40 protein-coding genes, 1 tRNA gene and 3 pseudogenes are annotated in these 53,834 nt (G+C 53.1%); 28 read left to right on the top strand and 16 right to left on the bottom strand.

All coding sequences use genetic code 11. From position 1 onward, the window contains the following. The 5 genes from BITS_RS09500 to clpX all read left to right on the top strand — a co-directional run. The coding region (locus BITS_RS09500) for a hypothetical protein (RefSeq protein WP_238556545.1) at window positions 1-260 on the top strand (260 nt) is incomplete at its 5' end. Window positions 261-287: 27 nt separating this feature from the next. Next, complete coding sequence (locus BITS_RS04260) at window positions 288-1,589, top strand: chloride channel protein (protein ID WP_044259483.1); 1,302 nt, start codon at window positions 288-290, stop codon at window positions 1,587-1,589. A 67-nt stretch (window positions 1,590-1,656) separates the two neighbouring features. Then, a complete protein-coding gene (locus BITS_RS04255; protein ID WP_154568185.1) occupies window positions 1,657-2,277 on the top strand; it encodes an ATP-dependent Clp protease proteolytic subunit in 621 nt (206 codons plus the stop codon). Between the two features lie 11 nt (window positions 2,278-2,288). Further along, entirely contained in the window at window positions 2,289-2,960 is a 672-nt protein-coding gene (locus BITS_RS04250; protein WP_026642601.1) for an ATP-dependent Clp protease proteolytic subunit, read from the top strand. 169 nt (window positions 2,961-3,129) lie between these two features. Next, window positions 3,130-4,479, top strand: a complete 1,350-nt coding sequence (clpX, locus tag BITS_RS04245; RefSeq protein ID WP_026642602.1) for an ATP-dependent Clp protease ATP-binding subunit ClpX — start codon at window positions 3,130-3,132, stop codon at window positions 4,477-4,479. A gap of 205 nt (window positions 4,480-4,684) precedes the next feature. On the opposite strand, the gene BITS_RS04240 is transcribed toward clpX, so the two are convergent. Then, the gene (locus BITS_RS04240) at window positions 4,685-5,554 is read right to left on the bottom strand and encodes a LysR family transcriptional regulator (protein WP_034534282.1); all 870 of its coding nucleotides are present in this window, start codon (window positions 5,552-5,554) and stop codon (window positions 4,685-4,687) included. A gap of 143 nt (window positions 5,555-5,697) precedes the next feature. Between BITS_RS04240 and BITS_RS04235 the strand changes: the two genes are divergently transcribed. The 3 genes from BITS_RS04235 (at window position 5,698) to BITS_RS04225 (ending at window position 8,205) form a co-directional block, all read left to right on the top strand. Further along, entirely contained in the window at window positions 5,698-6,552 is an 855-nt protein-coding gene (locus tag BITS_RS04235) for an aldo/keto reductase (RefSeq protein WP_026642605.1), read from the top strand. Between the two features lie 58 nt (window positions 6,553-6,610). Further along, window positions 6,611-7,372: a flavodoxin family protein gene (locus BITS_RS04230; RefSeq protein WP_026642606.1), complete on the top strand. Its 762-nt coding sequence runs from the start codon at window positions 6,611-6,613 to the stop codon at window positions 7,370-7,372. A gap of 182 nt (window positions 7,373-7,554) precedes the next feature. Continuing rightward, complete coding sequence (locus BITS_RS04225; RefSeq protein WP_026642607.1) at window positions 7,555-8,205, top strand: NAD(P)H-binding protein; 651 nt, start codon at window positions 7,555-7,557, stop codon at window positions 8,203-8,205. Window positions 8,206-8,349: 144 nt separating this feature from the next. Here BITS_RS04225 and BITS_RS04220 read toward each other — a convergent pair. Beyond that, a tRNA-Arg gene (locus tag BITS_RS04220) sits at window positions 8,350-8,423 on the bottom strand. A 260-nt stretch (window positions 8,424-8,683) separates the two neighbouring features. Here BITS_RS04220 and nhaA point away from each other — a divergent pair. Then, window positions 8,684-9,940, top strand: a complete 1,257-nt coding sequence (nhaA, locus tag BITS_RS04215; RefSeq protein ID WP_026642608.1) for a Na+/H+ antiporter NhaA — start codon at window positions 8,684-8,686, stop codon at window positions 9,938-9,940. Window positions 9,941-10,196: 256 nt separating this feature from the next. Next, entirely contained in the window at window positions 10,197-10,982 is a 786-nt protein-coding gene (locus tag BITS_RS04210) for an LOG family protein (RefSeq protein ID WP_044259478.1), read from the top strand. A 202-nt stretch (window positions 10,983-11,184) separates the two neighbouring features. Here the strand turns inward: BITS_RS04210 and BITS_RS04205 are convergent, their stop codons facing one another. The 3 genes from BITS_RS04205 to BITS_RS04195 all read right to left on the bottom strand — a co-directional run bounded on the left by BITS_RS04205 (window position 11,185) and on the right by BITS_RS04195 (window position 14,909). After that, window positions 11,185-11,856: an O-methyltransferase gene (locus BITS_RS04205; RefSeq protein ID WP_026642609.1), complete on the bottom strand. Its 672-nt coding sequence runs from the start codon at window positions 11,854-11,856 to the stop codon at window positions 11,185-11,187. 71 nt (window positions 11,857-11,927) lie between these two features. Further along, window positions 11,928-12,926 carry a succinate dehydrogenase/fumarate reductase iron-sulfur subunit gene (locus BITS_RS04200; RefSeq protein WP_026642610.1) on the bottom strand — a complete coding sequence of 333 codons (999 nt, stop codon included), beginning with the start codon at window positions 12,924-12,926 and terminating at the stop codon, window positions 11,928-11,930. Window positions 12,927-12,980: 54 nt separating this feature from the next. After that, on the bottom strand, window positions 12,981-14,909 hold the full coding sequence (locus tag BITS_RS04195) for an FAD-binding protein (protein WP_026642611.1): 1,929 nt from the start codon (window positions 14,907-14,909) through the stop codon (window positions 12,981-12,983). A gap of 173 nt (window positions 14,910-15,082) precedes the next feature. Here BITS_RS04195 and BITS_RS04190 point away from each other — a divergent pair, with 173 nt between their 5' ends. Continuing rightward, window positions 15,083-15,421, top strand: coding sequence for an MGMT family protein (locus BITS_RS04190; protein WP_026642612.1), 339 nt, complete (start codon window positions 15,083-15,085; stop codon window positions 15,419-15,421). A 69-nt stretch (window positions 15,422-15,490) separates the two neighbouring features. On the opposite strand, the gene BITS_RS09085 is transcribed toward BITS_RS04190, so the two are convergent. From BITS_RS09085 to BITS_RS04170, 5 genes are all read right to left on the bottom strand, one after another. Further along, the gene (locus BITS_RS09085) at window positions 15,491-15,643 is read right to left on the bottom strand and encodes a hypothetical protein (protein WP_155804636.1); all 153 of its coding nucleotides are present in this window, start codon (window positions 15,641-15,643) and stop codon (window positions 15,491-15,493) included. A gap of 82 nt (window positions 15,644-15,725) precedes the next feature. Further along, the gene (locus BITS_RS04185; RefSeq protein ID WP_044259469.1) at window positions 15,726-17,321 is read right to left on the bottom strand and encodes a DNA-processing protein DprA; all 1,596 of its coding nucleotides are present in this window, start codon (window positions 17,319-17,321) and stop codon (window positions 15,726-15,728) included. Next, a complete protein-coding gene (locus BITS_RS04180; RefSeq protein ID WP_026642613.1) occupies window positions 17,318-18,847 on the bottom strand; it encodes a YifB family Mg chelatase-like AAA ATPase in 1,530 nt (509 codons plus the stop codon). Before BITS_RS04180 ends, BITS_RS04185 begins: the two co-directional genes overlap by 4 nt. Then, window positions 18,847-19,212 carry a YraN family protein gene (locus BITS_RS04175; protein ID WP_081693587.1) on the bottom strand — a complete coding sequence of 122 codons (366 nt, stop codon included), beginning with the start codon at window positions 19,210-19,212 and terminating at the stop codon, window positions 18,847-18,849. Before BITS_RS04175 ends, BITS_RS04180 begins: the two co-directional genes overlap by 1 nt. A gap of 287 nt (window positions 19,213-19,499) precedes the next feature. Beyond that, window positions 19,500-20,363, bottom strand: coding sequence for a pyridoxamine kinase (locus BITS_RS04170; RefSeq protein ID WP_026642615.1), 864 nt, complete (start codon window positions 20,361-20,363; stop codon window positions 19,500-19,502). Between the two features lie 359 nt (window positions 20,364-20,722). Between BITS_RS04170 and BITS_RS04165 the strand changes: the two genes are divergently transcribed. The 3 genes from BITS_RS04165 to BITS_RS04150 all read left to right on the top strand — a co-directional run bounded on the left by BITS_RS04165 (window position 20,723) and on the right by BITS_RS04150 (window position 26,232). Continuing rightward, complete coding sequence (locus tag BITS_RS04165; protein ID WP_026642616.1) at window positions 20,723-22,039, top strand: O-acetylhomoserine aminocarboxypropyltransferase/cysteine synthase family protein; 1,317 nt, start codon at window positions 20,723-20,725, stop codon at window positions 22,037-22,039. 546 nt (window positions 22,040-22,585) lie between these two features. Beyond that, complete coding sequence (locus tag BITS_RS04155) at window positions 22,586-23,449, top strand: ABC transporter ATP-binding protein (protein ID WP_081693585.1); 864 nt, start codon at window positions 22,586-22,588, stop codon at window positions 23,447-23,449. Window positions 23,450-23,544: 95 nt separating this feature from the next. Continuing rightward, a complete protein-coding gene (locus BITS_RS04150) occupies window positions 23,545-26,232 on the top strand; it encodes an ABC transporter permease (RefSeq protein WP_026642619.1) in 2,688 nt (895 codons plus the stop codon). Window positions 26,233-26,326: 94 nt separating this feature from the next. Here the strand turns inward: BITS_RS04150 and BITS_RS09700 are convergent. From BITS_RS09700 to BITS_RS04140, 3 genes and pseudogenes are all read right to left on the bottom strand, one after another. Then, window positions 26,327-26,509: pseudogene (locus BITS_RS09700) on the bottom strand (response regulator transcription factor); the annotation flags it as partial. 86 nt (window positions 26,510-26,595) lie between these two features. Continuing rightward, a pseudogene (locus BITS_RS09695) lies at window positions 26,596-27,088 on the bottom strand (response regulator); the annotation flags it as partial. Between the two features lie 164 nt (window positions 27,089-27,252). Then, the gene (locus BITS_RS04140) at window positions 27,253-29,769 is read right to left on the bottom strand and encodes a sensor histidine kinase (protein WP_026642621.1); all 2,517 of its coding nucleotides are present in this window, start codon (window positions 29,767-29,769) and stop codon (window positions 27,253-27,255) included. A 138-nt stretch (window positions 29,770-29,907) separates the two neighbouring features. Here BITS_RS04140 and BITS_RS04135 point away from each other — a divergent pair, with 138 nt between their 5' ends. The 3 genes from BITS_RS04135 (at window position 29,908) to ychF (ending at window position 33,498) form a co-directional block, all read left to right on the top strand. After that, window positions 29,908-31,254, top strand: coding sequence for an alpha/beta fold hydrolase (locus BITS_RS04135; RefSeq protein WP_026642622.1), 1,347 nt, complete (start codon window positions 29,908-29,910; stop codon window positions 31,252-31,254). Between the two features lie 187 nt (window positions 31,255-31,441). Next, window positions 31,442-32,239, top strand: coding sequence for a pyrroline-5-carboxylate reductase (gene proC, locus BITS_RS04130; RefSeq protein WP_026642623.1), 798 nt, complete (start codon window positions 31,442-31,444; stop codon window positions 32,237-32,239). A 170-nt stretch (window positions 32,240-32,409) separates the two neighbouring features. Beyond that, window positions 32,410-33,498: a redox-regulated ATPase YchF gene (gene ychF, locus BITS_RS04125; RefSeq protein WP_026642624.1), complete on the top strand. Its 1,089-nt coding sequence runs from the start codon at window positions 32,410-32,412 to the stop codon at window positions 33,496-33,498. Window positions 33,499-33,769: 271 nt separating this feature from the next. Here ychF and BITS_RS04120 read toward each other — a convergent pair whose 3' ends face one another. Both BITS_RS04120 and BITS_RS04115 read right to left on the bottom strand, forming a co-directional pair. Further along, window positions 33,770-36,187: a heavy metal translocating P-type ATPase gene (locus tag BITS_RS04120; RefSeq protein ID WP_238556544.1), complete on the bottom strand. Its 2,418-nt coding sequence runs from the start codon at window positions 36,185-36,187 to the stop codon at window positions 33,770-33,772. 298 nt (window positions 36,188-36,485) lie between these two features. After that, window positions 36,486-37,934, bottom strand: a complete 1,449-nt coding sequence (locus BITS_RS04115; protein ID WP_026642626.1) for a DUF349 domain-containing protein — start codon at window positions 37,932-37,934, stop codon at window positions 36,486-36,488. A gap of 91 nt (window positions 37,935-38,025) precedes the next feature. Between BITS_RS04115 and hisS the strand changes: the two genes are divergently transcribed. From hisS to BITS_RS04060, 11 genes are all read left to right on the top strand, one after another. Beyond that, the gene (gene hisS / locus BITS_RS04110) at window positions 38,026-39,426 is read left to right on the top strand and encodes a histidine--tRNA ligase (protein WP_026642627.1); all 1,401 of its coding nucleotides are present in this window, start codon (window positions 38,026-38,028) and stop codon (window positions 39,424-39,426) included. Window positions 39,427-39,498: 72 nt separating this feature from the next. Then, window positions 39,499-41,298 (top strand): aspartate--tRNA ligase, encoded by a 1,800-nt coding sequence (gene aspS, locus BITS_RS04105; protein WP_026642628.1) that lies wholly within the window; start codon window positions 39,499-39,501, stop codon window positions 41,296-41,298. 414 nt (window positions 41,299-41,712) lie between these two features. Beyond that, window positions 41,713-42,522, top strand: a complete 810-nt coding sequence (locus BITS_RS04100; RefSeq protein ID WP_026642629.1) for an amino acid ABC transporter ATP-binding protein — start codon at window positions 41,713-41,715, stop codon at window positions 42,520-42,522. Between the two features lie 80 nt (window positions 42,523-42,602). Further along, window positions 42,603-43,391: a glutamate ABC transporter substrate-binding protein gene (locus tag BITS_RS04095; protein WP_238556546.1), complete on the top strand. Its 789-nt coding sequence runs from the start codon at window positions 42,603-42,605 to the stop codon at window positions 43,389-43,391. A gap of 1 nt (window position 43,392) precedes the next feature. Then, window positions 43,393-44,070, top strand: a complete 678-nt coding sequence (locus BITS_RS04090; RefSeq protein ID WP_026642631.1) for an amino acid ABC transporter permease — start codon at window positions 43,393-43,395, stop codon at window positions 44,068-44,070. Window positions 44,071-44,076: 6 nt separating this feature from the next. Continuing rightward, on the top strand, window positions 44,077-45,219 hold the full coding sequence (locus BITS_RS04085; protein ID WP_081693586.1) for an amino acid ABC transporter permease: 1,143 nt from the start codon (window positions 44,077-44,079) through the stop codon (window positions 45,217-45,219). Between the two features lie 423 nt (window positions 45,220-45,642). Then, a complete protein-coding gene (locus tag BITS_RS04080) occupies window positions 45,643-48,198 on the top strand; it encodes a DEAD/DEAH box helicase (protein ID WP_026642632.1) in 2,556 nt (851 codons plus the stop codon). A gap of 182 nt (window positions 48,199-48,380) precedes the next feature. Beyond that, window positions 48,381-49,760: a replication-associated recombination protein A gene (locus BITS_RS04075; RefSeq protein ID WP_026642633.1), complete on the top strand. Its 1,380-nt coding sequence runs from the start codon at window positions 48,381-48,383 to the stop codon at window positions 49,758-49,760. A 199-nt stretch (window positions 49,761-49,959) separates the two neighbouring features. Beyond that, window positions 49,960-51,450 (top strand): MFS transporter, encoded by a 1,491-nt coding sequence (locus BITS_RS04070; protein ID WP_044259464.1) that lies wholly within the window; start codon window positions 49,960-49,962, stop codon window positions 51,448-51,450. A gap of 208 nt (window positions 51,451-51,658) precedes the next feature. Beyond that, window positions 51,659-52,642, top strand: coding sequence for a D-2-hydroxyacid dehydrogenase (locus tag BITS_RS04065; protein WP_026642635.1), 984 nt, complete (start codon window positions 51,659-51,661; stop codon window positions 52,640-52,642). 347 nt (window positions 52,643-52,989) lie between these two features. After that, window positions 52,990-53,229, top strand: coding sequence for a hypothetical protein (locus BITS_RS04060; RefSeq protein ID WP_026642637.1), 240 nt, complete (start codon window positions 52,990-52,992; stop codon window positions 53,227-53,229). A gap of 120 nt (window positions 53,230-53,349) precedes the next feature. Here BITS_RS04060 and BITS_RS04055 read toward each other — a convergent pair. Next, window positions 53,350-53,616: pseudogene (locus BITS_RS04055) on the bottom strand (peroxiredoxin); the annotation flags it as partial. Window positions 53,617-53,834: the final 218 nt, after the last annotated feature.

Here is a 53,834-nt window from a genome sequence, read left to right as displayed (position 1 = left end):
GTGGCATTCGGGGCAAAGTGGGTTCTCATACCATTCAGACAACCACATTCAAACGGCTCCCAGGCCTTGCCCCGCAACGCGCCACGTCCCGTTCCGGACACACATTCTGGCCGACCTCGAAAGTCCCCACCGCCACATTCAAACACCTCTCAGACCTTGCAGCACAAGGCATGAGAGGCGATTTCAGACACACATTCTGGCCAATAACCCTGAAGTCTGCCAATTCGATAGCATCGAAATATATGGCGAAATATTCGTGAATCGATACCAGTGGGAGAGCGGTGAAGATGGCAGAAAACGAGATCTCACACGAACGTACGGCTGGCAGCGAGCCAATTGCGCTCGTTATTTCCGTTTTCATCCTCGGGGCACTGGCCGGCCTGGGTGCTGCTGCGTTGATGCTGATTCTCGAAGGTATTGGTGACGGGGCTCAGTGGTTGTCAAACCTCGCAGTCGAAAACGGTTTTGGCACGGTTTCACTCTGGCGATTGGTGTTTGTGGTCGCCGCAGCCTTGATTGCTGGATGCGTGTGGTGGAAATTGCGAACGCGCACGAAACGAGTCCCATCGGTTGCTCAAGCCGTGCAAGGCGCCATTATGCCAGTATGGCAGAGCATAACCCATGTGTTATTGCAGATTCTCATTGTCGGTACCGGTTCGTCCATCGGCAGGGAAGTGGCGCCTCGAGAATTGGGCGCCTTGCTCGCACAACGCTACTGTGCTCTGCTCAAGCTTGATGCCGCAACGACCAAAATGCTGGTTGCGGTTACGGCGGCAGCTGGTTTGGCTGGTGTCTACGATGCGCCTTTGGCAGGAACGATGTTCGCGGTGGAAATCCTCCTTGCCGATATTCGCATTCGCACAGTAGGGGTGGCTCTCGGAGCTTCGGCGACCGCGGCATTCGTTGCTGACAGCATAACCGGACGTCACGCATATTATGATGTCGCGGCTTGGCAGAACGCATTAGGCGGACAATTCCCCGTACCAGCCAATGTCACCGCTTTCGCAGTGATATGTGGCATTGTCTGCGGTTTTTTGGGTGCATGGTTCCGCATCCTGTCATCATGGGCCGGCAAGCATAAGCCACAAGGCGTTGGTATTGTATGGGCAATGCCGCTTGCGGCGCTGTGCACCGGCCTGGTGGCTATCTGGATGCCGCAGGTCATGGGTAATGGCCAGAAAGTGGCGCAGTCCATATTTAACACCTCGCTATTGCCGCAACTGGGCGGAATTTCAGTGCCATTCGTGGTACTGATCCTTATGCTGGCCAAGGCTGTGCTGACGATAGCGACGATCAGATCCGGTGCTTCCGGCGGCGTATTGCAGCCCGGGATTGCCGTGGGTGCGTGTGCAGGAGCTTTGCTCGGCTTGGTTTGGATGCTCGTTTTTCCAGGAACGAGTTTGTCCATATTCGTGTTTATTGGCGCAGCCGCATTGTTATCGGCATCTCAGCAAGCCCCGCTGATGGCATTGTTCTTGGTCATGGAATTGACGGAGTCGCCTATTGCCTTGGCAGTTCCAGCCGGTGTGGCGGTTATGATGTCCGTCATGGTTTCAGGCCTCGTACTCAAAACATATTCTCGCAGTTAGCGCAAAGATGGAATGAGTCGCTTCAAAGCGGTATTGTTCATCGTGTACCGATTGTTTGTAAGGAGATATGGTGGCAGATTTTCTGACATCCTCGCCGAAGATGGCCGATGGCGAAATGCCTTCGATGGGCGATCCCATTTTTAACCGGCTGCTCAAGGACCGTATCATTTGGATGGGCGAAGAGGTTAAGGACGATATGGCCAACCGCATTTGCGCGCAGATGCTGATGCTGGCCGCAGAAGACCCCAAAAAGGATATCTGGCTGTACATTAATTCACCGGGCGGTTCCATCACCGCAGGTATGGCCATTTATGACACGATGCAGTTGATCGAACCTGATGTGGCAACTGTTGCCGTTGGCATGGCGGCTTCGATGGGTCAGTTCTTGCTGAGTTCGGGAACGCCTGGCAAGAGGTTCATTACCTCTCATGCCCGTGTCCTGATGCATCAGCCTTCTGGTGGCGTCGGCGGAACGGCCACGGATGTGCGCATCAATGCAGAGCTCATCATGGATATGAAGAAGACCCTCTCGGAGTTGACCGCTCAGCAGACCGGCCACACTATCGAAGAGATCTATCGTGACAACGAATATGACCACTGGTTCACCGCACAGCAGGCATTGGAATACGGCTTCGTCGACAAGATCGTCACCACGCCAGGAACGATGAACACCAAGGAACAGGCGTAAGGAGGGTAGCAATGGCAAGTGAAGAAGCACGTTTTGTCGCCCGTGCCGAACGTTTGGCGGGACCTCGTGGAATAAGCGGCATGCAGGCACAGAACCGTTATGTGTTGCCGCAATTCAGCGAGCGTACCCCGTATGGCATGAAGACCCAGGACCCGTACACCAAGTTGTTTGAGGACCGTATCATCTTCATGGGTGTGCAGGTGGATGACACCTCCGCCGATGACATTATGGCGCAGCTGTTGGTTTTGGAAAGCCAGGATCCTGACCGTGACGTCATGATGTATATCAATTCGCCAGGTGGTTCCATGACTGCTATGACGGCCATTTACGACACGATGCAATACATCAAGCCTGATGTGCAGACGGTGTGCCTAGGCCAGGCTGCCTCTGCCGCGGCGATTTTGCTGGCAGCAGGTAAGGCAGGCAAGCGTCTGATTCTGCCGAATGCGCGTGTTCTGATTCATCAGCCGGCTATGGGACAGGATTTCGGCAAGGCTACCGAAATCGAGATCCAGGCCAAGGAGATGCTGCGTTTGCGTGAATGGTTGGAGACGACTCTGGCCCAGCATACTGGGCAGGATATTGAGCGAATCCGCAAGGACATCGAGGTTGACACCATTCTGACCGCCGATCAGGCCAAGGAATACGGCATGGTGGACGCCGTCTTGGAGCACCGCCAGTAGTTTCAGATAAGTAGAAACTGTTGAAGATACCCCTGATGTTTCAGACATCGGGGGTATTGTCGTATCGTGGAACCGTTGTAAAGCGCGAGACCAGATGATGGTGCGCTGAGATCGACTGGATAATCCTGCGAAGTTGCAGACAGTGATGAACCGACCGGAAAGGAAGACCATGAGTAATGTGGTCAGCTATGGTGAAGAACCGCCCCGGTGTGCCTTCTGCGGAAAGACCGAACGACAGGTTCGTAAATTAGTCACAGGCCCCACTGCTGCAATATGCGATGAGTGCATCGCGTTATGTGTGGAGATCATTTCCGAAGAGCAGGGACGGGATGCCGAGAACAATGTCTTGTCTCTGCCGAGCCCTGCCGATATCTACGATTATTTGGATCGGTATGTGGTAGGCCAGCAGTCGGCGAAGAGAACGCTGTCCGTTGCCGTGTACAACCATTACAAGCGCGTCAATATGGAACAGTTGGAGGCAGCTCGCTCTCAAGACAGCACACAAGTCCGGGATATGCATGAAGACATGAGCGATCAGCTTGACAGAAGCGATTTGATGCTCAATGAAGACCTCAGTCAGGTCCAGGTAGCCAAATCCAATATTCTGCTCATGGGGCCCACAGGCGTCGGCAAGACCTATCTTGCACAGACTTTGGCCTCAGTCATGAATGTGCCTTTTGTGATCACCGATGCCACCACGCTTACCGAAGCGGGATATGTGGGAGACGATGTGGAAACCGTGCTGCAGAGGTTGCTCAAGGCCGCAGACGGCGATGTGAGCCGAGCGCAGCAGGGGATTGTATACATTGACGAGATTGACAAGATCGCTCGCAAAAGCGGTGAGAACACATCCATAACCAGAGATGTCAGCGGTGAGGGCGTGCAACAGGCCTTGCTGAAAATACTCGAGGGAACCGTGGCATCGGTGCCATTGGATGGCACACGAAAACACAGGGATCAGGAATCGGTGAATATCGATACCCGAGGCATCCTGTTCATATGCGGAGGGGCTTTTGTCGGATTGGCTGATATCGTTGCGCAACGATTAGGCCGCCATGAAAGCGGATTCGGTGCGGCATGGCGCACACAGGATGTCGATCCGAAGGAGTTGCTTGCACAGACCACCCCAGATGATCTGGCTCAGTTTGGATTATTGCCCGAATTCATCGGCAGATTACCTGTTTTCAGCGTTCTCGAGGAGCTCGATGAGCGCGATTTGGCAGAAGTGCTCACCCGGCCAGCGAATTCATTGGTCAGGCAATATATGAAACTGTTTGCAGTCGATGGCGTCAAGCTCTCGTTTACGCAGGAAGCCGTGGATGCCATCGCCCACACGGCAATAGAACAGGGAACCGGCGCTCGTGGTCTTCGTTCGATTATTGAACGAACATTGGAGGAAACCATGTTCCACCTGCCGCAAATGGAAGATGTTGACGAGGTTATTGTCGATGCTTCATCGGTGCGTGGGGAGGGAACGCCAAAGCTGGTCTCCAATGAATGGCCAAGGCGGGTCGCCTAACGCGCATGAGGATGCCGGACGATTCCGACTGTGGCTGAATGTGCGTGGTGGCAAAGATTCCATCAGTATTCAAGACAAATAGCGTATAGATGGCGATTCATGCGGATTGACACGCACCGATAGCATGCACTTCTTGCCATTATGGTTTTCGATAAAACCGCTGAGCGCTTCCCATGAGACGGTTTTCTTGGATTGATGTAGCCGCTCAGTGCATGGTGAGTGCGTCGTCATTGGGCCACGCCGAAATATAGGCATCGATAACAGGCTGCAATCGCTGCTTTTCCGATATCAGATATGTGAGATACAAGGGGAGAATCGCCTCTGCATCTGTGATTCTTAGCCGCCGGCGTGAAGTATTGCGAACAATGCCAGTCGATAGGTTTGTGGAGAAGTGGGCGAGTGTTGAGTTGTCGATTATCTCCAGGAAATCATCCCTGTCGTTTTGACTGATGAATTTTGCGTGAGGAATGTTGCGCTCGATCACGGTCTGCCACTGACCAAGACCGGTGAGCACAAGAAATCGCAGATGGTTGAGCTCTTCGAAGGTTACTGTGCCCTTGTCTGCCGGGAGGAGTTTTGCATCCACATGAGCGCAGAGATATTCCTCTCCGATATAAAAGGATTCGATTGTGTCGGTAAAAATCTCTTCTGTGGTGAATACTGCAGAATACCGATATGTCATCAAGGCTTGTCCCACTTCATTGTGTTCGAGTAAATCGTTGTCGATATGAGGAAGTTCCGGATTGTGTGCAGTGAAGAAGAGCGCCGGTCCGGGAGCGGTCGCCGCCAGCAGGATATGATGCTGGCCGAAATTGTATTGCTGGATCTCCTGTATGCATTGATGCTGGGCATCGAGCAGTTCTCTCGCACGCTGTGCTGCGAGCCTTCCTGTCGTGTTTAGTTCGATTTTATTGGCCGACCGATTGAAGAGTTTGACACCTATATCGTCTTCAAGTTTCTGCAGATTTCGCGTAACGGTCGGTTGAGAAATCATGAGCTCATCTGCAGCGCCTTGCACTGTTTCGTTGTCGGCATAAGCCACGAGTGTTTCGAGCAGACGATTATCGAAATACATCTCTATTCATCCTTGAAAATGGTTGATTTTGCAAGCGCAATCAATAGCATACGCAATATGAATACTACCTTTCGTTGTGGGTAATGTACAGGGCAGCGTTGCGGATCTAATCTCGAAATCACCAAATAACGAAAGGAACAACAATGGAATTCGTAACACTTAATAACGGTGTCAAGATGCCAATGGTCGGATTCGGTGTATTCCAAATTCAGGATGCCGATACCACCGAAAAGGCAGTTGCAGAGGCATTGCGCACAGGATACCGTCTTATCGATACCGCGGAGGCGTATGGCAATGAAGAAGCCGTGGGCAAGGCAATACGAAATTCGGGGATACCTCGTGAAGAGATCTTCGTCACCACCAAGGTCTTCATCAACCATATGAGCTACGAGGGCGCAAAGGAAGCCTTCAACGAATCATTGAGAAAGCTCGGTCTGGATTACATCGATCTGTATCTGCTTCACCAGCCGGTAGGGGATACCTTCGGGGCATGGCGAGCCTTGGAAGAGCTGTACAAGGCAGGGAAGATCCGCGCGATTGGTGTCTCCAATTTCAAAGAAGATCAGATCGCAAACCTTTCGATTTTCAATGATGTCGTCCCTGCGGTGAACCAAATCGAGCTCCACGTGTTCCATCAGAAAGAGGAACAGCAGGCATACCAGACATCCAAGGGAATCGTGACCGAGAGCTGGGGAGCCTTTGCAGAGGGCCACAACAATGTCTTCAGCAATCCAGTTCTGGTTGATATCGCCCAAAAGCACGGCAAGACCGTGGCGCAGGTCATGCTCCGCTGGCAGCTTCAGCGCGGGGTTGTGTCCCTTTCGAAGTCTGCAAATCCGGAGCGAGTACGTCAGAACTTCGACATCTTCGACTTTGAGCTCAGCGAAGACGATATGAACCACATCAAGACATTGGATACCAAGACTTCGGTCTTTGCGGATCATCATGAAGCTTCAACTGTGGAATTGCTCGCTGGATTCGTCTTCAAGAAATTCTAGAAGGCGTTGTAACACATCTTTCTATTCATCGATGGCAGGCAACAATTAAGGACTTCAAATGCGTAATCGTACAAGGCTTTCATATCTTGCCGCATTGCTGGTCTCATCGCTATTTGTTGCCTGCTCTGCACCTCAGACATCACAGACTGCACAATCTCAGGAGGACAATACGAATACACAGTCTCAATCCGAAGAACTCATGAATCCTTCGCGTATCAACGCACCTCAAGTTGGAATACCAGATGCGCAGTGGAATCAGAGCAGAGGGACCGTTTCGGATGGCAATGATACCAATGCTGACAATGATCCGACTCTCATCCTGACAGGTAAAAGCTCAGATATCATAATTTATTTCTCTCGCTCAGGCTCGACAGAATTACTGGCAAGCAAGATTCAAAATCAACTTCGTGCCGATGCGTTGGAAATAGTGGTGAAGGATCCATATAGCTCGAACTATTACGACACTGTGGAGCGAGCCAATGGTGAACGTGAAGAGGAAGACGATCCTGAACTCAATATGGATGTTCCGGATTTATCGGCCTATCAGCACGTATATCTGGGATATCCGATCTGGGGAATGACCTTGGCGGAACCGATGGCCAGCTTTCTGGAAGAATATGGAAGACTGCTGAGTGGCAAAACCATTTCGCCGTTCTCCACCAATGGTAGCTATGGAATCGGGGCAAGTGTTCAACGCATCCAGCGTATCCTTGGCGACCAAGGTGTTCAGGCAGATATCACCGAGGCCTACACCATTCAAGGCAATAGAGTGAATGAAGCTGATAGCAGCCTTAAGCAGTGGCTTGACGCGGTGAAATAGTTGCAGCATACTGTGACTGGCCTGTGCTTCGGTTTGGATTATGTCGATTGTTCAGAACCTGCATTGTGCTTGGTCATGACATTCATTTACGGTGTTCGGCATGCCGGTGGCAGTGCTCGTGAGACATAACAACTTCAAGATTTCGAATTTCAAGGAATCAATAAATATCAGAAAGGTCAATTGTGACGAATCTACTCATACTGGGTGCGAACGGACAGATCGCACGATTGGTTGCACAACGATTGCTGAAGGAGAATGAGGATATTAACCTCACCTTGTATCTGAGAAATAGTTCTCGTGTTTCAGACCTGGCCAAGGACCCGCGTGTACGCGTCGTGGACGGCGATATCCATGACGAGGCGACACTTGAAAAGGCTATGCAAGGTCAGGATATTGTGTTCGTATCTCCTGTGGATCACGATGTGACCAACCGACAGACGCGTGTTGTCATTTCTGCGATGAACAAAGCTGGGTTGAGCCGAGTCGTCAGCGCGAATATCGGTGGAATCTATGACGAGGTTGATGGCGAATTCGGTCGATGGAATAAAGAAACCGTGACGCAGGCTGCAATAGATAATTGCCTTGGATCTGCTCAACTGTATGAGCAATCGGGATTGGATTACACCATTCTTCGCATTCCGTGGCTCAACGACTGCGATGAGGTTGATTATGTCATAACGTATAAAGGCGAGAAATACATCGGAGTCTCGGGATCTCGCAAAAGCATCGCCGATGTGGTTATTCGCATTGTCGATGACCCGAGCTTCCTTGTGAAGGACAGCGTCGGCATCGCCAATGCCGCGACTGAGGGCAGCGATCGACCTGTGTATTAAGGTCGTGCGGTCTGCCGCGTCTTATGGGAGTTGTGCGGCTCCGGCAGAGATCGGTCGAAGTTGCACAAGCCGTGCGGTGGCGTTTGTAGGGCACTCAACTGAGCATTAAAAAACCCTGAAGGCAATGTCTTCAGGGGATCTCTGTGCGCCAGACAGGATTCGAACCTGCAACCTGCTGATCCGTAGTCAGCTGCTCTAATCCATTGGGCTACTGGCGCATGTTTTCCGTCATCTCGCTTCTCAGTGAGGAGCTCGTTTCCGGCAACTCGTATAAACTACCTCAAGCTCCTCCCAAGCGCAAGAATCGGCGTGTCGTATTCGTCGGATGTCGGTCATGAGGTGGTGCATTTGGCAGGATTCTTGTTCGAGGAATACGGCATTTCATATACGAAGTCCCAGTCTCGATGCCGCTTTGTACAATTGCAATTTGTTGCGGTGCGAGAGACGTTCCGCAGGATAAGGATTTGGGAATCAATCGATGGTAATCGCGCGTAAAACCGGCACAGTAATCAAGCACGTGGCTGCATCTGAACGAGCTGCAGGATTGATCATGCTGGGGTGCGCCATTTTGGGTTTGGTGCTGGCCAATATGCCTGCAACTTCCCATGGATTTGAAGTGTTGGAACAGTGGGTTTTGGGAATCCCAGGCACCAATATCCAGCTGCCGGTCGGGCATTGGGCTCAGGATGGCCTGCTTACCGTATTCTTCCTGGCAGTTGGGTTGGATCTGAAACTGGAACTGACCGGTGGTTCCCTGGCCAATCCCAAAGCAGCTGCCGTACCGATGCTATGCGCCGTCGGAGGGATGATGGTGCCCCCGGTGCTTTTCGTCAGTGTGATGACCATATTCGCGTTTGCGCCCGGCTCGCAGGCGGGCATGGTGCATTTGGCGTCAGGAGCTGATGTGCCGCTTTCCGAGGCAATTTCCGGATGGGCCGTGCCCACTGCCACCGATATTGCTTTTTCTTTGGCCGTGCTGGCATTATTTGCCAAAGCGTTGCCTATTTCCATCCGTGCATTCCTTATGACCTTGGCGACTGTGGATGATCTGCTGGCAATTATTGTCATCGCGGTATTCTTCTCGGCATTGAACAGCGTATGGTGGTTCGTGGGTTTGGTGGTATGCGCCGTAATATGGGCATTCGTTATTCGTATGCCGCGCGTTCCCTGGCCTATTGCCGTGCTCGTGGGAGTTCTGGCTTGGGTGTGCATGCTGGAATTCGGCGTGCATCCGACGCTGTCCGGTGTGGTTCTGGGGCTGTTGACGCCTGCGCAATTGATTCACGGCGAAACCAAGCCTCGTGCGCAACGATATCTCAACGGTGTTCAGCCGTGGTCCGCATTGGTGGCTTTGCCGGTATTTGCGTTTTTCGCCACAGGCGTTCGGATCGAGACATTCAGCTTGCAACTATTCGGTTCTCCCATTGTTATCGCCCTCATTGTTGCTTTGGTGATAGGCAAGCCTCTGGGAATTCTGATCACCGCATGGATCAGCACTCATGTAGGCAGACTTGCGATGCCTCGCGGTGTGCGCGTGCGTGATATCATCCCCACAGCATTCGCCTGCGGTATTGGATTTACAGTTTCCTTCCTCATCGCTTCTCTGGCATTCCATAACCCCGAATTATCGGCTGAAAGCCGTATCGGCGTATTGACGGCATCGCTTATCGCAGCGGTGCTTTCTGGGATTTTGCTTTCTGTGCAGAGCAAACGAATCCAAGCGGAAAACGAATGACGCTCAATCGGTGTGGCTTTCAATGCATTCGTACAGGATGAAATCCGGAATATGTGACTGCCTATTGTCGATTTCCCATATTCCGATGCGCTAGGCTGGGGTGGGCAGGTTATCGATCGTCAGGAGGGAGCGCAATATGGCCAAAGAAGAGGCAGACAAGTACAGTATGGAAAATGGCGGTTCAGACGAATCGGCTACGGTTGGCTCTCAGCGTGCAGACGAACAAGATAGCGGTGTTGCATCTGATGCACAATTCATGACGAGCGGCTTTGATGCGAATGGCAGCGATTCTTCTCCTTTGGGCAAGGCATATCAGCAGGGTCCCATCATTATGCGCGGATCCATGATCCCCAAGGATAATTCGACCGCTAATCTGCTCAAATCCGGACAGGAAGCTGATTGGCTGCATATGGATCCGTGGCGTGTTTTGCGCATCCAGTCTGAATTCGTTGATGGATTCGGCGCATTGGCAGAACTTGGTCCTGCCGTAAGTGTGTTCGGCTCGGCGCGTAGCCATGAAAGAACGGCGGAATACCAAGCGGCAACGCGTATGGGTGAGAGCATAGCGCAGCGTGGGATTGCGGTGATTACCGGTGGCGGTCCGGGAATTATGGAAGCGGCAAACAGGGGAGCGGCACTGGCAGGCGGCAAATCAGTTGGTCTGGGAATCGAGCTGCCGCATGAGCAGGGATTGAATCAGTGGGTGAATCTCGGCATCAGTTTCAGATACTTCTTTGTGCGCAAAACGATGTTTGTCAAGTATTCATCCGGAGTGATCATATGTCCTGGCGGCTTCGGGACTTTGGATGAAATGTTCGAATTGTTGACACTCGTGCAGACACACAAGGTTACCGTCATGCCTGTGGTGCTCTTCGGCAGGGATTATTGGCAGGGGTTGCTGGATTGGTTGACTGGCACTGCTCAGGCCAAGGGGATGATTTCCCCGCTCGATCCCGATCTGGTAACCGTTACCGATGATCCGGAGGAGGCGGTGCGGGTTGCATGCAGTGGGATTGATTGGCAACACAACGCGGATGCATAAAAGATAGTCGCAGACTATACGTGGTTTCGATGCGCAACGTTCGCAAGGCGATGCGTCCGCAAGAGTGAGCGCGATCGAGCGCATGAATCAGGTAAGGAATAACCGCATTGCATTATGGTGATTGCTGGTATTGCGGTTCAGATAAACCATGGGCCTTGGTTACGTGATTAATACACATCCAAGGCCCCACGGGATTGTTGAATTATTGTTTTGCTGCGAGCAACAAGCCTGTCCCCACAGGAATCAGCGCTGTGCGGAACCGTTCATCGGATTGCACTTCATCGAGAAGATTGCGCATTGCTTGGGCCTTGTTACTGCGATCAGCGGGATTGAGAATGCCGCCATTCGAGTCGGGAGCGTCCATGGCCAAGACATCGGTAAATACGATTACGCCATGGTCATTGAGCAGTCTTGGGGCCTGTTCAAATGTGCTGGCATAGTTCGCAGCATCGCCGCACACCACAATGAGATCATACATTTCCGCATTCAAACGGGGGAGGAACACTCCTGCCTCTGCATTCACCGCGCGTAACGTGGTTTGGGTGCGATCCGATAGATTGTTGAATGTTTTCCTGATCAATGCAATGCCTTGAGAAGATGAATCAACTGCAGTCACCTGCCCTTTGCCGTCCAAAGCATCAATCAGTTGCAACGTTTCCACAATGGAGCCTGTGCCCACTGCAATAACCGAGGAAGCCCCAAGCATACGCAGCAATAGACCTAGGAATTCGGCTTGAGCTGCCGATCCTTGGGGCATTGCAGCTTCTTCTGCTTCTTGCCTTACTCGAGCCGACTGCATTGTTTGGCGCGAAAAGGCATGATCTTCAATGAATTCCCATGCCTTGGCAACATTCATATACGACGATTTATCCATATTTCCTACTTTAGTGGCAACGCTGGGTAAGTAACGCAATCCAACGATGGCGTGATGGCGCAGTGATGTTGCTATCGCTCTCTTACTTGTGCGATCAGCTGCCAGATCTCTTCGCCCACATCGATACCCTTGGGGCATTGTCGCGAGCACGCACGTACTGACTGGCATGCTGCTATGCCGTCGGCGGTGTCTATGGCGTCCATACGGGCATCTGTGGCCCGATCGCGGGAGTCATTGATGAACCGTGAGGCATTCACCAGCGCGGCGGGGCCAATGAACGCATCTCCTCCTGCGAATACAGGGCAGCTGCCTTCGCAAACGCCGCAGGCAATGCAATTGCTCAGAACCTCATATTTGGCAAGCTGGTCCGGACGTTGCAAATATTCGAACACGTCGACCTTGCCTTCATCGGTGGTTGCCAGCACTCCGTCTGCTTGGAGATAGGGCTTGAGTTTGATGATCTGTTCCAACATGGAATCAATGTCGGCAATCAAATCCCTTTGCACTGGGAAACCAGGCAAAGCGGACAAGGATATAACGCCCCAGTCTCCTTGGTCAGAAGAGGGAGCGGAGGATGCTGAAGAGTCTCCTGATTGCGATACCGGGGTTTTCGAGGGATCCGAGGGAGACGATGCGGATTCGAGAGCCGCTTCGATATCGTCGGTTCTGACTCCTGTGCGCCGGAACGCATTCTCTTGGGGCTTTTGAGGTTGTATGGCCCATTGTTCAACGGTTGCGGTGCATAGCAAAGCAGGTGTGCCGTTGATTGAAACCGCGTCAGATCCGCACATGCCGTGTCCGCAGGAGTAGCGGAATGCCAAAGTGGGATCCATGGTGCGCTTGATATTCAGCAAGCAGTCGAGAATGGTGTCCTGACCGCTGGCCTGCACGACATAATCCTGGGTCCACTGCTTGCCTCGAGGTTTTCTCCTGCTCGATGAGGATGAACCGCCAAACGGAGAACGAGTTTTCGTGAATGGGCTGGATGAGCGACCACGCTCGCGTTCTGGGCGAGGAGTGAATCGTGAAACCCTGATTGTCACTGTTGCAGTCCCAATACCAGATGCCATAAGAGTGCCTTTCCGGGCTGTCGCCTATGCAATGCGGCAAGCCGTTCAAATGAATTAGTATATGCGAGCCTGTGGAGGCATGTCGACGATATGCACTGGCTGCCAACTGATATTGTGTGTCGCGTCGATCATGGAGTGTGCAAGGAATGAGGCATCGTTTCTCTGTGGGAAATCCAGACGTTGCAGCGAGCCTCGGGATTCTTGCCGTGCATCGGTGGCGTGCAGCATAGCCGTTGCCAATGCGGCGAGATTGCGAACCTCCCAGATTGCAGTGATTTCCTGATTGTATTGAGCGGTGTTGCTGTGGGCGTGCAACTGTTGAGCGGCGGTCGAGAAATCCTGCTCAAGAGTGGATAATGCCTGTTCAAGCGATGCATGAGAGCAGCGGACAGCGGCTGCACGTTCCATAATTGATCCGAGTTGAGCCAATAACCCGTATGCATTGATATCGGATGCGGTCGTGTCATCCGATGCGCTGGAATCGGTGCCGTCTTCATTGCCGGCGACGGTGGATTCCGTCGCATTAAGCAGGGTGTTCAGATCAACTTTGCGTTGAGCTGCTGCTTCTGCCACGGCATCGCGGTATTCACTATCGGATGCCTGTGTCTTGTCGCGAGAGGCGTCATTCTCGCCTATGGAATCTTCGTTGAAGGTTTCAGCGATTCTTTCGGCGAGTGTGCGCCCCGCGCGTTCGCCGAACAGACACGCATCAAGCAGAGAATTGCCGCCGAGTCGATTGGCTCCATGCACGCTTACGCAAGAGCATTCGCCGGCTGCAAACAGGCCTTGGACACGCTGACGCTCATCGCCGATCCATCGATATACCTCGCCATTCAATGAGATTGGGATGCCCCCCATGGTGTAATGCGCGGTCGGTTTGACCGGCACCCAATTCTTGCTGGGGTCGATATTGGCATACATGCGTATCGTTTCGCATACCTGGGGCAGTGCTTTTTCCATATGATCCGCAGCGATGCCGGTCATATCAAGCCATACGCAGTCCTTCGGGCCTTCGGGATCCTTGGGGTCCGCCACACCTCGTCCTGCGTCGATCTCAGCCATAATCGATCTGCTGACAATGTCTCGTGCCGCAAGATCGCGGTGTTCCGGTGCGTAGCGCTGCATGAACGCCTCGCCTTCGCTATTGCGCAGAATGCCGCCTTCAGCGCGAGAAGCCTCGGAGAGCAGAATGCCGGTGTGCGCCAAACCAGTGGGATGGAATTGCATGAATTCGATGTCTTCGAGTTGCAACCCAGCAGCCAAAGCCAATGCCATGCCGTCTCCGGTCAGATCCCATGAATTCGAAGTGGTATGGAACAGACGGCCTGCACCTCCTGTGGCGAGGAGCACATTATGAGCATGAATTGCGTGAACGTTGCCGCTGTGGGTGTCGAATGCCACGACACCGCAGACAGCGGATCTGGTATCGTCCAATACAAGATCGGTGACATACCATTCTTCTGCGAATTCCACACCTTGTGATGCGCATTGCTGCCAGAGGGTGTGCAGTATTTGGTGGCCGATCCTGTCGGCTGAATACGCGGCTCGTTTTACTGGATTTTTGCCATATTCAGCGGTGTGTCCGCCGAATCGACGCTGGGCGATATGACCATCCTCGGTACGGGAGAAGGCTACGCCGGAGCGTTCCAGATTGATGACCGTCTGTGGCGCATATTGTGCGAGAATCCGGGCGGCATCCTGATCGACCAGCCAATCGCCACCTTTGATTGTGTCGAAATAATGCCAGTGCCAATCGTCGTGTTCCATATTGCCCAGGCTGGCTGCAATGCCACCTTCTGCGGAACCGGTATGAGATCGCAGTGACTGCAGCTTGGAAATAACCAATAGCTTAGGCTTATTTCCCTGTGCTTGCATTGATGCGAATTCTTCAGATCTCAGCATTCCCAAGGCTGCCGACAATCCGGCTGCTCCAGCGCCGACAATAACCGCGTCGTACATCTCTTCTACACGCTTCGGATTCATACCCTCGATTTTCGCACAGGGTAGGACGAATGTGTGCTCCAGGATTGTCTGTGATGCACTTGGTTGCGGTAGCTTTCGCAAGTGCTGCAGCTTATCGTCGGCACGATGTCGTGATGCGACGTGGTGAGGTGAATCATATTCCGTCCTTTGTTTTGAGGCGGCATAATGGATGCATGACCGGTGCATTCAATGCGAGAGTTTATGAAGTGGTGAAATCCATCCCCAAAGGCCAAGTGGCTACGTATGGCCAAGTCGCGGCGTTGGCAGGAAATCCTCGAAATGCGCGTTTTGTTGGATTTGCCTTGCATGCCAATCCCAAACCAGGGGTCATTCCTTGCCATCGGGTCGTATTCCGTGACGGTTCGCTGGCGCCGGGTTTCGCCTTCGGCGGTCCTGATCGGCAGCGGCAACTACTTGAGGAGGAAGGCGTGCGTTTCCTCCCTCCACAAGCTGGGCAATCCGGCGATGAGGGGTGGAGGGTCGATCTGGACCATTGCCAGTGGCAGCAGTGACCCTTGTATGGGGTTGAGCAAAGTGTGGTTGAGTGAAGTGTGGTTCCTGCGATGCCGTTTGGCGTTCATTCATATGGCTGCATCGTTGAACTGGATTGAATGCGACGCTTCGATTTCGGCATGATATGCGGTATGGTGTCTTCTCACACCGCGCATCGTGCTGTACTGCTCATTGTGCTGTCCTGCTTTCACGCCGTACTGCTTATCCTGAACTTTGCTCATCGGCAATACTGGGCATCACACAATATCCCACATCGCGCTACGCACACAGCTCATCAAGCCGTTACGCATCGCGCAACATTTCTCATCGCGTAACCTCGCGATTTGGTGTATGGACTCTTTGCAATTGTCCATTATTCAGCAAGAGAGTGCCATCCAGTTCCATCAAGGCGATGGTGTGACGCGCGGCGCTCGCGATCGTGTCATGTGGTGGAGTTTCGGCGAGGGACTTCGTATTGGACATCGAGCCCAGCATCATAAGCACTGCATCGATACTGGCTGGGATGTGTTGATTGTTGCATGATCTGATGGCTTGCAGGATAAGCGCTTCCATATCGGGTGCATGGGAATTATCGGGCATATGGTTCTGAGCATTGCCTTCGGGACCGGAATCGCCGCTTTCGGTATCACCCCTGTCAGCAATGGTTCGCTTTGCATGACTCTTGTGATGCTGCTCGATTGAACTTGTTGATGCGCTTTGGTGTGATGCATGTTCTGAAGCGGGAAAGGTGGCATTTTTCGTGATGCATCTGGGAAGTTGCGCCCTTTGATCGAGTGCAGGGGCGTCAATCGGTGAGGTCGAATTGCTTTCAGCATGATCGTCGTCGAGCGCATCATTGATGTTTTCGATGCGATCCAGCAATATGGCTTTGCCATCATGAACGAGTCGATTGCATCCCGCATTGTGGGGCATATCAATATTGCCGGGAATTGCGTAGACCTTGCGATTGAGCTCATTCGCCCAGCCTGCGGTATTGATGGCGCCAGAACGCAAACGTGCTTGTGAGACCACGACAGCGCTCGCCATGGAAGCGATTATGCGATTGCGGAGGAGGAAACGGCGTGCCTGTGGAATAGTGCCAGGACACATTTCGCTGAGCAAAGCACCGCCGTGTTCCACTATTGCATCGAATAATCGCAGATTGCTCTTCGGACCAATATGGTTCAATCCACCGGCAAACACCGCAATCGTCGCTCCTGCCTGGGAGCCATAATCCTCTTGTGCCGCTATCGTTCCCCAATGCGCTGCGGCATCCGAACCAAGGGCCCCTCCGGAAATAATGGTATGACCGTTCTTCGAAGCTTCAAAGGCCAGTGCTCTTGCGGTGGTATGCCCGTAAGTGTTGACTCCGCGGGATCCCACAATTGCCAATGGCGAGGAACATGCGTTGAGTGCTCTGGGATAGCCTCGTCCCCATAGACATAACGGTGGAGCCCAGTCGCCGCGTAAGGATAGATCCTGAAGCGAGGCTGGCCACAGAGCGCTGTGAGGGCCGATGATCCACTGTGCGCCTTCTGCGCTGATCCAATTGAGGAAGGTGTTGTCCTGCAAACGAACCGCTGTGAGGCTTCTTCTATGCCAGTTCCGCAATGAACGCATAAACGCTTGCGAGGCCTGCTTGGTTATGCGTTTGCCCCAAGTGGTCAGCCCTGCATAAAACGCCTGTTCGAGTCGTTTTACCGAATCAGGTGCCGATTGCAAGTCGTTGTCGTTTGAAGACCATGCATGCGGGATGTCGCAGATGTGCTGCAATACTGAAATGGCCGAACCGGCACCAAGCAAGGTGGCATGCATAATGGCATCCGCACCGTCCAGACAATAGGTCAGTGCCGCGCGTGCCAGTGTCTCATCGTCGGGTATCCCCACAGCATCCAATCCATACGCATCAGGGTTACTCATGTCACTCTCGTTCTCATCATGATGCCTTGGGCGACATCGTCTTCTTCAGGAGAGTTTGCTCCACGCAGGTCTGCAAGAGTCCATGCCAATCGCATGGCGCGGTCTGCTCCACGGAGGGAAAGATTGCCTGCAGATAATGCCTGATTGAGCAGTGCCACGGCCTTTCTTGATGTGTTCGTTCTCAGCCACTCACCGCTGGCTTGGGCATTGCATGACCATCCTTGGGCCGCGTATCGATCATGTGCCACTTCACGAGCGGATATTACTGCGCTACGCATCGTTTTGGTTGACAATGAACTTTGGGATTGCTGCGAAGCGATATGTTGCACAGGAAGCACATCGACCTGAATATCGATTCGATCCAGTATTGGTCCGGAAAGCCGTCCAAAATACCGGATCCGTTCTTTTTCCTTACAGGTGCAACGTTCCCCTGTGCCATATGCCATGCCGCAAAGGCAAGGATTGGCAGCCATAACGAGCTGGAACCTCGCGGGATACCATACAGTTCCTTTTGCCCGTGACAAGGCGATGATGCCTGACTCCAACGGCTCTCGCAGTGTCTGCAATGTGCGAGGGGAAAATTCAGGAGCTTCGTCCATGAACAGCACTCCTCGGTGCGCACGGGTTATGGCTCCCGGCATGGCGATGCCGCTGCCTCCGCCAACCATGGCCGCATTGGAGGCGGTGTGATGGGGTGCCTCGAATGGAGGAATGTCGGATATGCCGTATTGGGGAAGCGTGCCGCATAACGATCGAATCGAAGCCACTTCCAATTGCTCCCGCTCGGTGAGAGGACACATTATTCCCGGTATGCGAGATGCCAGCATTGTCTTGCCTGAGCCTGGCGGTCCTACCATCAGGATGTGATGTCCACCGGCCGCAGCGACCTGCAATGCCCATTTGGTATGCTCCTGTCCGACCACCTCCGCCATATCAGCGGGATGAATGGTCTCCATGTCGTCCAAGACGTTGTCTGCTGTTTGAGGAGCGCTTGTGTTGATGCGGTATCGCGCCGTACCTCCCATGAGTTCAATGAGTTCGCCGACATGACGAACCATAATTGGCTCGATATCAGGAACCAATGAGGCTTCATCGCTATTGGCCTGTGGAATGATAACCGATCGGATTCCTCGATCTCTGGCATGGAGCAGTATGGGAAGCAGCCCGTGGATGGGCAGTACGCTGCCGTCAAGATTCAGCTCTCCTAGCACTAAGGTATTGGCCAAACAATCGGGTGCAATCGCATTGGCCGCACTCAACACACTGGCGGCTATGGCGAGATCATGTGAGGAACCTCGTTTGGGCAGTGATGCCGGAGACATATTCACCGTGACACGAGTATCCGGCCACTTGAACCCACTTGCCTGGCATGCGGATTTCACGCGTTCCCGCGCCTCGCTCAGGGAAGCGTCCGGCAGCCCGATTATGGAAAAATAGGGCAGTCCGGGGGAGACGAAGGCTTGTATTTGGATGATATGTGCCCTCAATCCGATTAATCCGATGGAAAGCGTTTCTCCGATCGGCATCAGAACGCCTCCTTGATATGACGAGTGCTGACCTCCTTGCGACCGACGATATTGGTGATCACATCGAAACGAAGTCCATTGTTGGAGATACGATGATCCACCTCATGGAGCCATGCTAGTGCGGCATGCCGAAGATTGGCTTGTTTATTGGATGTCACGGCTTCTTGCGGAAGTCCCTGCCGAGTGCTGCGGCGAGTTTTGACTTCGACAAACACCACGGTGTGTTTGGGATCGAGCATAATGATGTCTAATTCGCCGAAACGTGTTCTCCAGTTGCGTTCCAGCACATACCAGCCTTGCAGTTCAAGCCAAGCGGCTGCGTATCGTTCTCCGTATGCGCCAAGTTGTTTGGGGTTTTCGGCCATGCACAATTGTTGAGCAATCAGTCGGAGTTTTTCTTCGCGAGCACTCTGCGGGAGCGGACGTTCGTTGTCATAGCGTAGCCGTGCTTGATCCAGTTGGCATCTGTGCGCAGAGGGGATCTTGGTGGCTGTGGTTGTGGTGTGCATATTCATGCCACCAGTGCATCATAAGAGTTGTGTCTCTAAGAGGGTTTTCGAGGAATGTGGTCGGAGGTTTTTAAATGGCGGTGTCGGTAGGATTATGCAACCGACACCGCCATATGCAAGCAACTTGCGAAAGATTGTGAATCTTAGCGAACCAGAGTGGTCAATTCACCCAGATTGAGCTCGAAGCTGACGCCTCGCTCCTCGAAATGAGGCTGATTGCGTGTGCTTTCCATGGCGTGACGCACGAATTCGCCTGCGATATGCGCAGCATCGGCAATGCCGCGTCCTGCCATAACGGCTCCGCACAGTGCCGAAGCAAATGCGTCACCGGTGCCGTGGATCATATACGGCAGCTTCTCGTGAACCAGTTCCTGATGGCCTTCAGCATTGGCCACATAATTGCGTAACTTGCCATCATTGCGATCGATGCCCTTGAGCACCACATTCTTGGCTCCCAGCTTCAGCAGAGCATCGAGCCAGTCAGCAACCTGCTCGTCGTCGAGGTTTTGGCCAGGGTATTCACGGCCTGTCAAAATGCTGGCCTCAGTCAGATTCGGCATAAGCACGTCTGCGCCATCAGCCAAAGCTCCCATGGCATCGCAGAGTTCCTGGGTGTAGGTCGGGTACATCTTGCCTGCATCGCCCATTACTGGGTCCACCAGACGCAACGCAGTAGGATATTCGCGATACAGACGCTGAATCAATGCAACCTGTTCTGCGCTGCCCAGGAATCCGGAATAGACGCCGTCGAGTTCCACGCCCTCTTTTTGCCATGCATCCAGATAGTCGTTGAGGATATCGGTGGTGTCATGGAAGGTGAAATCCTTGTACATCGTGTGTGCGGAGAACAGTGCGGTCGGCACTGGGCACACATCGCAACCGGCTGCGGACAGAATCGGAATCGCTGCGGTGAGCGAGCACTTGCCATAACCGCACATATCGTGAACGGCAGCGACTCGTGGGATGTAAAGGGGATCGCGATCGAACAGTGTCACATCATTTGTCATGGTAAACCTTTCATACCGTTAGCTGACGGGTATGATTGCCGTCCACGGATCGCTGAGCAATGCGATGGAGCGGCAGCCACATTGCGAATCCGTCACCTGAAGTATGACTTTAGCGACATGTTAGACAACCAGCCTGTGTATGTCCGCGTAGTGGAGCGTCAACAGCGTGTCGAATTTGACCCAAGCGGAAAATCCGAGACTCGAAACATGCCGCAAACCGCGGCGGACCGCGCCTTGGTAAGGGGCTATAGAAAACCTCGATAGCTGTGAAGTTGCGAAGTCTCACGGCGGCGGCATATCGTCTCAACCAACGCCGCTGAGGCGACGGTTAGTGCAGAACACCTGATAAGGAGCCATTCATGAGCGAGCCCACCCGCAACTATCGTTTTGAAACCCTGCAGCTGCATGTCGGACAGGAGGAAGCGGATCCTGCAACCGATGCGCGTGCAGTCCCGATTTACGCCACGACCAGCTATGTCTTCCATAATTTCGATCATGCCGAAGCACGCTTCGGACTGCAGGACGCCGGCAATATCTACGGACGTCTGACCAACAGCACGCAGGGCGTTTTTGAGAGTCGTATCGCTGCTCTGGAAGGTGGCACTGCCGGTCTGGCAGTTGCATCCGGTGCGGCCGCTGTGGAATATGCGGTCCGTAATATCACGCAGAGCGGCGATCATATCGTCGCTTCAAAGAACATCTATGGTGGAACCTATAACCTGCTTCGCCACACACTGCCACGCGATGGAGTGAATACCACATTCGTGGATCCCCAAGAGCCGAAGAATTTCGAGGACGCCATTCAGGAGAACACCAAGCTGGTGTATTTTGAAACTTTCGGCAACCCCAATGCTGATCTGCCTGATTTCGAAGCGATTGCCGACATCGCCCACAAGCATCATCTGCCGGTTATCGTGGACAATACCTTCGCCACTCCATACCTGTTCCGTCCTTTGGAGCACGGAGCCGATGTGGTGGTGGAATCCGCAACCAAATTCATTGGTGGCCATGGCACCACTCTGGGCGGTGTGGTCGTCGAAGGAGGTTCATTTGATTGGAACGCAGTGCCGGGGAAGTTCCCGACGCTTACCGAGCCAGATCCTTCGTATCACGGCCTGAACTTCTTTGAAGCCCTTGGGTCCGTCGCCTTTGTCACTCGTATCCGTGCCATTCTGCTGCGCGATACCGGCGCAACAATCTCTCCGTTCGCCGCATTCCTGTTGTTGCAGGGCACTGAGACGCTGTCTCTCCGCGTGGAACGTCATGTTGAGAATGCTTTGAAGGTTGTGGAATATCTGCAAACCGTGCCTGAGGTCGAGTCGGTTTCCCATCCGGCCATTGAGGGACGCCACGATCATGAGCTGTACAAGAAGTACTTCCCGAACGGAGCCGGCTCTATTTTCACCTTCGATATCAAGGGCGGCAAGGATGCGGCAAGAGTGTTCATCGACAATCTGCACTTGTTCTCGCTGCTTGCCAATGTTGCTGATGTTAAGTCCTTGGCCATTCATCCGGCATCGACCACACATTCTCAGGAAACACCTGAAGAGTTGGAAGATCAGGGCATCCATCAGGGCACGATCAGGCTTTCTATCGGTACCGAAAATATCGAGGATATTCTCGACGATCTGAAGGGGGCTTTTACGGCGGTTCGTGAATCCGGACTGGCCAAGTAGTTCCCTGCTTTGCAGGGGCCGTCTCGCTCAAAGGTGGCCCCGAACACAGAGTGAATCGAATAATGAGAAGAAGACAGGACAGGATGTGGGGGACGCTATGAGTACAGGGCTGTGATCAGGAAGGGGAGTTGTGATCACAGGCTGCCGCTCTCGTCATTGCAGCAGTAATTGATGCGCCGAGGATGTGAAGTTCTCGGCGCATCGTTGTCTTTCTGGTCAAGGGGTACGTTCCTACTCGTCGAATTCGTGATGTTCAGACGCATGCGCTGCCAACGTTGTTTGCGCAATATGTCATTAGCTCTCATTCTCGCAGAGCCATTTCTGGTGGTTATCCCTCCGGGAGGTTCCCATATCGTCCCGGTTGCGGCGACTGCGGATATGCATTCCCGTGTTTTTTCAGGGAGTTCCTCATACTTCAGGATGATGTGCTGGCGGATTGGCCTCGCGAATTCCGTCCCAAGCATGATGGGAGCAACGGCTGCATTCTCATATGCTCGAAATGTAAGGAGCAAAGACTCGCAACAGAGCGCATCAAGGAGAATGACTATGGGGAATGCAACCCAATTCATCGGCACGCCGGATACCGTCAATACCAATCGATCGCAGGGACTGAATCCAGTGGCCATTGAAGCCATTGATTTAGTCAAGGACTATGGCCGTGGCGAAGGTATCGTGCACGCTTTGCGGCATGTCAATGTGCGGTTTGAGCAAGGGAAGTTCACTGCCATAATGGGACCTTCCGGATCGGGAAAATCAACTCTTATGCATGTGCTGGCAGGACTGGACTCCGCCACAGCAGGCAATATTTATTTCGCGGGCAGTAACATCACGAAGCTCAATGACAAGCAGCTGACCATGCTGCGTCGGCATGAGGTAGGATTCATTTTCCAGAGTTTCAACCTACTACCCATGTTCAGTGCGGAACAGAATATTCTTATGCCTCTGACCCTTGCGGGTGCAAAGCCGGACAGGGCATGGTTCGATATGTTGGTCAACACCTTGGGTTTGCGCGAGCGGTTGGGGCATCGTCCGAACGAACTCTCCGGTGGCCAGCAGCAACGAGTAGCCATTGCCCGTGCTTTGATTTCCAAGCCCTCGGTTGTATTTGCCGATGAGCCAACGGGTAATCTCGATTCCGTTTCCAGCGCCGAGGTGTTGAGCTTCCTCAAGCAATCGGTGCGCGAACTCGGACAGACCATTGTCATGGTCACCCATGATTCCGTTGCCGCTTCGTATGCAGACCGTGCCATCGTTTTCGCGGATGGACGCATCGTGGCTGATGTTGAAGCGCCAAAGGCAGAGCAAATGAACGATCTGCTTATGCAGGAACGAGAGCGTGCGACTCGAATGGCTTCACCTTCGCCGATGCGAGCAGTCGGGATGCATGCGGCTATGCCGGCTCAGCAATGACGGCGCAACCGGTCTCAGTGGAATGACTGTGCTCCCGTGCTTGCATGCCAATGAGCTGCCGGTCGTATCTTAAAGTTTTGAATGAAGGAATTCTTATGTGGGCAATAACACTGAATATTATGAAGAAAAGTGCCAAAATGCTGGTATCCGCTGGCATTGCCGTTCTTATTGGCACTGCATTTATCGCATCGACCTTCCTGTTTTCCAACAGTCTGGATGAGTCTCTGCGAAAAGTGACCACGGCGACACTGGGCCAGGCAAATTATGCCATCGGTGTCAAGGATGCGAGCGGCGGATATCTGATGCAGCCTATATCGGCATTCAAGCTAGATCGTATCCGTGCAATTGATGGAGTACGGTCTGCGAATCCATTGATCACCACTGTGGCGAATGTATCGGCGCATGGCAGCAAGAGCGCTGTCAAGGGCGATGGTTCGAAGACAGGTTCCAGCACGGGTGTGATGGTGGTCAATACATCGTCTGATGCCAAGTTGCTCGCCGTTTTCTTCACAGAAGGAAGGCAGCCGCAGGGGGAAAACGAGGTTGCATTGCCATCGGTTATCGCAGAACGATTAGGAGTTCGAATCGGCGATACGGTCTCCATCGGCATGAACGCCGCAGTGGATGTGCAAGGGGCTGTCGAAGTCGGTGCGGACCCGGCCAAAGTGGTGGGATTGACAACAGATCCCAACGGCGCGTATACCTTCTACAATGGCGCAGCCGTTGTCTCTGATGACATTATGACCCGACTTTACGGATTGACGGATAACGACTTTTCCAAAGTCGAAACAGGCAAGGTTTTGCTCAATATCGATCCCGGCAAAGCAACTGCTGCGCAGAAGGAAATCGATGCATTATTGCCGCAGGGCTTCGCGTTGAAATCCGTAAAGCAGGTCGCCGATGATGCCAGCAAGAATATGAGCGCGAACGGATTGGGCTTCACCACCATGTTCCTTCTGTCCTTCGGTGTGCTTGCCATGTTGGTCGCCTCATTGGTTATCGCCAATACATTCCAGGTATTGGTTGCACAGCGCAGACGCACACTGGCTTTGCTGCGTACGATTGGTGCGAAGCGTGGGCAATTATATCGTTCCGTGCTGCTGGAAGCGGGAGTTCTGGGAGCGATTGCCTCAATATTGGGAATTGCGGTCGGCATCGGCTTGATGGCCGCGCTTATCCATTCCGGTTTGTTCGATGCGGCTGGCGGTTCGATGCTTGTTTCCGGTGGCCTGGTATTGAGCTGGCAGGTATTCGTGGTGCCGCTGGTATTCGGCATCCTCGTCACAGTGCTGGCATCGATCGGTTCTGCCCGAGCTGCAACCAGCGTCACTCCTTTGGAGGCTTTGCGCCCCTTGGAATTGGTGGATTCACGCAGATCAGGAAAAGTGCGTGCTGTACTTGGTTGGTTCGCTGTAATCCTAGGCATCGCTCTTGTCGCTGTAAGCATTTGGCAAACCACGGTTTTGGTCAATGGCGATACGGATTCGTCATCGGAACAGGTATTCGGAATGCTCTTGTTCGGAGCAGTGGCAGGATGCGGCCTGGTCTTCCTTGGATTGGTGTTGACCGCGACATTCTGGATGCCTGCCTTAATGCGTGGCGTGGGAGCATTGGTCGCCAAAATCGGACCGTCATCTGCCATCGCTCATGCGAATGTGCAAAAGAATCCCCGCCGAGTGGCAGCTACCGGAGCAGCCCTCCTTATCGGCGTTACCTTGGTATCCACCATGGCAACCGGTGCGGCTGGAGTAAAGCAGACCCTGAACCATGCATTGGATATGCGATACAGCGTTGACCTGGTCGCCTATGGGCCTGGACTGGATAAGAGCGGCGCAGACTCAATCTCTTCGATCCGTGGTATCGGCAATGCTCTCTATGCACCAACGGCCAATGCGGAATTCAGCGATGCTACGGGCAAGAATCATAGCGTAATGCTTGTGGGAGTCGCCAGTGCACAGGCCTTGCAACAAGTACTGCATGGTGATATTGGCTCCATGAGCGTCGAAGGCAAGAACATCGTGATGCCTGAACGCCTGACTTATAGTGGCAAAGCATTGAATCTGGGCAGTGGCAACACCGCGCTGCGCATCCTCGATGCGCAAAGGGAACAGGCTTCCTCGATTGATATGAGTGTAAAACAAGCACAATACCGAGGAATTGCCGATACGGATCTGACCGCATTTGTGAGTGAATCGCTATTCACTTCCGGTGAGATTCAATCAACCGGCCATATGCTGCTTACCAAGGTGAACGGCAATGAGGATTCACTGGCCAATATCTTCCAAAATGTCCAAACCGCCGCATCCAAATTGGAAGGCGTCGATCTGACCGGACCTGTGGCGCAACGTGTGACATTCGAGCAGATTATCAATACCATGTTGGCTCTGTTGGTGGGGCTGCTGGCAGTTGCTGTGTTCATTGCCCTGATCGGTGTGGCCAACACATTGAGTCTGTCCGTGATCGAGAGGACTCGCGAATCCGCAACCTTGCGGGCCATTGGCATGACACGGGGTCAGCTACGCAGATCCCTTGCCGTGGAAGCATTGCTGATCTCATTGGTGAGCGGTGTGGTTGGCGTTGTCTTGGGAACGGGATTCGGCTGGGCAGGAACCTATATGGTGATGAGCGCGATTGTGGGTTCGGACGGCGTCTCTTTGCCGATGGATTGGGATGCTGCGGCACTGGTACTGATAGTGGCTGCGATTGCAGCCCTCATAGCCAGCGTGGCACCGGCTCGTCGAGCAGTGAGAACCGCTCCTGTGGAGGCCCTGGCTGAGGCATAACCGATTCAATAACAAGAGCTGCAGCTCCACCGTTATCCCTATCGAATCACGGCTCGAGGAGGGGATGGCTGGAGCTGCAGCTCTTTCTGTATCGCTATACGAGCTTGTTCTCATAAGCGAAAACCACGGCTTGGACCCTGTCTCTTGCGTTGATTTTGGCAAGGATGTGCGCCACATGCGTTTTGACGGTGGGCAGGCTGATGAACAGCTTGTCTGCTATTTCCTGATTGGACAATCCATGAGCGATTTCTATCAGTACTTCGCGCTCGCGTTCGGTCAGATCTTCCAATTCGGGATCGGTGTAGGCATTCTGTTGCTCCGGGACTTGCATCGTCTGGGCAGAGACTATGTTTCCGTGCGCCAGCATATTCTCGATCAGACGTTTGGTGGCCGTAGGCGCGATTATCGCGTTGCCCTGAAAAACGGTGCGAATCGAGGAAAGCAGGGTTTCGGGTTCGGTGTCTTTCAACAGAAATCCTGAAGCGCCCGCATTGATTGCGGCCATGACATATTCGTCAAGATCAAAAGTTGTCAGGATAATCACGCGGGTTCGAGGTCGATCCATGTCCAAGGAGGCTGGCGGTTCTCCGGCACTTCCGGTTGGCTGCGAAACGCCGATATCGCGCATCATGGCTGTAATCCGTCGGGTGGCTTCGATGCCGTCCATGCCTGGCATACGGACATCCATCAATATGACATCCGGCTGGGTTGTTTCCGCCAAATGCACGGCTTCTGCACCGTCACCGGCCAAACCGACAACCACCATATCGGGTTGACTGCCAATCACCATGGAAAAACCGGCGCGAACCAACTCCTGATCGTCGGCGATCGCCACCCGTATCTGCGTTTGAGTCATGCCTACCACTGTAACTGAGAAGCTCAACTGATTGGTGATTCGGTGCGATGGAACGCAGGCTGCTGAACAATGAGCACAGGCGATAGACAGTGAGAAGGGACGTGCGGAGACACTTGCTGCGTGCCTATTGAATGGATGTAAGGATTGAACAAATCTTGTTGGATTTATTGCGCAGATGAACCGTGAATGGTGTGCGCCTGCAGTTGAGCTTCAAGGTTTGCCGCAGGATGCAAAGCCACCTTGCCATGGTCATTGTCGCGCATGGATTCATCGCTGAATCCGGTTTCACGCAATACGCTCAGTAATTGTCTCATGCGGGCCAGGGCTTCTCGTCCTTTTCGTCCGATTGCGGCAAATGCCTTGTCGATGGCCTCAGGCGGTGTTGTTTCATTCTTGGATGCATGCTCATCCAACATGCGAATCCCCGCAACGGCCTGCGTAATGACTTCGTTCAGCGTGTCAGTGACTTCGGCTTGAATATTGGCGCTAATGCGGTCGCGTTCCTTGTTTGCGGCCAATATCCGGTTTTTCCCACGTTCTGCCTGCAAGGCTGCTTGTTGGTCCTGCAAAATAAGTGCATTGGTACCACGGGAATATGCAAGTCGTGCCAAACCCACTGCGATAAGACACAGCGCTGAAATCACCACGGTGATGAGTATGAAAGTCTGGATGGCTTCACGGTATAAGAGGGCGCCGGCGGTGCTTGAATAACCGGGAATAATACCTAGGATCATCAAAGCCGCCCGAAGACCCAGGAGTACGGAACATGCCAAAGCGGCGAGCATGGCAAAAAACCAGGTTTTCCCTCGCCCATACAGTGAGACGGAATATAGCACGACCAAGGCAACGATATTTTCTGCGGGAATATCGGGGACGAATAGAATCTGGACCAGAGCGAAGGCCGCCGTATACGCTGCGCTGAACCGCGGAAAACGTCTGCGCAGACCGAGAGGGAGCAATATCAAGAACACAAACGCTGCGTGCAAAATTGATAGCAGGGCATTCCCTGTTTCGACGGTTTGTATGGAAAGCATCGAATCCAGAGTCTCAAACGAATTGGGGCTGCTCAAGATGGAAAGCACCCATACGACCAGCATGATCAACATATCCACAAGGAAGTATCGACGTTGCGCCCAGTGCAACAGTCTTTCGATCCAATTAGATGAAACGCGGTGCTTCTGGCGGGCTTGCTTGATTTTGATCGGTTCATGGGCGTTTGCTGCCATTCGATCCGCAACATGTTCGTTGGTATTAGTGGCTTGACTGCTTTGCTCGGGATCCTCGCTCGTAGCAGGCATGACCCGGTGTGACGAAGTGGAAATCGGCATGATTGGCGCAGTGTTCGCAGCTCTGTTATCTTCGGTATTCGGCTTAACTTCGGTGTGAGATGCACTTTCCTGCCCGATTTCGTGATTCACTGCGTTGAATGGAACAAAGGCCCTGACAGCAAATCCGCCTGAAATTCGCGGCCCGGCACTGCATTTGCCTCCCACCGCCTCGATGCGCTCATGCATGCCGATGAGCCCGAATCCTGGTGTGTGTCCATCCATAGAAGCCGACGCGCCGCGCCCATTGTCCTCAACGCCTATGGCGATGCCGTCCGCTGACCACGATTCGGTTATGGTGACTGTAATATGAGGGCCGGCATACCGTCGTGCATTGCTCAGCGACTCTTGGACCAGTCTGTATATTGCGGCGCTCGCAGCGACACTCAATTGATCCGGCTGCGGATTGCCTTGAGTTACTTTTTGAATCCGGATCTGTTCGTCAACGGATTGTGCCTGTGTAATAAGCGCTTCGATATCGTGGTAGTCGGCATGTGCAGATCCGCCAAAAACCCCAAGCAAGCGCTTCATATCGTGCAATGCCCGTTCGGCCTGGTGTTGGATGGTGTCCATCGTCTTGCGCGCGATATCCGGATTGGAAGCGCCTGCGTATCGACCGGCATCGGATTGCACAATAATGATGGAAAGTGTATGTGCCACAACATCATGCATGTCACGGGCGATGCGGGCTCTTTCGGCAAGGGCGGCAATATGCCGTTCCTCCTCTTCGCGTGCCTCGATTGCGGCGTTATGCTCGCGCAGAATACGAACGGTTTCCATACGCGCTCGTTGCCACAAGGCGAAAACGAATGTGCAGACCAGTGCGATTTCGACAATCAGTATATTGAAAACGATTTTGGATATTGAAGAAGCGCAGGAATAACTGAAAACGCCTTGATATACGGCGCGGCAGGGATATATGTCACTGCTTGCATCCTCGGCGAAGAGCGGTGCTGCTAGAGTGACCCAATCAATGATGAACGCCGCAAATGCTCCCATAACACTGGAAAGGATCACAAAGGCTTTGGTGTTTTTCGTATCGCCATGTGCCAATGCCGCATAAACCATGGCGAGTGCCAACAGATCAATCGGTATGAGATAAGGTCCGAACACCAGTTGGAGTGCCGAGAATCCTGCAAAAAAGAGGGCGCTGGTTTGGGGACGATAATGGCGAAGCAGAAAGCACACTAGCAGCGGAACGGTCCATAGCTGCACCCGAATCAAGTCCTGATCGAAAAGCAATCCGCCGACTCTATTTATGGATGCGGTCATGGAAAATACGATGAGTACAACGAAGGCATCGGTAATACGTAGGTATTGCCGACACCAAGACCAGATTCGTTGTATCGCTCCCATATTCCAACAGGATATCGTGTTCCTGCGTTGACATCATCGGCCTGGAGGATGATTGCCCAAATAGATATTGCAGATTCAGGGAAAGACTTGTCCTCGCATATCAGTGATATGGGATACATCCGAGGAAAGGAATCTGGGATGACGGCGTTGGCAGAATATTATGTTCCGGGCTTGCATATTCAAGATCATTCGATTCAAGTACCGCTTGATTGGAAGGATTCGCGACCGGGTAAGGAAGTCAAAGGTGAGACCATAAGCCTGTTCTATCGAGTGGTTTGCGCTCCAGAACATGTGCATGATGATCTGCCTCTGCTCGTGTTCCTGCAAGGCGGTCCGGGCGGAGCTGGCCCCAGGCCTTTGAGCCCAAGCAGTGACGGCTGGATCGCAGAAGCCGTCCAGCACTTCCGTGTTATTTTGCCGGATCAGCGCGGCACTGGCCGGTCCTCGCATATTGATGCCAATGACATTGTGCAGCGGGGAAACGGCAAGCAGCAGGCAGCGTATTACAAGCATTTCCTGGCCGATTCGATTGTGCGGGATTTCGAACATCTGCGTTTGATGGAATTCCAAGGCAAACGATGGGTGACTCTGGGGCAGAGCTATGGCGGATTCCTGACGCTGAGTTATCTCTCGCTGTTCCCGGAGGGAGTGGTGGCAAGTTTCACCACAGGTGGCATTCCTCATGTTCCTGCGGATGCCTATGAAGTGTATGAGCATACTTTCCCTCGCATGGAGACGAAAACGCGCCAATTCTACGAGCGTTACCCGCAGGATGTCGATCGTGTGGCGAAGGTGGCCAGCATCATCTCGGAACACAATATCGAACTGCCTAATGGCGACCCGTTCACTGTTGAGCGTTTGCAGACGCTGGGGAGCCGATTCGGCATGAAGCCCAGCTTCGAGCAAGTGCATTGGATGCTTGATACGGCGTTTGCTGACGGTGATGGTAGTGCCAAGAGTGCCATGCGTCTGACATCAACATTCCTGGAGAATGTGGCGGCAACGACTGCAACAAGTCCTTTGTATTGGCCTTTGCAGGAATGCATATATGCCAATGGCGAGTTGGAACGCCCTCTGGCATGGGCTGCGCAACGCGTGCGCGATACCATGCCCCAATTCAGTGTCGATGCACGACCGCTGCTCTTCACAGGCGAGGCCATATTCCCTTGGATGTTCGAACAGGAAAATGCGCTTCGGCCATTCCGAGCGGCAATGGATGAGCTCATGGCCGATACGCATTTCGGTGTGATCTATGATGCCGAGAGATTGGCCTCCAATGAAGTGCCACTCCAGGCGGCGGTGTATGTGGACGATATGTATGTCGACTCCAGTTTGCAGCTTGACACCTTGTCTCGAGTGGGGCGCTCGCATTATTGGGCGACCAATGAGTTTGAACACGACGGTGTGCACGGCGACTGTGTTTTCAAACACTTGTATCAAGAGGCTTTGAATCGCGGCGATCTGGAAGAGCTATTCGCAGAATAAACGTGCGGGCATCATGGATATAGTGTCGGTTCCATTTGAAGCCGCGCATTAGCTTGGGCTGGTGCTTATTGGTATTGCATGTTGTCACACATGGTCTATCACACTAATCAGCGCAGCTCGTTATATGATGAACGCGTTTTGTGAATTCGGATAATATCAGGCCGTTCGGCGCTTGAAGGAGACTTGGATGATTGAGCAGAAAACCATCGGTTTTATAGGATACGGCAATATGGCCCAGGCGATAGCCCAGGGATGGGTCAAAGCGGGTGTCCTGAAAGGCGAGAATATTGTGGCATGCGCCGCACATTATGACAAGTTGGTAGCTAATGCTGCACAGCTTGGAGTGCGGCCGTTGCACACCCCTGAGGAAGTGGTCCAGGCTTCGGATGTGGTCATCATCGCCATCAAACCGTACCAAATTGAGAAGGTTCTCGCTCCGCTGGCTGAGGAGTTGGCGCAGCCTCGGATATTTGTGATATCTCTTGCAGCTGGCTGGAATTTGGAACAATACCAGGATTTGTTGGGTGAGGATGTTGCCGTGCAATGCACCATTCCCAATACTCCGATTGCAGTCGGGCAAGGAATTGTGATTGCCGAGCAGGATCATTCTTTGAATGATGATCAGGTTGCCGTGTTTGAATCCTTGTTCTCACCGATAGCCCAAATCGAGCGCGTTGACAGCAAGCATATGGGAATCGCCATGTCGATTGCTGGTTGCGCTCCTGCCTTCACTGCAATGTATATGGAGGCATTGGGAGATGCTGGAGTCAAGTATGGACTGCAGCGCGATGTGGCGTATCGACTTGCGGCCAAGGTGGTTGAAGGAGTCGGTGCCTTGTATATGGCTACTGGCACGCATCCGGGTGCGATGAAGGATGCTGTGAGTTCGCCTGGCGGTGCGACGATCAAGGGTGTGGCCGAGCTTGAACAGAAGGCATTCCGTGGTGCGGTGATTGCCGCTATTGACGCCATAGAAGGTAAGTAACGCATTCTCGAACATGAAGTCGTCTTTCAGTGGAAATTGAAGGTGAGATCAATGCTTGACACAGGCATTGATCTCACCTTCTTCCATATGATGTCAGGACATGTGAGTCACGATAGTGGGCATCATGCAGGATGCTGGCAAACGTCCACCTTGCCTCTAGACTGGGAAGCATGTCTTTAACTATCGGAATCGTCGGTTTGCCCAATGTGGGCAAGTCCACCATGTTCAATGCGTTGACCCGCAATAACGTGCTTGCGGAAAACTATCCGTTCGCCACCATTGAGCCCAATACGGGAATCGTGCCGCTGCCTGATAAGCGTTTGCCGGTGTTGGCGGAATTGGTGCATACGGAGAAGATCGTTCCGGCCACGGTGACTTTCGTTGATATCGCAGGAATCGTGAAGGGCGCTTCAGAAGGCGAGGGTCTCGGTAACAAGTTCCTTGCGAATATTCGTGAAGCTGATGCCATTTGCGAGGTCGTGCGCGCGTTTGAAGATGACGATATCGTGCATGTGAATGGAAAGGTTGATCCCGCAGACGATATTGACACTATCAATACCGAGTTGATTCTGGCTGATTTGCAGACCATTGAGAATGCATTGCCCAAACTGGAAAAGGATCTGCGCGGCAAGAAGGTCACAGCCGAATACGTGGATACCGTCAAGAAGGCGAAGACGATTCTTGAAGCGGGGGAGACCATCGATCATGCCGCCGCTGATGGCCGCATCGATAAGAATGATATTCGCGATCTGCATCTGATGACAGCCAAGCCGTTTATCTATGTGTTCAATGTGGATGACAGCGAGTTGACCAACGAAGAGCTCAAGGACAAGTTGGCACAATCCGTGGCTCCTGCACAGGCCATCTTCTTGAATGCGCAATTTGAATCTGAATTGACGGAATTGGACGAAGCCGATGCGCGTGAGATGCTCGCTGACGCCGGCTTGGAAGAATCCGGCCTCGATCAGTTGGCCCGAGTCGGCTTCGATGTGCTGGGATTGCAGACCTTCCTCACAGCTGGTGAGAAGGAAGTGCGTGCATGGCAGATTCACCAAGGATGGACTGCGCCACAGGCAGCAGGCGTTATTCACACCGACTTCGAAAAGGGTTTTATCAAGGCCAGTGTGGTCTCATATGATGATTTCGTCGCGGCACATGGCTCGATGAATGCCATCAAGGAAGAAGGCAAGTTGCGTCTTGAGGGTCGTGACTATGTGATGCAGGACGGCGATATCGTCGAATTCAAGTTCAATGTGTGAGTGTACTGCAGTCTTTTGCAACATGTTGAGCAATGTTGCGAACTTGAGTTAACCGCAGAATGGGCCACCTGAACAGGTGGCCCATTCTGCGTTATTGCTTAATGCCCCACAACATGCGTGATTTCCCTTGTCGCCAAATCTTCTGTGCAGCTCAGGGTGAAATGCATCACAATCGTTGAAATTCCCAGCATTCAGCTCTATGCCATTGCTATAATGAGTATTCGCACCGCTTAATCGCATGACAATATGGTTGCGGAACTACCAATCGGTATTAATTACCTTTGAGTATCGCCTTAGTGCTCTGCTCGGGCCTCAAATCAAGCCGTCGCAGCAATTGAGCATTCAATGCCACGACCACTGTCGATAGGGACATGAGAATCGCACCGATAGACATTGGCATGAAGAAACCAATAGGAGCCAAAATACCGGCAGCAAGAGGAACCGCGATGAGGTTATATCCGGCAGCCCACCACAGATTCTGTTGCATCTTGCGATACGAAGCCCGGGAAAGCTCAATAACCGAAAGCACAGAGCGAGGATCTGAGCTAGCGAGAATTACCCCAGCCGATGCTATGGCAACATCGGTGCCGGCGCCAATTGCAATACCGACATCAGCCTGAGCCAGAGCCGGTGCGTCGTTGACGCCATCTCCAACCATGGCGACCTTTTTACCTTCGTGCTGCAACTGGGCAACCTTGGCTGATTTATCTTCGGGGCGGACGCCGGCGAATACGCGATCAATGCCAAGTTCCTTGCCGACTTCTTCGGCCACCGCAGGCGCATCACCGGTTATCATAACCACTTCGATGCCGAGCTTATGCAATGCATTCACAGCCTCTCTGGATTCAGGACGCACCTCATCGGCAAGCTTCAATCCACCGATAACCACTCCATCGCGGATCACATGCAGAATAATGGCACCTTCCGCTCTCCAGGATTCTGCGGCTTCAACCTCTTGCAATCCAAGATCTTCGAGCAGACGTGGGCCTCCAACGCGGATTTGCACACCATTCACGGTTGCAGTGACGCCAACGGCCGGGGAAGAAGTAAAGCCACTGGCCTGAGCAACATGCAATGACCGATGTTGGGCAGCGTTGACAATGGCCTTCGCCAGTGGATGCTCGCTATCCGCTTCTGCGGCTGCGGCTAATGCAAGAACCGTATCGGCGTCCAAACCATCCGTAGGGAATACGTCGATAACGCTTGGCTCACCCTTGGTCAGGGTGCCGGTCTTGTCAAAGAACACCGCATTGACCTGACGCATGGATTCCAAAGCCAAACGATCCTTGACGAGCACGCCTCCGCGAGCTGCGCGTTCGGTCGCAATGGAGACAACTAGGGGAATCGCCAAACCCAGAGCATGCGGGCAGGCGATAACAAGTACAGTAATCACTCGAGTTATTGCGATATCTGGGGAGCCGAGCACTGACCAGACTATCGCAGTAATGATTGCGGCAGTAAGGGCGAACCAGAACAGCAGGGCCGCTGCGCGATCAGCTATGCGTTGCGCATGAGAAGAGGAATTCTGTGCTTCAGCGACCAGACGATTAATACCTGCAAGAGTCGTGTTATCGCCCGTTGCCGTGATTCTTACACGGAGTCCTGAATCAGTTGCCACAGTTCCTGCTACCACGGCTTCGCCTTCGCCACGTGAAACGGGTCGTGATTCGCCGGTGAGCATGGATTCATCCATATCGGCCTGACCGTCGATGATAATGCCATCGGCAGGAATGCTGCCTCCAGGTCGTACCACAACAACATCGCCGACATTGAGTTCACTGGGGGATACCTTGACAATGGTCTCGCCCTCGACGCGCTCTGCTTCATCAGGTAACAGCGCAGCAAGTGAATCAAGAGCAGAAGAGGTTTGTGCCAAGGATTGCATCTCTATCCAATGGCCTAGCAGCATAATGACCACAAGTAGGGCCAGCTCCCACCAAAACTCGAGTTCTGAACTCACCAGTCCTAGAGTCGATGCCCAAGAAGCGATGAATGCGACCGTTATTGCCAGAGCGATGAGCAACATCATGCCAGGTCGGCGACTGCGAAGCTCACTGACACCACCTGTGAGGAACGGTTTGCCTCCCCACACATACATTACCGTGCCCAGCACTGGCGCAATCCACTTTGCCCAGCCGGGAATACCGTAGCCCAGCAACATGGCGAACATGGGGGAGAAGATGACAACCGGCACGGCGATTATGAGATTTATCCAGAACAGCCTACGGAACATAGCCACATGATGGCTGTGACCCATATGGCCTGAATGATCCATATGACCAGAATGGCCCATATGAACCTCATGATTGCCGTGGCTTTCATGGTTCATATGCATCCCCGCCATGCCGGCCATTTCATCCATCGTGCCGCCATGCTCGTGGTTAGCGTGCATTCCCATTCGGTTCATTGCATCGTTATGCGACATATGGTCATGCTCCGCATGATGGTGATGGTTATGCATATCATGTCCATCATTCATCTGATGCTCATGCATGGTTCGTTCGTCATGCATATCCATACCATGCACGGTTTGTTCATCGTGCATATGGTGTTGCGTTTCAGTTTCGGAATGAGCTGCATCATGCATACCTTGCATATCCATGTCGTTTATGGTTCGTCCATTGTGCATGGTCGCATCTGTTGGATCGTTTTCGGGATGTGAATGCTGATGTTCATGTGGATCCGTCATATATCCGCCTTTCCCTCACATTGGCGATCCATCTTGGAATAGTTAGTCCCAACTCTTCGAATTCTTGAAGAAATAATGTGAACCGCCAGTCCTTCACTCATTGTCCACCACGGGAGGTTGTTATCAATAATCATCCGCTATTGGCATATAGTGTGGCCATTTGCCGTGCGTACAAGGTGTGAGCAAGGATACGAAAACGGGGATGTCCACAACAGAACATCCCCGTCTGAACCAGCAATCCATCCGGAATGGCTCGTTGCTGATTGCAAAGAGCCAGAGATTAATTACCTGCTCACGCCTACTTAATCGCGTTCAGCCACTGTTCCTTCGTGGCCTTCTCGGCTTCGAGCTTGGACTTCTTCGATGCGTCGGTTTCTGCAGCAATCTTGGCATCCAACTCGGCAAGCTGAGCACTCAGTTGTTCTTCGAAGCTGGACTTACGAGCATCCGCTTCAGGATCGCTCTGCTTCCAGGCTGCTTCCTCAACGGCTTTGATCTGAGTATCCACGGCGTCAAGACGGCCTTCGATGCGGCGCATATCTTCACGAGGAACATATCCAATCTGATCCCATTCTTCCTGAATGGAAGACAGGGCCTGACGAGCCTGCTTTGCGGCTTCTTCGTCGGCGACAGGGAGAAGAGCCTCGGCTTTCTTCAGCAATTCTTCCTTCTTGGCCAAATTCTCCTTTTCTGAAGAGCTGATCTGGTCACGATCCGCCTGGCGGGCATTGAAGAACACATCAGCTGCTTCGCGGAACTTTGCCCACAGATCATCATCTTCGCTATGGCCTGCGCGACCGGCCTTCTTCCAACGATCCATGAGTTCGTTGAACTTGCGTGAGGTCTCGCCCCATGCGGTGGAATTCTTGATCTCGTTGGCCTCGGCGATGATGGCTTCTTTGGCTTGCTTGGCGGCACTGCGTTCGTTGTCGCGAGCCTGTACCCACTTGCGGCGAGCCTGATTGAATGTGGTGCGCGCGGAGGAGAAACGCTTCCACAGCGCATCGGCTTCGGCCTTGTCGATTCGGGCGGAATTGCGCTGATGCTGCTGCCATTGGTCAAATAGAGAACGGAACTTATCCGCAGTGGAACGCCAGTTCGTGCTGTCATTCAATGATGCGGCGAGGTTCTCTGCCTTCTCCACGATTGCAGTGCGTTCCTCAACGGCCTTGGCTACAGCCTCTTTGCGTGCCTTGGCTATTTCGGCCTTCTTCGCGGCGCCTTGTTCCTTCAGCGACCCGAATTCATCGCGCAGAGCCTGAATGTCGCCAACGACCGCAGGCTGCTTGGTTTCCTCTTCGAGAGAGCTTATCGACTCGTCAATTTCACGAGGCTTGATGGATGTGGACTGCAAACGGGTGGCGAACAGATCCAACTTAGCCTTCAAATCAAGGAAGCGACGAGCATACAATGCCAATGCCTCCTCCTTGGATGCGTCAGGGAACTGACCCACCTCACGTTCCTCGTCGCCATCCTTGACGAACACAGTACCGTTATCGTCCACACGTCCGAATGATTCTGCCGCCTTGATATCGGCTTCGGCATGTCCGGTCGAAGGTGCGGCAATCGGACGTGGCCTCGACTTCTTGGCGAATGCGGCCGGTGACGGTGCGTGTGGCTTCGGCATCGATGCCGGAGTTGGTGTTGCGGATGGTGTGGTGCCAGCCTTCTCCACATTCGCAGACGTCGTTGCCTGCTCAGCGGTTTCGGTGGTGTTCTCGGGTTCGGTGACGGTTTCGTCGGCCATGGCCAGCTCCTTAAGCTTCAGGTAATGGAGTGTGCGGAAGCCTTGAGACTGAGTCCGTTGTTTTCCGCAACCTCATTTATTATAGGTAATCGTGGCAAAAGGTGCATCAATATCAGGATTTCCGGAATGGCTTCCATCTGAACGCGTGGTGGAGCAGCATGTTATCGATACGCTCCGTAGGGTTTTCGAGCTCAACGGATTTATCGGCATCGAGACACGCGCAGTGGAGCAAGGCTCGAGTTTGTTGAAAAAAGGCGAGACCAGCAAAGAGATTTATCTGCTCTCGCGACTGCAGGAAGTCGGTCATGAATCCGACACTCCAATAGAGGATCGACTGGGCTTGCATTTTGATTTGACAGTCCCTCTGAGCAGATATGTGGTCGAGCATTCAGGGGATCTGGCATTTCCGTTCAAACGTTGGCAGATGCAGAAGGTGTGGAGAGGCGAACGCCCTCAGGAAGGACGTTTCCGCGAATTCGTCCAGGCAGACATCGATGTCGTGGGAAACGGCGAGCTGCCGGAACACTATGAAGTCGAACTCCCTCTGGTGATGGTTTCGGCTTTGGAAGAGCTTCGTCACTATGGTTTGCCAAAGGCGACCGTCCATGCCAATAACCGCAAGCTTTCAGAAGGTTTCTATCGCGGACTTGGTTTGGATGACATCGAGGGCGTGCTTCGCGAAATCGATAAGTTGGACAAGATCGGCGCCGACGAGGTGGCCAAACTGCTTGTCGAACAATGCGGGGCAAACCAAGAACAGGCACAGGCATGCTTGGCTCTTGCGTCGTTGACTGCGCACGATGGCAGCGAATTGGCTGAGAAATTCGAGGCATTGAGCAAGCAATACGGCGTAGACAACAATCCTGAGGCTTATGAATTGGCCCGCCAAGGATTGGCAACGCTTTCCATGATCGTGGATGAGGCAGCCAAGATTCGCCCAGGTTCGGTCATTGCCGATTTGAAGATTGCCCGCGGATTGGATTATTACACCGGCTCGGTGTACGAGACCTTCCTTGAAGGGGCGGCTTCGCTCGGTTCTATATGCTCTGGTGGACGCTACGATAACTTGGCCTCTCAGGGAAATAAGCGCTATCCAGGAGTCGGCCTGTCCATAGGCCTGTCGCGTTTGGTGTCGTATATGCTGCATTCCGCGGGTGCTCATGCATCTCGGGTTTCGCCTGCTGCAGTGTTGGTAGCGGTCTGGGACGAAGAAGATCGTGCAGATTCGAATGCAATAGCCAATGCATTGCGCGCTCGCGGCATCGCCGCTGACGTGGCACCCACGGCGGCCAAGCTGGGCAAGCAGATCAAGTACGCAGATAAGCTTGGTATTCCATATGTCTGGTTCCCCGCGCAGTCGGTTGAAGGGGATGACAATAGCGCTTCGGATGAGGTGAAGAACATCATCACCGGCGACCAGAATGCTGCAGATGTCAAGTCGTGGGAACCGGATACGCTGTACGCTCGGCAGTCCGTCAATTTCGAAGCCTGAGTAGCAGTGCGCTTCCGGCGCGACACACGATGATGAGAACGGCTTTGACCAATAACAAGGAATAGAGGAAGTATGAGCCAGACGGCTTATAGAACACATCATGCAACGGAGGTCTCCGAGGCGTTGGTCGGACAGCGGGTGACGCTGGCCGGTTGGGTGGACAGACGACGCGACCACGGCGGTGTGGCCTTCATTGATTTGCGTGATCATACCGGCTTGGTGCAGGTAGTGATCAACGACGAAGAAATGGCACGCCCTCTTCGTAGTGAATATGTGATTCAGGTGGAAGGCGAAGTGCGCCTGCGCCCTGAAGGCAATGCCAATGAGCATCTTGCCACCGGTAAGATCGAAGTGGTTGCCCACAGCATCAATGTGCTCGCCAAGTCCGACGCCTTGCCTTTCCAGGTGTCCACGGCTTTGGAGAACGAGTCGGAGAACAAGCTTCCCGGCGAAGAGGTTCGTCTGAAGTATCGTTATCTGGATTTGCGCCGTCCATCCATGCAGCGCAATATCAAATTGCGTTCGGATATGGCCAAGGCTGCCCGCCATGCACTTGAGGATATGGATTTCACCGAGGTGGAGACCCCGACCTTCATCAAGTCCACTCCTGAAGGTGCACGTGACTTCGTGGTACCTGCGCGTCTGGTTCCCGGTTCGTGGTACGCCCTGCCTCAGTCCCCGCAGTTGCTCAAGCAGTTGTTGATGGTTTCCGGCGTCGAACGCTATTACCAGTTGGCTCGCTGCTATCGTGACGAGGATTTCCGCGCCGATCGCCAACCAGAATTCACTCAGCTTGATATCGAGATGAGCTATGTGGATCAGGAAGACGTCATGGCTATGGCAGAGCGTGTTATTGCCGCCATCTGGAAGAGCGCTGGACATGAGATCAGCCTGCCGCTTCCTCGTATCACATGGCAGGATGCCATGGATAAGTACGGCTCGGATAAGCCGGATCTGCGTTTCGGCAATCCTCTGGTTGAGTTGACCGACTACTTCAAGAACACTCCATTCCGAGTGTTCCAGGCGCCATATGTCGGTGCTGTGATTTTCAAGGGCGGTGCGGCGACGCCTCGTCGCCAGTTCGATGCATGGCAGGATTGGGCCAAGCAGCGTGGTGCAAAGGGCCTTGCCTATGTCGTCTTTGCAGAAGATGGCGAATTGAAGGGACCTGTTGCCAAGAACCTCTCCGAAGAAGAGCGCGCTGGCTTGAAAGAAGCGGTTGGTGCCGAAGACGGAGATGCCGTATTCTTCGCAGCGGGTGCGCGCGAGGCTTCCCAGTTGCTGCTCGGCGCAGTGCGTGTCGAGTTGGCTGATCGTGCTGGTCTGCTGCATCCCGATGAGTTCGCATTCACTTGGGTTGTGGACTTCCCGTTATTCAAGCGCACCGATGATCCGGATGACGATGATGTGGCAGTAGGACACTCCAAGTGGACTTCTATGCACCACCCATTCACCATGCCATCCGCTGACTGGATTGACACCTTCGACAAGGATCCTGAGCATGCTATGAGCGATTCGTATGACATCGTGTGCAATGGCCAGGAAATGGGCGGTGGTTCTGTGCGTATCCACCGCGATGACATCCAGGATCGCGTGCTTGATGTGCTTGGTATCGACAAAGACGAAGCTGCTGAAAAGTTCGGATTCCTTCTGGATGCCTTCAAATTCGGTGCCCCGCCTCATGCTGGTATCGCTTTGGGTTGGGACCGCACCGTTGCCATTATGGCCGGCGCAGACTCCATTCGCGATGTCATTGCCTTCCCGAAGGCCGGCGGTGGTCGCGATCCTCTGACCGGTGCACCTGCTCCGATTTCCGATGAGCAGCGCGCTGAAACCGGTGTGGATTATGATCCTGAAGAAGATGAGGACTGATCGCTAAGATCACATTCTTATGCGGTTTGGTTGTGGCTCTTCATGTGAAGCAGTCATAATCAAGCCGCTTCTTCATTTCGTAAGCCGTATTTGTGAGTCTTGCCGCGGGAGGAGCGTTTGATTTGCAGTACCGAGACACGAGATACTGCATACATGCATTATGCACGATGCTCACAATGCCATATGGATACGCGCTTTATGCTCTTAATGTCCAATATTCAAATATATTATGTTCAATATTTGGAATAAAAATCGAACATTTTATATGAAATTTCACGCCGTATATTTCCCTAGTAATAACTGGAAAAGAACGGTATCGAAGCATCCTTCGTGTATAGCTGCACATCAGAAAAATCGGAATACCGCGAACTTCTGACATTTTCGTCGTAACAAGCTGTGATTATACTGTTTTTTATGTCAGAACAGAACGAAACATTCACACAAGGGCGGCCGCAGGCGCAAGCTGCGACCGGTGCCGCATCCGACAGCCATCCGCTTGTTGAATTGACGCATGTTGAAAAGCACTATGGGGCATTGCACGTGCTGAAAGACATCAATCTGCGGGTGAACAAGGGGGAGGTGCTGGTTGTCGTCGGACCTTCAGGTTCGGGCAAGTCAACCATGTGCCGCACTATCAACCGTTTGGAGACCATTGATTCCGGCGATATCCGCATCGACGGCAAGACTTTGCCCCAAGAGGGCAAGGAATTGGCCGCTCTTCGCGCCGAGGTCGGCATGGTGTTCCAATCCTTCAACCTTTTCGCCAATAAGACGATTCTTGAGAATGTGACCTTGGCTCCTATGAAGGTACGCCATGTGGATCAAAAGACAGCAGAACGCCAGGCAATGGATCTGCTGTCGCGAGTGGGTGTCGACACTCAGGCGAATAAGATGCCTTCACAGCTTTCCGGCGGTCAGCAACAACGAGTCGCCATCGCCCGAGCTCTGGCGATGCAACCCAAGGTCATGCTCTTCGACGAGCCGACATCAGCTTTGGATCCTGAAATGGTGAACGAAGTGCTTGACGTCATGGTGGAGCTCGCCAAGGAAGGGATGACCATGATCTGCGTCACCCACGAGATGGGCTTTGCGCGCAAGGCTGCAGACCGCATCGTATTCATGGCGGATGGAAGGATTCTCGAGCAGTCCACGCCTGATGAATTCTTTGAAAATCCCAAGACCGAACGAGCCAAGGACTTCCTCTCGAAGATCTTGACACACTGACGGGAACGGGGAAGAAAGAGACATATCTTATGCATGCATTGACATCAAACGTTCGTCGTTTGCGATACCGCATTCTGGCGATGATTTGTGCCGTGGCCTGCGTATTTTCTTTGGCGGCTTGCGGCTCTTCAGAAGAGGGCAAGATTCGTATTGGCATCAAATTCGATCAGCCGGGCCTTGGATTCAAGAAATCCGGAACCTATGTCGGCTTCGATGTTGACGTTGCCAAATATATCGCCAAGAAACTCGGCTACAGCGAAGATGAGATCATTTGGAAGGAAGCCCCTTCCAAACAACGTGAAACCATGTTGCAAAACGGCGATGTGGATATGATTTTGGCCACCTATTCCATTACGGATTCTCGCAAGAAGGCGGTATCCTTCGCAGGGCCGTATTTCGTGGCAGGTCAGGATCTTCTGGTGCGCAAAGACGAGGATTCCATAAACGGCCCTGAGGATTTGAACGGCAAGCGGCTGTGCTCGGTAACCGGTTCAACCTCAGCCGTGGTGATCAAGCAGAAGTACTCCTCCGAGGTGCAGTTGATGGAGCAGCCTGGATATGCTGAATGCGCAACGGCTCTGTTCTCGGGGATTGTGGACGCGGTCACGACTGATGACATTATCCTCGCGGGTCTGGCTGCCGCATCTCGCGGCAAGCTGCGTGTCGTCGGCAAGCCGTTCACGGTCGAGGATTATGGCGTGGGCATCAAAAAGGGCAATACCGAGTTGGCCATCAAGATCAACAATGCCATAACCGATATGATCCAAGACGGTTCCTGGCAGCGTGCCATCAGCGACAACACCCAAGGAACGGCATATACGCCGAATGCCAAATACAATCCACCGACGCCTGATGAGGGGGAGGAGTGATATGGACGGCTTCGTGCAATTATTCAGCGATTACAATATCCCTGCCGCATTCCTGGTCAATATCGAACTGACATTATGGTCGGCGTTGTTCTCCACTGTGCTGGGCGTGATTCTGGTGATGATGCGCATTTCGCCGATCACCTCATTGCATAAGGTCGCTGGCATCTATGTTGAGTTCTTCAAGAATATGCCGCTGACCATAATCATGGTGTTTATGGTCTTGGGAGCATATGCCCAATTGAAACTCAGCTTTTCCGATACCTTCGCCACGAATTTCTTCTGGCTGGCGGTGACAGGCCTGTCGCTGTATACGGCAGCATTCGTGTGTGAATCCCTGCGTTCGGGCATCAACACCGTGCCATTGGGGCAGGCCGAGGCCGCACGTGCTTTGGGCTTGAACTTCTGGCAGGCTGCAACGCAGATCATTCTGCCCCAGGCGGTTCGAGGCTCCGTCGCTCCTCTGGGCAACACTTTCATTGCATTGCTGAAGAATTCGACGGTTGCGGCTGCGGCATCGGTGGCGACCGAAACATCTTCTTTGATGAGTGAGATGATCGAATACCACGCCGATCTGATTGTTCCTATCTTCCTCATATTCGCATTCGGATATGTGATCCTCATAATTCCCATCGGCATGCTGACAACCTATCTGTCCAACAGACTTGCGGTTCGGAGGTGATGTGGCATGGCTAATGCTCCTGGAGAAAGCGCAGTGCTCTTTGACCAGCCAGGTCCAAAGAGCCGCAGGATAATTCGTATTGTCAACTGGAGCGCGGCGATTGTATTTGCCATAGCGCTTGTGCTCGTGCTGCTGAGGCTGTACAACCCACCGGATGGAGAAAACCAGCTGAGCTGGGAGCTGTGGAAACCGGCTCTTGACGGCGAGGCTTGGAGTGATTTCTATCTTCCGGGCCTTTGGATGACCTTGCGAGCCACGATTCTTGCGGTTATCGGTTCGGTGGTATTCGGTTTGGCTTTCGGTATCGGACGTCTGCTGCCGAATGTGGTGATCCGCAGCATAGCCGGAGTAATCGTGGAATTCTGCCGTGCAGTGCCCGTACTGATGTTCATGATCTTCTTCTGGCGTTTCTTCGCATTCCTCGGTGTGGAAGGTGAAGCGTATTGGGCCGTCGTGGTGTCGCTAGTGCTGTACAACGGCTCTGTCGTGGCAGAATTGGTGCGTTCCGGTGTGGGTAATCTGCCCAATGGCCAGCGTGAAGCTTCGTTGGCATTGGGATTGACGCATACGCAATCATTGATGGAAATCGAGGTTCCTCAGGCGGTGTTTGCCATGCTGCCGGCAGCTGTAACCCAGTTGGTGGTGGTTTTGAAGGATACTGCTCTGGGATCCATCATCATGTATACCGATTTGCTGCAGGAATCTCGCCGATTGGGTTCAATGTATTTCAATATCTTGCAGACTTTGGCAGTTGCTGCGGTTGTGTATTTTGTGTTCTGCTGGTTGCTGTCCCGTTTGGCTGAATGGCTACCAAAGCGAATGCAGCAACGCACCGCTGCGGCAGTTGAGCATGAGACGGTGGCTCCGATTGCCATTATGGATCCTTCGAATGTGAATCAGATTGCGGTGGCGCGCGAGATGAAGCAACGCCCATATGGTGGTGCGCCTCGCAGATATCACGTTCATCACCGTGGTTCTAATGCATCGATTCGTGAATGGCGTCGTACCAGATACATGCAAGGTTATGACGAGACGCATCCGGAAAGCCAGCGTGACTTCCAAAAAGAAAAGGAAGCATGGCCTTTCTTCAAGGACAATGGCAAGGATAAGCCTCGCAACGGCGATAGCGGATCAACGCACAATCAATAGCGCTGATCTGCTAGGCGAGGGTCAATAATGCCGATTCCGGCAGATTGGCACAGTATCCGTTCCGATGCATTGAATATACCCCCTGCAACCAAGCCTGAAGACTTTGGTTTCGGGGGGTATTCGTATCTGCGAACAGAACATACTGTGCGGTAACCGAGGCAGACAAGACAGAACGTGGTGTCTTCGGTTGGAATATAACTCGGATCATAGGAACGAAAGGAGTGAGCGATTGGGGGAAGGGGAGATAAGTACCGTATGTGTCGAGTAGGCGTCGTGTGTATGGAGTGGGTGTTGGTTCTATCGAGTGGTTTGAGTCTGCGGTCCCATGAGCATCACAAGGTTCACGCACTGGATCCTCTCTCAGAGCGGGCGATGCGGGGCATAGACCTATGGGCATACCGCCGCGGTAGTAGACTCGCAATCATGACACAGGGAACGAAGACTGCAAGTTTGGGAGCTTTGGTGCCGGATGAGCGAAATCTCACGGCAGATGATATCTATGAACTCTTCATCGGCTGGGTCGAGGATGTCAAAGGCATTGAGCCGTGGCCTCACCAGGAAGAAGCGGTTATGGATCTGCTTGCCGGTGACCACGTCATTTTGAATACTCCGACCGGATCGGGAAAATCGCTTGTTGCGTTGGGCATGCATTTTGCGGCGATGTGCACTGGGAGACGTTCGTATTACACCGCTCCTATCAAGGCATTGGTGTCTGAAAAATTCTTTGATTTGGTCGAAGTGTTCGGCCGAGAGAATGTCGGGATGATCACAGGCGACACCCATATCAATGCCCAAGCTCCGATTATTTGTTGCACAGCCGAGATTCTGGCCAATCAGGCATTGCGAGAAGGACGGCATGCGGATGTGGGATGCGTTGCCATGGACGAATTCCACTACTACGGAGATCCGGAACGAGGCTGGGCCTGGCAGGTGCCCCTGCTCACTCTGCCGGATACCCAATTCCTTTTGATGAGTGCGACTTTGGGTAATGTCGATGCCATAGCAGACAAGCTCGAGGAAATGAGCGGCGCGGATGTCGATATCATTGCCGATGCGCCGCGTCCTGTTCCACTGTCATATGAATACACTGACAAACCTCTGGCAACGACGGTTGAATTGCTGGCAGGGCGCAAGGATACGCCAATATACATTGTGCATTTCTCGCAGGATGCAGCCTTGGAAACTGCTCAGGCATTGTCGAGTGCGGGAATATCAAGCAAAGACCAGCGCGATGCAATCGCTGAGGCGATCCAGGGGACGCGGTTCACCACGGCTTTTGGCAAGATACTGCAGCGTTTGCTTCGCACGGGCATTGGCATCCATCACGCAGGCATGTTGCCGAGATACCGTCGCTTGGTCGAACAGTTGGCGCAGCAAGGCCTGTTGCCTGTTATCTGCGGCACGGATACCTTGGGAGTCGGCATTAACGTCCCCATCCATTCGGTGATTCTCACGGCACTGACCAAATTTGACGGATCCAGAATGCGTCGCCTTCGTGCCAGGGAATTCCACCAGATCGCGGGGCGAGCTGGACGCATGGGTTTCGATACCGATGGATTGGTGGTCGCTGAGGCGCCGGAGTATGAGATCGAAAACGCCAAGGCACTCGCCAAAGCCGGCAATGATCCAAAGAAGATGAAGAAGGTCAAGCGTAAAAAAGCTCCTGAGGGATTCGTCACATGGAGCGAGCAAACCTTCAATCGCCTGATCGACGCACCTCCGGAAACCTTGATTCCTCATATGACCGTGAGCCATGCCATGGTGTTGAACGAAGTCGCTCAGGGTGGAGATGCCCGGGCCCGTATCAATCGACTCATTGACGACAGCGCTCAAAGTGATGATCAGAAACAGCGTCTGCATGAACGTGCCGATGAAATATTCGAAACCATGATCGATTCCAAAGTAATCGAAGTCGAACGGTATGAGGACGGCGATGATTACAATCTCGATATCGATATGCCTGACGACTTCGCACTCGATCAGCCATTGTCTCCGTTCCTGCTTGCCGCACTGGAGTTGCTGGACCCTGAATCGGAGCAATATGCCCTGGACGTGATCTCCATGGTTGAAGCGACTTTGGAGGATCCGCGCCAGGTATTGCGTGCCCAAGAACGTCAGGCCCGCGACGCGGCCATGACCGAAATGAAAGAGGAGGGGATGGAATATGAAGAAAGAATGGAACGCATTCAGGAAATCACATATCCCAAGCCCTTGGATGAGATGCTGGAGGCAGCATTTTCCCAGTATCGTCATGATGTTCCATGGGCCAATGACTATTGGCTGAGCCCAAAATCGGTTGTTCGCGACATGGTGGAAACGGCTTCTGATTTCACCGGTTATATTGCGCGATACGGCATTGCACGTTCTGAAGGCACCTTGTTGCGCTATTTGTCGGATGCCTATCGTGCTTTGGCCAGAACCGTGCCGGCCGATAAGCGTGACGAGCGTTTGCGTGACATTATTTCGTGGTTGCGAGTCGTCGTTCGTTCTATCGATTCCAGTCTTGTTGACGAATGGGAAAATGCGGCCACGAACGAAGATCGAGAAGGGGCCGCGCTTTCTGCTGCAGCACCGGGCGCCGCCGATGTCGTTGTGGAAGACCGTAGGGGTTTGACGGTATTGGTACGTAATGCCTTGTTCCGACGCATCCAGCTCATGGATCTCGAAGACAGTGACGAACTTGGCGTTTTGGATAAGGAATGGGGCTATGGCGTCCATGAGTGGGAGGATGCACTTGATGATTTCTATGATGCGCACGAATATGTGAACACCGATGCCAAAGCTCGGGGTGCTTCGTTCTTCATATTGGATGATTCACTTGAGCGAAGCAAACATGTGTGGAAGGTCAGGCAGATCATCGATGACGCCGAGGGTGATCATGACTGGTCCATAGCGGCGACGGTGGATCTGGATGCGACCCAAGAGCGAGGTGAAGTGGTATTCAAGGAGTATCAGGTCAGCGATGAGATGCCACGTTAGGCCGTTGCCTCGATAAAAGCCGAGAAGAGTGCGTTTGCGGTAGTTCAATGGAAGGGTTTGTGCAACCAAGAGCGAGGTAGTTTGAGGCTGTTCTCGGGAACAAATGCACGATGGCAGTGTTGGGCAGCCTTTCAACTGTGGAAAATCGAACGCATGTTCGAAGAAGGAGTATACTCGGAGTCATGAGCCAGGATCTGTTCGACGCCAGCGATGCGCCAGATGATATGACGCGCCCTTTGGCCGTGCGTATGCGGCCGTCCAGTGTGGAAGATGTGCTCGGGCAATCCCATGTGCTCGGTGAAGGCTCGCCGCTACGAAGATTGGCCAATCCGGCGTCTCAGGGGTCGTTGACCGCTCCAAGTTCGGTGATTTTATTCGGCCCTCCAGGAGTTGGGAAAACCACACTCGCATATATTGTGGCGAAACAATCGGGTCGTGCCTTCGAAGAGATCTCAGCAGTGACATCTGGTGTAAAGGATGTGCGCACGGTATTGGAACGCGCTCACGAGCGTTTGGTGGCGCAAGGCAAGGAAACCGTGCTGTTTATCGATGAGGTGCATAGATTCTCCAAATCGCAACAGGATGCTTTGTTGCCAAGCGTGGAAAATCGGGATGTCACCTTCATAGGCGCCACAACGGAAAATCCTAGTTTTTCCATAATCAAACCTTTGCTGAGCCGATCCGTTGTGGTGAAACTCAATTCACTGGAACCACAGGATTTGGAAGTTCTGGTCCGCAGGGCTTTGGAAGATGCACGAGGATTGAAGGGCGAAGTCAAGGCGGATGACGACGCAGTCGAGCAAATTGTTCGGCTCGCCGGAGGAGATGCGCGAAAGACCCTGACCATATTGGAAGCCGCAGCCGGTGCGGTTACTGGCGACAGGGCGCGAAAAAAAGGCGCTCGCAAACCGATTATCACCCTTGATGTCGTCTCTCAGGTCATGGATACCACCACTGTGCGCTACGACAAGGACGGTGATGATCATTATGATGTCATCTCGGCCTTTATCAAATCATTGCGCGGTTCCGATGTGGATGCGGCATTGCATTATCTGGCGAGAATGATTCGGGCAGGAGAGGATCCGCGGTTTATTGCACGGAGATTAATGATCGCTGCGGCGGAAGAAGTGGGGATGGCAGCTCCGCAGATTTTGCAGGTGACGGTGGCTGCGGCTCAGGCAGTGGCCATGATTGGTATGCCCGAGGCCCGAATCATTTTAAGTGAAGCCACTGTTGCGGTTGCGACGGCTCCGAAGTCCAATGCAAGTTATCTTGCCATGGATGCGGCGCTTGCCGATGTGGATGCAGGGCGTTTTGGAGAGGTGCCGTTGCATTTACGCAATGCACCTACTGCTTTGATGAAAAGCTGGGGCAATAAGCAGGGATATCGTTACGCTCATGATTTCCCAGGGGCGGTGGCCACGCAGCAGTATCTGCCCGACGAGCTTGTGGGAACGGAATATTATCATCCCAATGATCGAGGCTATGAGCACGAAGTCTCCTCACGTCTTGAGAAGCTTCGCGCAATAATCCATGCAGAAGATCGCCCGAGCCAGCAGTGAAGACATCATACCTCTCGGATTTGGTGGGGGTGCCGACTAGGTTAAGAGATAGAGCTACCGGATCGGAGTCATAGGACCGGGGCTTTCCACTATTACTTAATGCGAATTTGGTCGGCTTTTGGACCTAATCTGCGAATTCATTTCGGTCGAGATGGCCACTATAATAGTGGGGTTTGCTATTTTCAGATCAAGGAGAGGAATGTCTCGAAATATCACGGAACATCACAGCACACTTGCGGTTGAGCAAGACGATCAGCGCGTACCCCCGAAGCTCATCGGATCTATTATTTCCTTGGGATCATTGGCTTTTATCGGTATTTTGACCGAAACGGTGATGACCGTGCTCTTTCCTCAATTGATGAAGGAATTCTCCGTGGACACGGCGACCGTGCAATGGATCACGACAATATATTTGTTGGTGGTTGCCTCAACCATGCCGTTGTCCTCATATCTGAATCGCCGTTTTCCGGCGAAGGCTCTTTTCGTGGCGGCGGTTGCGCTTGCCGTGACAGGTTCTGTGTTGATGATTTTCGGACATGACTTTGTCGTGATTTTGTTGGCTCGTGTGATCCAGGGCATTGGTTCTGGCGTTGCCACGCCTCTGATGATCAATATTATTCTTGAGCAGTCTCCGAGGTCCAAAGTGGGGCGTCTCATGGGTGTTGGTTCGCTTGTCATCACCGTGGCTCCTGCGATTGGCCCTACTGTGGGAGGAGCTATTTCAGCAGTATTGCCATGGCGTGCGATTTTCGTCATCGTCATTCCTGTGGTGTTGCTGGTTTCGCTTCCACTGGGACTGCTGTGCATTGAGCAGAAGCATCCGACCCAGGAAGCCCGTCTGAATCCTTTGCAGGTGGTGTCGATTATTGCGGCACTGGTCGGATTGGTGTTGTTTGTCAACCAGGCTGGTGTTTCGATCAGCTCTGCGGTTGCAGGCTCGCTTCATGTGACCTCATTGGTCATTGCCGTGATGAGCCTGGTGATCGGTGTCGGTTCTCTGTTCTTCTTTGTGTGGTCTTCGAGCCGATCATTCTCGCCACTGATTCGTTTGGGTTGGCTCAAGGATCCTGTGGCCAGGCTTCATGGCATCGCATATGCTATGTTGCCCATGGTCGGCATCGGTTTTGGATATGTGATCACGAATTTGGCGCAGATGTCAATGGGAACCACAGCTTTCGTAGCAGGTGCGTTGGTGTTGCCAGGCGCTTTGATCGGAGCCTTCTTCGCTCCTGTGGGAGGAATGCTCTATGATCGCTTCGGAGCGAAAAAGCCAATTCTTATTGCATTGGGCATCGCAAGCGTGGGGCCATTGCTGTTGCTTGTATGGTCCATGCATCTCACCCCAGTGCTGCTAGCCGGTTTCTATTTCATTTTCGGATTGGGATATGCCTTGGGCTATTCCAATGTAATGACCAGCGCTTTGCAGCATATCGCCCCGGAATTCACGCCTGACGGCAATGCGGTATTCAATACGTCACTCCAGTTCGGAGGCGCAGCAGGCACTGCGATATTCTCCACCATCATTGCTGTGGCGCAAACCGGATCCGGAGCGGCAGGTAGTGAGACATTTAGCCATGCAACGGCAATCGGTGGAATGTGGACCTTTGCAACCATGTCGCTTATCTGCATAGTCGCGTGGACGCTTCTCGCGTTCGCATTCCGTATCAGGCAGGAGCGTTCCGCACGGTAATCAACAATTCGCCATTGTCATTGAGCAATGCACAGCGCAAAGATGGACTGTGTTCAAACCGTGCAGGACATAGATATTGCTGTGCATATGCAATGGCGAGAATTTGAATGGGTCGTATCGTCTCCACAAACCAATAGGGGATCATTCGACCCACTCGCGAGGTCCGGTTATCGGTAGAATATCCGCTGGGAATCGTAGGGTGTGCTGTATGGCCAGTGAGAATGAGCGTAAATTGGTTGTGAACTGCCTGCCTCTGACACAGGCGGAACGCACTGCGTTTGTGCGTGCCGCCAAGGGCGTCCGGCAGGAATTCGTCGGGGATGAACTGGAACCCCAGGCTTTGTCTTGGCATGCGAGTGTTCCAGAAGAACTGCGTGGTCAGGTCACTGCAGTGATCGGCAATATCTCCGAGCAGGAATGCATTCAATGCAAGCATCTTGACTGGCTGCAGACATGGAGCGCAGGAGTCGATCGCTACCAGAAACCAGGTGTGCTAGGCCGCGGAGTTATGCTGACCAGCGCATCGGGCGCATACGGACAAAGCGTCTCCGAACATGTTTTTGCCATGATGCTGGCGATGATGAAAAATATTCCGCAGTACGCCCGTCAAGGTATGCAAGGTCAGTGGAGGGACGCGGGCCCGGCGCTTTCTCCTTTGGGTGCCAAAGCCTTGATAGTCGGAGCTGGAGATATCGGTTCGCATATCGCTGCCCTGTGCAAGGCGATTGGCATGACGACCTTCGGCATCCGCCGTCATGCTGATCTTCCAGTGCAAGGATTTGACAGCATTGCGGGCTATGACCAACTCGACAATGCATTGCCTGATGCTGACGTTGTGGTCCTCGTGCTTCCTTCCACCAAGCAAACGCATCACATCATCAACGCGAAACGTTTGTCATTGATGAAATCATCGGCTTTGGTAATCAATGCCGGCAGGGGAGATGCCATTGATTCGCAGGCTCTGGTTGAGGCGTTGGAACAAGGCATAATTCGCGGTGCTGGCCTCGATGTCACTGACCCCGAACCGTTGCCTCATGACCATCCTCTGTGGAAGCAAGAACGCTGCTTGATAACGCCGCATGTGGCCGGCGGCAATCATCTGTCATCCACCCGAAATCGCATAGTCGACATAGCGTTGCACAATGTGCGCAACTATGTATCAGGGCACTCACTGCTCAATCTTGTGCAATAAGCGAGGCATAGGGGCAGATTGCTCCCGATTGAGTGGTTGAGGCTGCGTTGAGCTGGGGACAGCGTGAGAAGAGTGTTGAGCCCAAGCACAGTCAAGATCCCGTTCTTGAGGTTCATGGTTATTGCCACGACACATTCATCGATAGTTATGACGACTGTGTGCAATAGTGGTATCGGGGATGACTGAAGGCAGATGCATCATACCAGGGGATGATGGTTCCTTTGCTCGTGAATCGATTGGGCTTGCCACATTCATCCTTAGGTACGAGTGCAAGAGCCGCAGATCTACGGCATGCTGGAGAGCGAAAAGCTGTTCGGAGGGGACTGCATAACTGGAAGGACGTTGCCATGGCACATGTGAATCTGCTGTCACAATGGGGAGTATTGGTTATTGGGACACCGTTGCTGGTGTGTGGAATCGTGATGCTCTGTGTTTCTGGGGCAACATATGGCATACGCGTTCTGCAACGTAAGAATCCATGGGATAGCAAAATGGTCAAATCATTCTTGATCCTCGGACTCTTGCTCAGCGTTATGGGAGGGAATATCGCAGGACCTATGCTTCCCCATTTGCCGACGCTGTTATGACGCTTGACACTCACGCCATATGACTGTCACTGAGCCCAAGGATTGCAAGTCTATCGAACGCAATCCTTGGGCTCAATCCATATTATTTCAGTGCGAGTGGGGGCATTGCAGACAGTGGGTTTACGCTGTGAGTGCCCGTATCAGTGATTCCACATGTCCTTTGGCGCGCACATTGTAACGGGCGAGTTCAATAGTGCCATCTTCTGAGATCACCACTGTGGAACGGAGCACGCCGGTATGAGGAACCCCGAAGATCTTCTTCACACCATATGCGCCATACGCCTTGTGCACGCGCAGATCCGTATCAGAAAGCAACGGGAAGGTGAGATGATCGCGCTCGCGGAACTGTTGCAGTTTTTCGATAGAATCCTTGGATACGCCTAGTACCGCATATCCGGGTTATTGGCCAGAATGTGTGTCTGAAATCGCCTCTCATGCCTTGTGCTGCAAGGTCTGAGAGGTGTTTGAATGTGGCGGTGGGGACTTTCGAGGTCGGCCAGAATGTGTGTCCGGAACGGGACGTGGCGCGTTGCGGGGCAAGGCCTGGGAGCCGTTTGAATGTGGTTGTCTGAATGGTATGAGAACCCACTTGCCCGAATGCCACG

Source organism: Bifidobacterium tsurumiense, from assembly GCF_000741765.1.
Classification (GTDB): Bacteria; Actinomycetota; Actinomycetes; order Actinomycetales; family Bifidobacteriaceae; genus Bifidobacterium; species Bifidobacterium tsurumiense.
Note: the sequence above shows the minus strand (reverse complement) of the source record. Positions and strands in the feature narration are given on the sequence as shown.

What these genes read in the sequence shown, in the direction of transcription:
- BITS_RS04095 (WP_238556546.1), top strand. Translation starts at nt 42,603, where the DNA reads ATGATTTGTGCCGTGGCCTGCGTATTTTCTTTGGCGGCTTGCGGCTCT.
- BITS_RS04100 (WP_026642629.1), top strand. Translation starts at nt 41,713, where the DNA reads ATGTCAGAACAGAACGAAACATTCACACAAGGGCGGCCGCAGGCGCAA.
- BITS_RS04140 (WP_026642621.1), bottom strand. Translation starts at nt 29,769, where the DNA reads ATGGGAGCGATACAACGAATCTGGTCTTGGTGTCGGCAATACCTACGT.
- BITS_RS04070 (WP_044259464.1), top strand. Translation starts at nt 49,960, where the DNA reads ATGTCTCGAAATATCACGGAACATCACAGCACACTTGCGGTTGAGCAA.
- ychF (WP_026642624.1), top strand. Translation starts at nt 32,410, where the DNA reads ATGTCTTTAACTATCGGAATCGTCGGTTTGCCCAATGTGGGCAAGTCC.
- BITS_RS04190 (WP_026642612.1), top strand. Translation starts at nt 15,083, where the DNA reads ATGACCGGTGCATTCAATGCGAGAGTTTATGAAGTGGTGAAATCCATC.
- BITS_RS09085 (WP_155804636.1), bottom strand. Translation starts at nt 15,643, where the DNA reads ATGAGCAAAGTTCAGGATAAGCAGTACGGCGTGAAAGCAGGACAGCAC.
- BITS_RS04135 (WP_026642622.1), top strand. Translation starts at nt 29,908, where the DNA reads ATGACGGCGTTGGCAGAATATTATGTTCCGGGCTTGCATATTCAAGAT.
- nhaA (WP_026642608.1), top strand. Translation starts at nt 8,684, where the DNA reads ATGGTAATCGCGCGTAAAACCGGCACAGTAATCAAGCACGTGGCTGCA.
- BITS_RS04195 (WP_026642611.1), bottom strand. Translation starts at nt 14,909, where the DNA reads ATGAATCCGAAGCGTGTAGAAGAGATGTACGACGCGGTTATTGTCGGC.
- BITS_RS04060 (WP_026642637.1), top strand. Translation starts at nt 52,990, where the DNA reads ATGGCACATGTGAATCTGCTGTCACAATGGGGAGTATTGGTTATTGGG.
- BITS_RS04230 (WP_026642606.1), top strand. Translation starts at nt 6,611, where the DNA reads ATGCGTAATCGTACAAGGCTTTCATATCTTGCCGCATTGCTGGTCTCA.
- BITS_RS04170 (WP_026642615.1), bottom strand. Translation starts at nt 20,363, where the DNA reads ATGACAAATGATGTGACACTGTTCGATCGCGATCCCCTTTACATCCCA.
- BITS_RS04175 (WP_081693587.1), bottom strand. Translation starts at nt 19,212, where the DNA reads ATGGCCGAAAACCCCAAACAACTTGGCGCATACGGAGAACGATACGCA.
- BITS_RS04150 (WP_026642619.1), top strand. Translation starts at nt 23,545, where the DNA reads ATGTGGGCAATAACACTGAATATTATGAAGAAAAGTGCCAAAATGCTG.
- clpX (WP_026642602.1), top strand. Translation starts at nt 3,130, where the DNA reads ATGAGTAATGTGGTCAGCTATGGTGAAGAACCGCCCCGGTGTGCCTTC.
- BITS_RS04185 (WP_044259469.1), bottom strand. Translation starts at nt 17,321, where the DNA reads ATGAGTAACCCTGATGCGTATGGATTGGATGCTGTGGGGATACCCGAC.
- BITS_RS04260 (WP_044259483.1), top strand. Translation starts at nt 288, where the DNA reads ATGGCAGAAAACGAGATCTCACACGAACGTACGGCTGGCAGCGAGCCA.
- BITS_RS04200 (WP_026642610.1), bottom strand. Translation starts at nt 12,926, where the DNA reads ATGGCATCTGGTATTGGGACTGCAACAGTGACAATCAGGGTTTCACGA.
- BITS_RS04085 (WP_081693586.1), top strand. Translation starts at nt 44,077, where the DNA reads ATGGCTAATGCTCCTGGAGAAAGCGCAGTGCTCTTTGACCAGCCAGGT.
- BITS_RS04155 (WP_081693585.1), top strand. Translation starts at nt 22,586, where the DNA reads ATGGGGAATGCAACCCAATTCATCGGCACGCCGGATACCGTCAATACC.
- aspS (WP_026642628.1), top strand. Translation starts at nt 39,499, where the DNA reads ATGAGCCAGACGGCTTATAGAACACATCATGCAACGGAGGTCTCCGAG.
- BITS_RS04120 (WP_238556544.1), bottom strand. Translation starts at nt 36,187, where the DNA reads ATGACGGATCCACATGAACATCAGCATTCACATCCCGAAAACGATCCA.
- BITS_RS04090 (WP_026642631.1), top strand. Translation starts at nt 43,393, where the DNA reads ATGGACGGCTTCGTGCAATTATTCAGCGATTACAATATCCCTGCCGCA.
- proC (WP_026642623.1), top strand. Translation starts at nt 31,442, where the DNA reads ATGATTGAGCAGAAAACCATCGGTTTTATAGGATACGGCAATATGGCC.
- BITS_RS04075 (WP_026642633.1), top strand. Translation starts at nt 48,381, where the DNA reads ATGAGCCAGGATCTGTTCGACGCCAGCGATGCGCCAGATGATATGACG.
- BITS_RS04235 (WP_026642605.1), top strand. Translation starts at nt 5,698, where the DNA reads ATGGAATTCGTAACACTTAATAACGGTGTCAAGATGCCAATGGTCGGA.
- BITS_RS04240 (WP_034534282.1), bottom strand. Translation starts at nt 5,554, where the DNA reads ATGTATTTCGATAATCGTCTGCTCGAAACACTCGTGGCTTATGCCGAC.
- BITS_RS04205 (WP_026642609.1), bottom strand. Translation starts at nt 11,856, where the DNA reads ATGGATAAATCGTCGTATATGAATGTTGCCAAGGCATGGGAATTCATT.
- BITS_RS04115 (WP_026642626.1), bottom strand. Translation starts at nt 37,934, where the DNA reads ATGGCCGACGAAACCGTCACCGAACCCGAGAACACCACCGAAACCGCT.
- BITS_RS04165 (WP_026642616.1), top strand. Translation starts at nt 20,723, where the DNA reads ATGAGCGAGCCCACCCGCAACTATCGTTTTGAAACCCTGCAGCTGCAT.
- BITS_RS04250 (WP_026642601.1), top strand. Translation starts at nt 2,289, where the DNA reads ATGGCAAGTGAAGAAGCACGTTTTGTCGCCCGTGCCGAACGTTTGGCG.
- BITS_RS04080 (WP_026642632.1), top strand. Translation starts at nt 45,643, where the DNA reads ATGACACAGGGAACGAAGACTGCAAGTTTGGGAGCTTTGGTGCCGGAT.
- BITS_RS04255 (WP_154568185.1), top strand. Translation starts at nt 1,657, where the DNA reads ATGGTGGCAGATTTTCTGACATCCTCGCCGAAGATGGCCGATGGCGAA.
- BITS_RS04065 (WP_026642635.1), top strand. Translation starts at nt 51,659, where the DNA reads ATGGCCAGTGAGAATGAGCGTAAATTGGTTGTGAACTGCCTGCCTCTG.
- BITS_RS04210 (WP_044259478.1), top strand. Translation starts at nt 10,197, where the DNA reads ATGACGAGCGGCTTTGATGCGAATGGCAGCGATTCTTCTCCTTTGGGC.
- BITS_RS04180 (WP_026642613.1), bottom strand. Translation starts at nt 18,847, where the DNA reads ATGCCGATCGGAGAAACGCTTTCCATCGGATTAATCGGATTGAGGGCA.